Origin of the sequence: Nostoc sp. LEGE 12447 (assembly GCF_015206985.1) — a bacterium.
GTDB lineage: Bacteria > Cyanobacteriota > Cyanobacteriia > Cyanobacteriales > Nostocaceae > Nostoc.
In genome coordinates this window covers 57672-115342 of sequence record NZ_JADEXT010000012.1, presented here as the reverse complement: position 1 = coordinate 115342, position 57671 = coordinate 57672, and the positions used below count along the sequence as shown (strand labels likewise).

General features: G+C 41.8%; 29 protein-coding genes. 11 read left to right on the top strand and 18 right to left on the bottom strand.

The window, feature by feature from the left end; genetic code table 11:
- Positions 1-397 precede the first annotated feature (397 nt).
- The 6 genes from IQ274_RS15155 (at position 398) to IQ274_RS15130 (ending at position 7109) form a co-directional block, all read left to right on the top strand.
- A complete protein-coding gene (locus IQ274_RS15155) occupies positions 398-583 on the top strand; it encodes a hypothetical protein (protein WP_163928050.1) in 186 nt (61 codons plus the stop codon).
- A 342-nt stretch (positions 584-925) separates the two neighbouring features.
- The gene (locus IQ274_RS15150; RefSeq protein ID WP_163928052.1) at positions 926-2803 is read left to right on the top strand and encodes an NAD(P)H-quinone oxidoreductase subunit F; all 1878 of its coding nucleotides are present in this window, start codon (positions 926-928) and stop codon (positions 2801-2803) included.
- Between the two features lie 61 nt (positions 2804-2864).
- Complete coding sequence (locus IQ274_RS15145; protein ID WP_194142752.1) at positions 2865-3587, top strand: carbonic anhydrase; 723 nt, start codon at positions 2865-2867, stop codon at positions 3585-3587.
- Between the two features lie 89 nt (positions 3588-3676).
- Positions 3677-5173 (top strand): NADH-quinone oxidoreductase subunit M, encoded by a 1497-nt coding sequence (locus IQ274_RS15140; protein ID WP_163928054.1) that lies wholly within the window; start codon positions 3677-3679, stop codon positions 5171-5173.
- Positions 5174-5209: 36 nt separating this feature from the next.
- On the top strand, positions 5210-5800 hold the full coding sequence (locus IQ274_RS15135; protein WP_194142751.1) for a CDP-alcohol phosphatidyltransferase family protein: 591 nt from the start codon (positions 5210-5212) through the stop codon (positions 5798-5800).
- 1 nt (position 5801) lies between these two features.
- On the top strand, positions 5802-7109 hold the full coding sequence (locus IQ274_RS15130) for a CO2 hydration protein (protein ID WP_194142750.1): 1308 nt from the start codon (positions 5802-5804) through the stop codon (positions 7107-7109).
- A gap of 180 nt (positions 7110-7289) precedes the next feature.
- Here IQ274_RS15130 and IQ274_RS15125 read toward each other — a convergent pair whose 3' ends face one another.
- The 3 genes from IQ274_RS15125 to IQ274_RS15115 form a co-directional block, all read right to left on the bottom strand.
- A complete protein-coding gene (locus tag IQ274_RS15125; protein ID WP_194142749.1) occupies positions 7290-12953 on the bottom strand; it encodes a PAS domain S-box protein in 5664 nt (1887 codons plus the stop codon).
- Positions 12954-13763: 810 nt separating this feature from the next.
- Complete coding sequence (locus IQ274_RS15120) at positions 13764-14627, bottom strand: glycosyltransferase family 2 protein (RefSeq protein WP_194142748.1); 864 nt, start codon at positions 14625-14627, stop codon at positions 13764-13766.
- A gap of 416 nt (positions 14628-15043) precedes the next feature.
- On the bottom strand, positions 15044-15400 hold the full coding sequence (locus IQ274_RS15115) for a Rieske (2Fe-2S) protein (RefSeq protein WP_163928064.1): 357 nt from the start codon (positions 15398-15400) through the stop codon (positions 15044-15046).
- 288 nt (positions 15401-15688) lie between these two features.
- On the opposite strand from IQ274_RS15115, the gene IQ274_RS15110 reads away from it, so the two are divergent.
- Positions 15689-17536, top strand: coding sequence for a vWA domain-containing protein (locus IQ274_RS15110; RefSeq protein WP_194142747.1), 1848 nt, complete (start codon positions 15689-15691; stop codon positions 17534-17536).
- 317 nt (positions 17537-17853) lie between these two features.
- Here the strand turns inward: IQ274_RS15110 and IQ274_RS15105 are convergent, their stop codons facing one another.
- From IQ274_RS15105 to IQ274_RS15095, 3 genes are all read right to left on the bottom strand, one after another.
- Positions 17854-18552 (bottom strand): DUF6745 domain-containing protein, encoded by a 699-nt coding sequence (locus tag IQ274_RS15105; RefSeq protein WP_194142746.1) that lies wholly within the window; start codon positions 18550-18552, stop codon positions 17854-17856.
- Positions 18552-18884 (bottom strand): hypothetical protein, encoded by a 333-nt coding sequence (locus tag IQ274_RS15100; protein WP_163928069.1) that lies wholly within the window; start codon positions 18882-18884, stop codon positions 18552-18554. The genes IQ274_RS15105 and IQ274_RS15100 overlap by 1 nt, the downstream gene beginning before the upstream one ends.
- Before the next feature lie 462 nt (positions 18885-19346).
- Positions 19347-20732 carry an eCIS core domain-containing protein gene (locus IQ274_RS15095; RefSeq protein WP_194142745.1) on the bottom strand — a complete coding sequence of 462 codons (1386 nt, stop codon included), beginning with the start codon at positions 20730-20732 and terminating at the stop codon, positions 19347-19349.
- Between the two features lie 819 nt (positions 20733-21551).
- Between IQ274_RS15095 and IQ274_RS15090 the strand changes: the two genes are divergently transcribed.
- The 4 genes from IQ274_RS15090 to IQ274_RS15075 all read left to right on the top strand — a co-directional run bounded on the left by IQ274_RS15090 (position 21552) and on the right by IQ274_RS15075 (position 26104).
- Complete coding sequence (locus IQ274_RS15090) at positions 21552-22169, top strand: PEP-CTERM sorting domain-containing protein (RefSeq protein ID WP_194142744.1); 618 nt, start codon at positions 21552-21554, stop codon at positions 22167-22169.
- Between the two features lie 601 nt (positions 22170-22770).
- The gene (locus tag IQ274_RS15085; protein ID WP_194142743.1) at positions 22771-23469 is read left to right on the top strand and encodes a class I SAM-dependent methyltransferase; all 699 of its coding nucleotides are present in this window, start codon (positions 22771-22773) and stop codon (positions 23467-23469) included.
- Positions 23470-24232: 763 nt separating this feature from the next.
- On the top strand, positions 24233-25306 hold the full coding sequence (locus tag IQ274_RS15080; RefSeq protein ID WP_194142742.1) for a glycosyltransferase family 4 protein: 1074 nt from the start codon (positions 24233-24235) through the stop codon (positions 25304-25306).
- A 12-nt stretch (positions 25307-25318) separates the two neighbouring features.
- Positions 25319-26104, top strand: coding sequence for a WecB/TagA/CpsF family glycosyltransferase (locus IQ274_RS15075; protein WP_194142741.1), 786 nt, complete (start codon positions 25319-25321; stop codon positions 26102-26104).
- A 369-nt stretch (positions 26105-26473) separates the two neighbouring features.
- Here the strand turns inward: IQ274_RS15075 and IQ274_RS15070 are convergent, their stop codons facing one another.
- From IQ274_RS15070 to IQ274_RS15015, 12 genes are all read right to left on the bottom strand, one after another.
- Positions 26474-26854 (bottom strand): hypothetical protein, encoded by a 381-nt coding sequence (locus tag IQ274_RS15070; RefSeq protein WP_163928079.1) that lies wholly within the window; start codon positions 26852-26854, stop codon positions 26474-26476.
- Positions 26855-27586: 732 nt separating this feature from the next.
- Positions 27587-28675, bottom strand: a complete 1089-nt coding sequence (gene aroF / locus IQ274_RS15065; protein ID WP_194142740.1) for a 3-deoxy-7-phosphoheptulonate synthase — start codon at positions 28673-28675, stop codon at positions 27587-27589.
- A 399-nt stretch (positions 28676-29074) separates the two neighbouring features.
- Positions 29075-30028: an SDR family oxidoreductase gene (locus tag IQ274_RS15060; protein WP_194142739.1), complete on the bottom strand. Its 954-nt coding sequence runs from the start codon at positions 30026-30028 to the stop codon at positions 29075-29077.
- 56 nt (positions 30029-30084) lie between these two features.
- Entirely contained in the window at positions 30085-30789 is a 705-nt protein-coding gene (locus IQ274_RS15055) for a DUF4386 family protein (RefSeq protein WP_163928085.1), read from the bottom strand.
- A gap of 133 nt (positions 30790-30922) precedes the next feature.
- Positions 30923-31903 (bottom strand): hypothetical protein, encoded by a 981-nt coding sequence (locus IQ274_RS15050; RefSeq protein ID WP_163928087.1) that lies wholly within the window; start codon positions 31901-31903, stop codon positions 30923-30925.
- A gap of 176 nt (positions 31904-32079) precedes the next feature.
- A complete protein-coding gene (locus IQ274_RS15045; RefSeq protein ID WP_194142738.1) occupies positions 32080-37023 on the bottom strand; it encodes a non-ribosomal peptide synthetase in 4944 nt (1647 codons plus the stop codon).
- A 367-nt stretch (positions 37024-37390) separates the two neighbouring features.
- Positions 37391-45070, bottom strand: a complete 7680-nt coding sequence (locus IQ274_RS15040; protein WP_194142737.1) for a type I polyketide synthase — start codon at positions 45068-45070, stop codon at positions 37391-37393.
- 141 nt (positions 45071-45211) lie between these two features.
- A complete protein-coding gene (locus IQ274_RS15035) occupies positions 45212-50827 on the bottom strand; it encodes a type I polyketide synthase (RefSeq protein ID WP_194142736.1) in 5616 nt (1871 codons plus the stop codon).
- Complete coding sequence (locus tag IQ274_RS15030; protein WP_194142735.1) at positions 50824-52815, bottom strand: long-chain-fatty-acid--CoA ligase; 1992 nt, start codon at positions 52813-52815, stop codon at positions 50824-50826. The genes IQ274_RS15035 and IQ274_RS15030 overlap by 4 nt, the downstream gene beginning before the upstream one ends.
- Positions 52816-52956: 141 nt before the next feature.
- The gene (locus IQ274_RS15025; RefSeq protein ID WP_194142734.1) at positions 52957-54648 is read right to left on the bottom strand and encodes an HAL/PAL/TAL family ammonia-lyase; all 1692 of its coding nucleotides are present in this window, start codon (positions 54646-54648) and stop codon (positions 52957-52959) included.
- Between the two features lie 740 nt (positions 54649-55388).
- Entirely contained in the window at positions 55389-56558 is a 1170-nt protein-coding gene (locus IQ274_RS15020; protein WP_163928591.1) for an MFS transporter, read from the bottom strand.
- 186 nt (positions 56559-56744) lie between these two features.
- Positions 56745-57521 carry a thioesterase II family protein gene (locus IQ274_RS15015; protein ID WP_194142733.1) on the bottom strand — a complete coding sequence of 259 codons (777 nt, stop codon included), beginning with the start codon at positions 57519-57521 and terminating at the stop codon, positions 56745-56747.
- Between the last annotated feature and the right edge of the window lie 150 nt (positions 57522-57671).

Sequence of the window (57671 nt, the reverse complement as noted above, 5' to 3'; positions counted from 1 at the left end):
CCAAGGGGAGACGCTAAAAGCGATCTGTCTGCTGCCGTAAGGCTGCACTATCCTGCCTCAAAACTTGTAGCTCTTTGTACTTCATACAAAAGAAAACTGCTGTAAATAGGTAGGTGCAACGTACTAAACTATTGCTTTGAATAACTATGAGTATATCGGTAACTATGTGGTGTGTATGTGAAGTATTAATGTAGATATAGGCTAATACGCTTGGGTTTGTGATATTTTGTGCAGCCCAGACCACTCACTTGCTTGAATTGGAGGAACCTCTGACCTGGCAGACTCACTAACGCTTTCAGCGTATCCTCTTTTTAAGTAGGGTTAGGACGATCAAGCCTTAACTAGAACTTATTAGGATATAGACACAGCACAATAACTTTAAATATAGGAAATACTGATGGAACGTTCAAAATTAATTGCTATTCTTACAGGTGCGATTTCGGTTATTTTAGCGATCGCTTACCTGATCTTAGTCCAACTGCTGGACTACCGAGATATGAAACCCGCCCCTATCAGCCAATTTGACCAAGCGCCTGTGATTATTTCTGTTTTTTGGCAGGTTGACAAAATTACAATAATATGAATCAAATTTAGTTGACTTATTAGAGACGCAATTAATTGCGTCTTTTGTCATTTACGTCAATAAGTAAAAACTCATGTTCATAGATAAAAAGCAATAGCTATTATTCATTACTCAGATGGTTGATTATATAAGATTTCCTTAGAGTATTTATCTTACATTTGTTTATATAAAGTAATTCCATTTTGACGGATATAACGGTAAGCTATTTTAACAAGATTAAATAAAGATAAAATTGTCTTACCTGCGTAGGCGTAGCCCGTAGTAGACATCGCTGGGTTAATAGGGATCAACGTAAGTTGATTCAAAACCCCAAACTTTTGATGCAAATCTAGAGGTAAGTTGATGGCTCAGTTTCTACTTGAGACTGTTTGGCTAGTTCCTTGCTATGCCTTAATAGGTGGCTTGTTAGCCGTACCTTGGTCGCCGGGAATTATTCGGAAAACGGGGCCAAGACCGGCGGGTTATATAAACTTGGTGATGACATTTTTGGCGTTTGTACATAGTGCGATCGCCTTACAAGCAACTTGGAATCAACCAGCCCAAGAAGTATTTATTCCTTGGTTATCTACAGCTGGTTTAGACCTCACCATTGCTTTAGAAATATCCTCAGTGAGTGTCGGCGCTTTAGTTGTGATTACTGGTTTGAATTTGCTGGCGCAGATTTATGCCATCGGTTACATGGAGATGGATTGGGGTTGGGGACGCTTCTATTCCTTATTAGGATTATTTGAAGCAGGACTATGTGCCCTGGTTCTGTGTAATAATTTGTTCTTCAGCTATGTAATTTTGGAAGTCCTCACACTGGGAACTTACCTACTAGTTGGCTTATGGTTTAGCCAGCCGTTGGTAGTCTCAGGTGCCAGAGATGCTTTCTTAACCAAGCGGGTGGGAGACTTATTTTTGCTGATGGGCGTGTTGGCATTATGGCCCCTAGCTGGAACTTGGAGTTATCCAGAACTAGCTAAGTGGGCGGCGACTGCTAACGTCAACCCGACAACAATGGCACTGGTAGGTTTAGCCTTAATTGCTGGGCCAATGGGTAAATGTGCCCAGTTTCCACTGCATTTGTGGTTGGATGAAGCAATGGAAGGCCCAGTTCCCAGTACAATTTTGCGGAATTCGGTAGTAGTTGCTAGTGGTGCATGGGTGCTGATTAAACTGCAACCTGTGTTAAGCCTGTCGCCCATAGTTTCCTCCGCTATGGTGGCCATTGGGGTAGTGACGGCAGTAGGTGCTTCTTTAATTGCGATCGCTCAAGTTGATATTAAACGCTGCCAATCCTATTCTGTCAGTGCATACATGGGTTTAGTATTCATCGCTGTGGGAACGCAACAAGATGAAGCAGCGCTGTTGTTAGTACTTACCCATGCTATATCCGCAGCCCTATTGGTGATGAGTACCGGCGGAATTATTTGGAATAGCATCACCCAAGATGTTACCCAATTGGGCGGATTATGGACACGTCGCCCGATTTCAGCAATAGCCTTTATCGTCGGGACTTTGGGGTTAATTGGTTTTCCACCATTGGGTAGTTTTTGGGCGTTAGTGAAACTAGCAGATGGGTTGTGGGAAACGCAACCTTGGTTAGTGGGAGTAGTGATAACGGTAAACGCTTTGACAGCCGTGAGTTTAACCAGAGAATTCGGTTTAATTTTTGGTGGTAAAGCTACACAAATGAGTCAGCGATCGCCTGAAGCACACTGGCCAATGATTTTGCCAATGGTAATTTTACTTGCCTTTAGTCTACATCTTCCTTTAGTGTTGCAAAGCTTATCACTTTTACCCGATTGGGCAACTCTAAACAAAGATGTCGTACTACTTTTAATTTGGTCGAGTATTTCCGGTTGCAGCATCACTGGTGTGGTTTATTTAGGCAATATTCCTAAACCAATTCGCCTCCCTTGGAAAGGTCTACAAGACTTGTTCGCATACGACTTTTATACCCCAAAACTCTATCGGATAACCATTATTTTTGGCGTTGCCAAAATTTCCCAACTTGCCGATATGATTGACCGCTTTGTTGTCGATGGCATCGTTAATTTGGTTGGTTTATTTTCGCTATTAGGTGGCGAAAGTTTAAAATACAGCACCTCTGGACAAACCCAATTTTACGCTTTAACTGTCTTACTAGGAGTGAGTGTTTTAGGAATGTGGGTAGCTTGGCCATTTTGGGGAGTGCAGTTTTTAAATTTGATTTTTCCAATTTCAACACTAGGGTAGTTAAACACCCTTTGATTACAAACAAGCAGATAGTTTAGTATAAAATTTGCAGGAGAATTCCATGAGCATACGAAATACCCAAATCAATCTTTCCAGAAGAGGTTTATTGAAGTTTGGTGCAGGTGCGATCGGTACAGGTGTATTGACAGTTGGACTTGGCTCAAACTTACTTGCAGCCGAAAAAAAAGCCCCAGTAGCGCCAGCAGAAGATGATATTACTCCCGATAAGGCACTGAAAGAATTATTAGAGGGTAATGATAGATTTGTTAAAGCAAAACGTCGCAATCCCAATCAAACTCAATCACGTTTAGTCGAAGTTTCCAAAGGTCAAAAGCCCTTTGCTTCTATTCTAGGCTGTGCAGATTCACGAGTACCTTCAGAGATTGTCTTTGATCAAGGACTTGGAGATTTATTTGTCTGCCGCATAGCTGGTAATATTGCCACAACACAGCAAATTGGTAGCTTAGAATTTGGTAGCTTAGTATTAGGTACTAAAGTCATCATGGTAGTGGGACATGAAAGATGTGGTGCAGTAGATGCCGCAATCAAAGGCGCTCAAGTACCAGGACAAATTGGAAGTTTGCTTGAAGCAATTAAACCAAGTGTAGAAAGCTCCAAAGGAGCATCGGGAGATAAGTTAGAAAACGCCTGTAAAGCAAATATTTTGGCACAAGTTGAAAAATTGAAATCATCTACAGTTTTATCTGAACTAATCAAGGCAGAAAAACTGAAAATAGTTGGTGGATATTACGATTTAGATACTGGCAGAATCAGTTTAGTCTAATTAGTTTTTTGTCCTTTGTCATTAGTCAGTGGTCATTACTAACGCACAAAGGACAAATAACAAAGGAGAAATAACAAAGGACAAATATAATGTTAAGTGTTTTGATTTGGCTCCCTATTTTAGCTGCCGCTATTATAGCAATATTACCTGTAAGTTTCCCTAATCATCGTATTCGTTTAACAGCATTAATTTTTTCTGGAACAGTTCTTGCCTGGAACATATTTATCCTGCTAAAATTTGATATTAGCAATCCAGGAATGCAATTTAAAGAGTATTTGCCCTGGAATGAAACCCTGGGATTGAACTATCAAATCGGTGTTGATGGGCTTTCTATATTAATGTTGGTGCTAAATAGCCTGCTCACCTGGATTTCGATTTATAGCAGCAATAAAGAAACTGAACGCCCCCGGCTGTTCTACTCCATGATTTTATTAGTGAGTGGAGGGGTTGCAGGTGCTTTTCTCGCGGAGAATTTGCTGCTATTCTTCCTATTCTACGAACTAGAATTAATCCCTTTCTACTTACTAATTTCCATTTGGGGAGGGGCAAAACGGGGTTATGCTGGAATTAAGTTCCTGATTTATACTGCCGTTTCGGGAGCATTAATTCTGGCAACATTCTTGGGTATGGTGTGGCTGAGTGGTTCTACCAATTTTGCTTTTGATGCAGTCTCTACAGAAAATCTGTCAACAGCAAAACAAATCCTTTTACTAGCAGGAATAGTCTTAGGTTTTGGAATTAAAATTCCCTTAGTTCCCTTCCATACTTGGCTACCGGATGCTTATGTCGAAGCTTCAGCACCAATTGCTATTCTTCTGGGTGGCGTGTTAGCAAAGCTGGGAACTTATGGATTGCTGCGGTTTGGGTTGGGGATGTTTCCCCATGCTTGGAGTATTATTGCACCGACTCTGGCAATTTGGGGAGCAATCAGCGCTATCTATGGGGCAGTAATTGCGATCGCTCAAAAAGATATCAAGCGCATGGTAGCATACAGTTCCGTCGGTCACATGGGCTATATCTTGCTAGCTGGTGCTGCTAGTACTCCCTTAGCACTTGTGGGTGCAGTCGCCCAAATGTTCAGCCACGGTATCATCCTGGCAATTCTCTTCCACTTGGTGGGAGTTGTAGAAGCCAAAGTCGGAACCCGCGAGTTAGATAAACTCAATGGTTTAATGAGTCCCATCCGTGGTTTACCTCTAATTAGCGCCTTACTAGTTTTAGGCGGGATGGCTAGTGCTGGTATTCCCGGTTTAACAGGATTCATCGCCGAATTTATCGTCTTTCAAGGTAGTTTCTCAATCTTTCCCATTCCAACAATTTTGTGTGTAGTCGCTAGTGGATTAACCGCAGTTTATTTTGTCATCCTCCTCAACCGCACCTGTTTCGGCAGACTCGATAACGTCGCCTACTATCCCAAAGTTCTTTGGTCTGAGAAAATCCCAGCTTTAATTTTGGCAGCTTTTATCATCTTTTTGGGAGTACAGCCCACTTGGTTAGTGCGTTGGAGTGAATCTACAACTACAACAATGGTGGCTGCAATTCCCTCTTTGGAAAAAACCGTAATCTCTGAAGTCGCGCTGAAGTAATCAATCAGAGAGTTACGCATCGATAAAGGAGGAAGGATGAATCTCACATTAATTCCCAGTGGTCTTGTTCTATTTCGCTTTTTGATATCTCCATTCCTCCTATTAGATGCTTTGGATGGCAAAACCAGTATTTGGTTCATCATCGGTTTTGTCGCAGCCTTTCTCTCAGATATTTTTGATGGCATTATTGCGCGACGATTAGGTGTCAGCACTGCCCAATTGCGTCAAGCCGATAGTTGGGCTGATGTCTGCCTTTTTAGCTGTATCTTCGTGAGTGCGTGGATAGTTCATCAAGATATTCTCGTTACTTATAGCGTTCCTTTGCTAATGATTGTTTTTGCTCAATTGCTGTGGTGGGTAGTGAATTTAGTGAAATATGGTAAACCCGCTAGCTATCACACCTACTCTGCAAAATTTTGGGGAATCACCCTTTTTATTGCCATTATTGCCTTATTTGGCTTTGATTACGCCGGAATTGCCTTATGGCTGACTTGTATTGCTGGTACAATTCACAGCGTTGAAGAAATTGCTATGACGCTAATATTGCCAGTTTGGACACATGATGTTTTAAGCATTTTTCATGCCTTGAATATTCGTCAAGAATCACTAACACCAATTACTAAATAATATGACAGCAATTAAAACAGCAATTAAATTACCTCCTTCAACGCACGAATTTGCCGAAGTAATTCACCGCTTAGAAGCAGGCGGTGCAATGTTACCCGATACTCCAGAAAATTTGATGCAAATCATCGGTTTATATAAAGCTTATGCTGTGCCGATGGATTTTTACTGGCGCGACCTACTTTATATTGCTGAAAACGAATTTTTAAACCCGGTTCCTTTCTTTAAATACTTCTTACCCAAAGAGTATTTAGAATTGCATAATCATTATGCTGGCGATGATGCCGATTTACGAATTTGGCGCGGCGAAGCTACAGCACATCCAGAACTTTTGGCATTTATCGAGAAGGGTGAAACTTTCAAAATGCCGAAGTTATTGCATCACTTGTTCCACGATCGCATTAACATGGAGTTTGCTGAAGCTTGTATGCGGGCGATGTTGTGGCACAGAGGGATGGGTGGACAATTTGACCCTTATCTAGATTCAGACGAATACAAAGCTAACGCTGACCGAGCAATAAAAGCTTACTTCCAAGGAAACCCAGTAATGCTGGGGCTTTACAAGCTGTTCCCCGATATGTTTTTGGAACAGTGCCGCCAGATGTCGTACTACGCTAATCTGGGCTTATTCTGGGAAGTCATGGCCCCAGTGTTCTTTGAAATGTCCGATCGCTATGATGAAGGTACCATTAGCACCGTCCCAGAGGCAATGAGCTTCTTAGTTAATGGTATATTTGCGATCGCAGGTCGTCCCATTTACCATCACGTTTATATTCGTGGCGAATGCTACGAAATTATCCCTAAATCAAAGGGTTTCATGTGGCTATACGAAGCCGCATTACCTTATGTAGAAGCTGTTTTCTACCGCACCGCACCCTTTCGGGGGACAAAATCTTATAATGCCCAAGCGCGTCAAGTACCGGAAGACCAGAAAGACTTTCACTATGGCATTCTTTACGCTGATGTATTTCCAGTAGGTACTGCTGGCATTCCTCCGACATTATTAATGCAAGATATGCTACATTTTTTGCCCCCATATCTTGTTGATTACTACAGCCAATATTGCCGGGGTGAAGAAGATATGTTGATTCAGTTGGGAGTTAGTTTTCAACGGTCAATGTACTGTGTGACTTCTGCGGTAATTCAAGCTTTGCGAACTGCACTTTTATATCCTTTAGATGACCCAAATCCCAAACATTTACAAGCCAATCGAGATTTTTTTGAAATGCAGCTAAATCGCTTTACTCGACCCGATTACAATATTCGTGATGCTGCTCGTTTAGGGAGCATTCAAAAGCAAGATTATAGATAAGAGATCCCCCCAACCCCCCTTCAAAAGGGGGGCTTTATTTGTTACAAGTGCGGTAAAAACCCCTCAAAGTCCTCCTTTTTAAGGAGGATTTAGGAGGATCTACTACATTATTTTAGTTTTGTAGAGAGACGTGTCGGTAAGTTAGGATGGATCTTATTACTACTGAGTTAATAATTGTTATTAACTAGATAATACTCCTGCAATACTTGTCAATTCCATAATTTTCTCAAACTGGAAATTATGAGCCAAATTCTGAATAAAATTGCTCAAAGTAGCATTTTCTGAAGGAATTTGTTCAATCAATTCTAAAATTAAGTCATCACTACATTGGGCTGCGGCAGTATACACCTGTTTCACCCATTCAGGCGACATTTCAGACAATAGAGGAACTAAATCTGTAAGCTTCAAAATTGATTCTGTTATTTGTTGGTTTGCATTTTTTATCTGATAGTTATCTTCTTGATAAATATATTGAACTTCTAAATATTCACTCAATTTCTCTAATAATTCTTCTTCACGGAAAGGCTTGTTAATATAATCATCACAACCAGCTTTGATTGTTGCCTCTCGTTGTTCTTCAAAGGCATTAGCGGTTAAGGCAATAATAATCGTCTTGCGATTTGGGACTGAAGTTTCTTCTCTAGCTTTAATAATTTTGGTGGCTTCGTAGCCGTCCATAATTGGCATCCGCATATCCATAAAAATTAGGTGTGGTTGCCATTGTTGCCAAAGTGCGATCGCTTCCGTGCCATTTGCCGCTTCTTGGACTGCAAAACCGATAGATGTCAGAATTTTTACTAGCACTAAACGGCTGTCTGTGGAGTCATCAACCACTAAGATGCGGTATTCGTTTTGAGCGGGTGCTAAACTCAGAACTTGTCGTCTAATTTGTTGGATCTGGATTTCGCTGGCTGTGGCTAGATCAATTTGAATATCAAAGGCAAATGTACTTCCCTCACCAATAATGCTGGTAACGCTAATGTTTCCTCCCATTAGTTCCACATATTTACGGCTAATTGCTAAACCTAGTCCAGTTCCCTGTTGCGATTTTCTTCCAGTTTCAGTTTGCCCAAATGCTTCAAACAGCAAGTTAATTTCCTGTGGCGCAATACCGCGACCAGTATCTGTAACCTCGAAGAAGAGATGAGGAGGATGAGGTAAAATTTTATCCCCCATATCCTCCATCGCTACGCGTAACATTATTCTTCCAGTATCGGTAAATTTGATTGCATTTCCCAAGAGGTTAAGCAATACTTGACGCAGTTTACTTTCATCAGCTTGGATATACTGTGGAAGGTAAGATGTATATTCAAAATTTAATTCTAAGCCTTTGGAAGTGGCGCGGAAACGCAACATCTCTTCCAGGTTTTCTAAGAGGCGAATTAAGTCAAAACTGTTGAGATTTAATGTTATTCTGCCAGCTTCGATTTTAGACATTTCCAGAATGTCGTTGATTAAGTTGAGAAGATGTTCGCCAGCACGATTGATAATTGCTAGATTTTGCTGATGTTCAGTAGATAAAGCATGATCGTGGCTCATGATTTGGGTAAAACCGAGGATGGCGTTAAGTGGGGTACGCAGTTCGTGGCTCATGTTGGCGAGGAATTCGCTTTTGGCGCGGTTGGCAGCATCAGCTGTGATCACAGCTTCTTGCAATGCTTGTGACTGCCTTTGAGTCTGCGCCAGTAATTGTGCCTGCTGTAAAGCCACACCCAACTGATTGCCAATTTGAACTACGATGTTGATTTCTCCTGGTTTCCATTGGCGGGAATCGGAATTTTGATAACTCGCTAGTAGTCCCCAAATCTGACTACCATATAAAATGGGGACAATGATGTAAGCTTTTGCCTGAAAGCGTTCTAAAAGGCTGATGTAAGAGGGATGAAACTCAGCATTGTAAATATCTGGGACGCAGCGAAAAGTTGCGCCTTGTGTGTAAATGCCATCTTGAATTGCTTGCATATCAGCATCTTCCGCTTGATTATCCGCACTATCCAAAATTTTTGTTAGGCAACGTCCCTCTTGTAAGACACCTTCTGTGAGATGAGGATCGTTGTTATGTTCTTCTATCAGAGAAATCCAACCATTATCTACAGACTCAGAGACAAATTCGCCACTCCATTGGGGATTGAAACGATAGACAACAACCCGATCGCAATTAAGTACTTGCCGTAATTCTTGGGTTGTAGCCGCAAATATAGTCTCTAAATCCAATGTTTGGCGCATCCTTTGAATCACTTGGGCGATCGCTCTTTCCCGTTCTGCACTCTCACGCAGCGCTTCTTCTGCCAATTTTCTCTCGGTAATATCTGTAATCGTACCGATATAACCTTTTATTTCTCCATCATCTCGAAATTCTGGCAAAGCCTGACAAATTACCCAGACAACTGTACCATCATCACGTAAAAAGCGATGTTCGTACTTATACATAATTTTAGCAACTCTTGCTTGATTCCATGTCAACAATAGCTGCTCGCGATCGTCTGGATGTACGGCTTTTGTCCAACCAGTTCCCAGAGACTCTTCTAAATTGCATCCACTAATCTCACTCCAGCGTTGATTAAAATATAAGACATTACCATCCACATCAGTGTGAAATATACAAGCTGGTGAGGTTTCTGCTAGCAGTTGATATCGCTGCCGACCTGTTTGTAAAGCTAATTCTGCCAGTTTAGCATCGTTGATGTCTGTCCAATAACCGACACATTCTATAGGTTTACCAGCTTCGTCACGAATTAACCTCATCTTTTCGTAAAACCAGTGATAAGTTCCGTCAGCGTGTAACCAACGATATTCATAGGAAGTGTATTCTTGCTCAACCAACTGGGAAAATTTTTCTGAAATCAGTTCAATATCCTCTGGGTGGACATGATGCAGCCAGAAATTAGAATTTTCGACAAATTCCTGCGCTTCGTAACCAACCATTGCTTTAACGTTCTTACTAATAAAGGTAGTGCTAAAATTGCCTAATGTTTTTTTGCTGCTATAAATCACCACAGGACTAGAAGTAAGCAGATATTGAAGGCGCTCGTTAGCTAAACGTAGTTCTTGTTCGACATATTTGCGTTCGCGTAGCGCGGCTTGCCGTTCGCGAAGTGCTGCTTGCAGTTCGCTAATTTCTACTAAAACCGCGCCCACACCAGAAAGCCGATTGTCCTCACCAGGAATCGGAAAATAAGAAACTAAGAAGTGGCGGATAATATCTGGTTGTTTAATTGATGCGGCGCTTAATTCTTGATTGAGGATGGGTTCACCTGTCAACAGAACCTGTTGATAAAATGGTTCTACGACACTGGCCATTTTGGGTAAGGCTTCATGGATGGTCTTACCAATATGAGCTTCCTGGGATATTCCATTAATTTCCGCTAGCACTTGGTTGATTTGGACAAATCGCAGTTGGTTATCTACAATATTCATACCGACGGGAGCCCCCGTAAAAAAGGCATTGAGACGAGCTTCTCTGAGTGCTAATTCTTGTTCTAGGGTTTTGCGCTCAATCAACCCACCTAACTGAGCAGCAACAGCATTTACTAGCAAGAGCAAACGTCTATCTACCAATACTGAACTACGTTTAAAAAACACTAAAACAGCTAATACTTCGTTTCCAGCCAGTATGGGAACACCAAAACCAGCTTTTAATCCTACCTTGGCTGCTTGTTGCGATCGCAAAAAAATTGGCTCTGTAACTTCTGAAACATCTTCTATCCATTCTGGTTCCTGATTCTGCCAAACTCTTCCTGGTAGTCCCACTCCCAGAGGAAATTTCACAATTTGACTGTGGCGGCAAAATTCTTCTAAATTGCTTTGTTCACCATACCAGCCCAGGCTGTGTTCTAAAACAGCTCTATCTTCATTAGGTATCCATGCTTCACCAAAATCCCAGCCAATAGTATGACAAATTAAGCGCAAGACCAGTGCTAAAGAGCTATTGACATCATTGGCGCGAGTGATGGCTTGGGTTGTCAACAGTAACAAACGGCTTTCATTTTCTGCCTGCTTGCGTTCAGTAATATCTTTCGCTGTGCCTAGTACGTACCATTTCCCATCAATCTCGATCATTTCTGCACTCAACAAGGTTGTCCTGATTTCCCCTGTGGACGTGCAGACATCAACCTCATAGTTACGAATAGCTTTAGTTTTTTGCAGCATCTGGGTGAGAAAATTATATTCTTCTGGATTCACCCAAATATTCAATTCTTGATCGGTGCGATCGATAACCTGAGAATGAGAATAACCAAAAAACCGACAAAAACTGTCGTTAACTTCGACGAAGCGTTTGTCAGGAACAGTAATTAAGGCAATGGGATCGGGAGATGACCGAAAAGCTGATGCTAACTTTTCTTCAGAAGCCCTCCGTGCGGCTTCGGCGCGTTGACGTTCTTTTGCTTCTAGCACCAAGGATACTAAATTGCCCAGAGAGCGAGCGAAATTTTGGTCTTCTAGCGTCCAATGATGAGCAACTCCCACTGCCTCCAAACATAAAACCCCTACGGTTTTTCCCTCCTGCCTAATGGGTGTATCGAGTATAGAGGTAATATTTAATCTTGAGTAAGATGGAGAAAATTCTCTAATTCTGGGATCGGTATGGACATCATCTGCGGCGATTGGTTGATCTTGTTGCAAAGCTGCAAAATAAGCTGGATAGTCTGCCTCTGATAAAGAAAATCCTTCGCTATGTTGATTGCGACTGCCCTCAAACAAGTCAAAACACTCGATTTTCAAGCCTGTTTCGTCATACAACCAAACACTGGCTCGTTCCATTCCCATATTTTTGACAGCTGTTTCTGTAATTTTACCCAAAGCTGCTTTCAAGTCGCCCTGATAAAGGATCTGATTTTGTGCCAGTTGTGTTAGCACTAGGTTATGATTGCGGAGCTTAATCGCGCTTTCTTCCAGCAATTTTTCTATACCTCGACGCTGTGTAATATTACTAGCAGTGCCTGTCATACCTCTGACTAAACCCTCTTCGTTGCGTAATGCGATCGCATTAAACATTAAATAGAGTAAAGTACCATCTTTAGCTACACAGGTAGTTTCATGTTGAAATATCGGCTTTCCCCGGAAAACACGCTCAAAGGCTACTTTATCTTTAGCAACTTGCTGAGGCGAGATAAAATCAGTCAGCGTACGCCCGATCATCTCCTGGGGTTCATAGCCATAAATCTGCTTGACTGCCGGATTAACAAAAGTAATTAGTCCATCAATATCTACCGACCAGATCATATCCTGGGATGTCTCCACTAGGTGGCGATATTGACTTTCACTTTTCTTGAGAGCAGCTTCGACTAAAAGGCGTTCGTTTTGGTAAACTTCTCTACAAAAGGCTTTGCTAAGGCTAACAGGAATTTCTGTGAAAATTTCTTCTATCTGTTGGTTCCGAAGATTTAACTCAATAGCAACCCGTTGACGTTCTTTAATCTCCTCTTGCAGTTGGGAATTTTGTTCTTTTAACTGTTTTTTCAGCCTTTGGCGAGTTAGTTGATTTTGTATGCGTAATAAAACTTCTTTAGCTTGGAATGGTTGAGTAATATAGTCAACATCGCCTAAATCACAAATATTTACTTCTTCCGATAATTCATCTAAAACACCAAAAAAAATTATCGGAATCTCTTGAGTTTTCTGATGAGATTTTAAATTTTGATAAACCTCATAACCATTCATTTTTGAAATGAGAAAGTTTAGTAAAATCAAATCAGGAGGAAAAGCCAGCGCCCTATTGATTGCCAATTCTCCAGAAAGGGCACTTTGTACCTGATAACCTTGGTTGTGAAGGATGTCTGATAAAAAATGTAAATTTTCTAGCTTATCATCAACTAATAAAATTTTGATTTTTTTAGCATCCATATCAGTTACTAAACTAATTTTCAATCAGGAATAAATTGTTGAATCAAACTGAACATGAAATCAGAAAGCAAAACCTTATTAAAAGATTGTAAATAGAATGATCGTTGCTTACCACCATACTTCACCTTAGAATATAGGTGTGTCAAAGTTAAGGCAAAACTCTCTGTAACTGTGGATCAAACTCTGTAAGAACAACAATTACACTGTAATACAGAAAGTAACTTTTATACAAAAACCATTTGGAAGCGATTATACTATGGCTTAACCTCAATTCTGCATCAGGATTCTAAAATACATGAATGAGCGCATTGTAGGTGATAGCCAACAAAATCGCACGACTAAACTCTCCTATTGTTAAGGCGAGGGTACGCTACAACGTGGCTAGAGTATTTTTTTACTCACAAACTTGAAATCTGCTGTAAGTAAAAAGTAATTTTATCAGGTTCTACTATACTTGTAAGTCTTACGTAAAACTACATACAATAGGGACAAATACCCTACGGCTGATGCTCGAACCTATCTATGAGACACTACGCGTAGCTTGCTTTCCCACAGATTTATACTAAGGCCAAACCCGTCCACCGGAATGGATATCACTGCTTTGCGTCTAAACGAATTGCCCTAAGAGGATGTTTGAAAAGTCTTCTTGTCGGTATCAAAAGTTCTAGATTCTCCTAAATCCCTTTTAAGAAGGGGGATTTTGATTCCGGTTCCCCCTTTTTTTTAGGGGGTTAGGGGGGATCTCAAAGTACCTAAAGTTACAGCAAAACACTTTTCAAACAACCTCTATGGAAAAAATCAAGCTTTGGGTTATTTTTTGCGTAAGTCCTGTTGAGCTAACCGATGCTTAATAGATTCAAGCAATCGTTCTGGATGCTTGGAAAAATAAAAGATTTTTAAGAAGGTAAAATTTATATTCCTAGCTAACCAAATCTGCCATTGTTTCATCAAAGATAGTGTTTTAATATAATCATTAAATAATTTTTCAATTCGCGCTAAACTGCTTCCTGTTGCAGAATCATCAAATGTTTTAGTTCCTGGATAATATCTAAAATTACCCCAAGTTTCATTGAAATACTTAACATGAGATGAACAAACAGCTTTCAAAAGAAAATCTATATCCATTGAATAGTAATCTTCTACTTTATAGAGTCCAATTTTTTGATGTAATGATTTATGATAAAAGTAAGCAGATGGATTTACTGGAAAAGAAGCATCGATAATTCCATCATCATTAAGTCGTCTTCCTAACAGTAAATATATTGTTCGTAATTGGCTAGGTTTATTGATAAACATTAGCCGCTCTTTCTGATTAATGATGTTACAGTTACCAACAATCAAGCTAGGTTCTGGTAAAGTTTGGAAAACCTCACAGATGCGGTTAAGAAGATTTATCTCATAAAAATCATCAACATTTAAAACACCAATAATCTCTCCTCGTGCCATAGCAATTCCTTTGTTCATAGCGTCAGATTGTCCTTTGTCCTTTTCACTAATCCAACGTATGTGGGGATATTGATTGGCTTTATCTTTAATAATGTCTACTGTCTTGTCACCTGAACCTCCATCAACAATGATATGCTCCACTTCTAAACAATTTTGGTCAATGACAACTTGAAGGCAAGATTCTATAAATTTCTCACCGTTATAAACTGGTGTAATTATACTAATCATTAGCAAGGGTCTTTTATGCGTATTGCAAACAAAAATAATTCAAATAATTGAATTGATCTCCGATCATATAGTTCCCAATTGGCACAAGTTTATAACGTAATCTAAATCAGTGTAAATACGTAAATTGCGTTCGCGTATGTAAGTGATAAATGGAAATTTGTCTAAGGGTATTTCTGATCAATGACAAGATACAACTATTTGATGAAGTGTAGCGATCAATAGAATTCTTGAGATTTAATTGAGGCATTGAGAAGGCCATAGAAACGGAGGTTGTTTTTTGCCAATCCTCCGTTTCTGATATTTCTATTGTCACTCAAAAATGAATAGGCAAAGCGCTGCAAAAAGTTTAGGTAACATTTTGTAGCCTACTGGCAACTTCTGATGTTTGTCCAATGGTATTAAATCGAGAGAGGGTGCTATTCCTCTTGTACATCAACCCAGATACTACCTTCTTCCACACGAAGAGGAAACACCGGCAACGCCTTTGGTTGTGAAACCAATGAGAGTACCTTGCCTACACCAGGTGGCCAAGAACACCAATCTTGTACTTCACCAGTCCGCAGGTCAAAAGCACTGTGATGGAAAGAACAAACAATTGCTCCATCTTTTATTTTGCCACTTTTCAGAGGTAATTTTAAGTGAGGGCAGGTGTTATCTACAGCATAAAGCTGATTTTCGTGATTCAAAAGCAGAATTTTACGGTTGCCAACTTTCACCACTTCTCGCGTACCTGGGGAAAGTGCTTCGACTGCAAGAACTTTAGTCCAGCTCATTAGGTTCTCCTCTCCTAATATATCTGCTTTCAGTTTCTCGCAATTGTGACCAGTGCGATCGCCTTTCAGTAGTAGGAAGGAGTCAGTATATTGCAAACTTCTCCCGAAAAAGCCATGTCTACAATGAGCTTTGCTAACCTTGGCGAGACAGAACCGCTATAAAATCTTACAGTAAAGTTCATTTACACACTGAATAAACTGGTTTCTGGGTAAACTAAAAAAAGCACTTTCTATCCTTGCATCATAAAGCTTGTAGCTCATAACAGACAATATTGAGGGATATAAAAAATGATTAAGACAAGTTACGAATTTGACCAGTCTATTCTTCCCGCCGGATCTTCATTAAAGACTAATATTCTGCTACGTTTTCGTCCTGATATAGCTGAATCTCCCCGACGGAACCTTAACCTTTCTCTTGTAATTGACCGTTCCGGCTCTATGGCAGGCGCTGCCTTACATCATGCACTCAAAGCTGCTGAGTCTGTGGTTGATCAACTTGAGCCAGATGACATTCTCTCAGTAGTTGTTTACGACGATGAAGTAGACAGCGTTGTGCCACCCCAAGCTGTAACTAACAAAGCCACACTGAAAGATTCTATCCGCAAAGTGAGAGCAGGCGGTATTACCAACTTATCGGGGGGATGGCTCAAAGGCTGTGAACACGTCAAAACGCGACTCGATCCGCAAAAAATCAACCGTGTTCTATTGCTTACCGATGGTCATGCCAATATGGGCATTCAAGACCCCAAGGTACTAACGGCGACATCAGGGCGAAAAGCTGAGGAAGGTATCACTACAACAACATTAGGTTTTGCTCAGGGTTTTAATGAAGACCTGCTGATTGGTATGGCAAGGGCCGCCAGGGGAAACTTCTATTTCATTCAAAGCATTGATGAAGCAACTGAAGTGTTTAGTATTGAGCTAGACAGTCTCAGAGCAGTAGTAGGACAAAACCTCACAGTGAAACTTGAGTTGGCTGAAGGTGTCAGTCTTGTTGATACCTTAAGTCTTGCAAAAGTTAGCCAGAATGATTCTGGTCAGGCTGTTATCAGCTTGGGAGAGCTTTACGAGGGTGAAGACAAACTTCTCGGTTTAAGTTTGGTGATATCAAGCGCTCAAGTTGGTGAGTTACCTGTGATGAAACTGCATTACAGCGCTGACGTTGTCCAAAATGACCTCATTCAAAACGTTTCAGGCACAGCAGATATTATCGCCAAAGTTGGCACTGTTGAGGAAGCAGCTTTTGCCTCTACAAGCCATATCACTCTTGAACTGAGCCGCCTCACCATCGCTAAGGCAAAAGAGACTGCCCTCGATTTAGCTGAACATGGCAGACACCAGGAAGCGGAAGAAACCCTGCGTACCCTGGTGAAAGATTTGCGGGATAAAGGGTTAAACGAGAATTTTGAAATTGCTGAAGAGATCGATCAACTTGAGTATTTCGCAAGTCGAATCGCCCAAAAAGCTCTAGGTAATGCCGGACGTAAAGAATTGCGAGATCAGTCTTACCAGACAATGAACCGTAATCGCAACGATCTGGTGGGGCGCGGTGTTACTGCTGGTGATGAAGTCTACGCAATGCCGGTTGTCAATGAAGTTGGCTCAGGTGTTGAATTGTATTGCGTTCGTGAAGGGGGTAAACTACGGGTCAAAGTCATATCTGAAGGCTACGATTCAGCCAAGAATGTCCAGTTTCCCCGGAGTATTCGGGCTGAGAGGGCAAGGTACGTTGTTGAAGGGCTGGAACTTTCAAGCGAAGGTACTTTCTACCGTGTACGTGGCAATATCACTCGTTTTGCTCAACCGGGTGAAGCAGATATCTTCGTTGCCCCTAGACAATCGAATATAGCTTATACAGGCAAAGCCTCTAAAGGCCCTGCCAGCGCTGCCGATCTTCCCACAACTGATGTTGTAAAAGACGGCATTCTTGTTCAGTGTGTCAAAGATGGCAGCAAGCTACGCGCTAGAGTGGTTTCCGACGGCTATGAAGCAGATTGGAATATGCGTTTTCCGCGATCGGTTCGTGAGAAAGGGATGCTTTATGTTGTTGATGAAGTCAAAACAGCACCTGATGGAAAGTCTTATATTGCGTGTGGTGAAATTAAGCGATTTGTCCAACCCACCACTACCAATTAACTCATAAAATCTCTGCGTTCTCTATGCCTCTGCGGTTAATTGAAGAAGGCAGGAGGCAGGAGGCAGAAGGTTTTACCTCAGTTGGGGATTCAAACCCCTCCTGAAGAAGAGCCACCCTTCGGGTTCGCCAGTCCCTCTTTGTTGAAACAACAAGACCGGGCTGGCTCACCAAATTTTCAATTTGCAATTCTTGTCTTAAACCCAAGATCCTATGGTCGCGGCAGGAAGCACCAGCGCTGTTTTCCTCCTGCCTCCTGCCCTCTGCCTCCTGCCTTCCTTGATAAATTGCTTTTAAACCGCAGAGTATTTAGAGCTAACTACGCCTCGATCGCAGGGTGATAATCATCTGGGTTATTAAAGCCCGCAATCCAAGCGGCTGCTTGATGGCAATTCCGCATATAAGGGGGAACCCGCAAGATATGAATATGTCCTGTGGATGGACAGGTGACTTTTAAGACCATAAGCGGCTCGTCATCCTCAAAAGGGATGTAGACTAGTTGACGTTCTCCACCAGCATCACGATCGCGATCGCGGATCAATCCTCCCACTTGCTGCAAAAATGTCTCGTATCCCAGACGCTCAATCAGCACGCGGCGCAATTCAACATTCTCTATATTGAGGATATCTTGTCCTGTTAGAGACTGGGATTCAAAGGCAATTTTATCTGTCACCTGCACGCCTCGCCAGCGCCAGACAAAACCATGTCCCGCAGATACACTAGTAATCCCACTTCCGGCCAACTCGATCCAATAAGTAACGTGGAGTCCTGTTGGAAGGGTTGTGAGGTTTACACAGTCGCTGATATCAAGACTATCACAGGTGAGATTTTCAGGTAGATTGTAAAGATCCAACGCACCCCTTAAATCCAGATGGCCTAAAACGCGCATCCCATCCCAGGCACGATGCTCAAGGATAAGTTTTCGAGCATATTCAGCCGATACAGGCTCGTGGCTTTGGTTTGGGCGCTGCTTAATTGGTTTATTTGGCACACGTCCATTAGACATGATCTTGAGCATTAGTCTACTACCTCCACATAGGCATCAGGGCGATATTCTCGTTGTCTCCAAACGCGATAAAGGCCTTGAGGTAATTCAATCGCCCGATGTTCTTCATGAACTAAAGTGGCACTTGGTTCTTTAACCTCTAGAAAAAGGTCACTACCATGTACCCACAACTGAACAGCATCAGATTGTTGAATGCGATGGCTATGTCCTGTAATTTCACCATGAGCGAGAGTAGCACCTACACGCTTCTGAGCGCCGACAGGTAAGCTAGCAATATGTCGAATTAAAACGTCGCCATGTCTGTAGAGAATACTAGCTTGGGAGTTATTGCTGTTGTTAAACATCTTTTTTATAAGCTCATCAAATCATTACGTTAGGAATGAGGATTAAATTAAGATCCAGAAATCGGTCATGCAATAATAAGCTGAATCTGTCTATTGAATTCTTCGATTCTATAACTCCGTATTCATCCAAGATTGAGCAGCAAATGCAACGACTATATTCGTCCTTAACCTATTTGGTTGCGATTATTATACCTACTATTCCAACAACAAGCCCATTGATTGCAGTATTCGCACATCGGATTGGAAGTTTTCTATATCATAGTTGATGTGTAAGCCGCGTTTAGCCAGTTCATGCTGGAATTCAAGTACTGTGATTCCTGTCCAGGCTCATCATTAAGAATTGATAGTTCTTCATCTCGCTCACCTTCTTCAGTTTCTTCAACCCAAGGAGTGATGGATGCTTTTGCTGGCAGGCTACTAAATCCTATAGTCAGATTAGATCCTGTTGTAAGCTAATCAGCTCTACTGTTTAGTTTGAACTTCTATTTGTGTATTTGATTCATCTTCATTTTGAGAAACTTTTTCTGTGCCGCACTGTACCGGGGTTACTCCTGTACCTTGAGTCAGCCCGTGCTTAGTTGTAGTGTCGTAAGCATTATTATCAGTATTAGCTTTAGTATAAGTATCATTAAAAATCGTGTCAGCTGCTGAGGTTGGTTTGCCAAGAAGCTTTTTGTGTAAATCTTTAAAAGCCTTCTCGTCAATACTAATGTGCCCATTTTCGTGCTGATCCAGAGCGCTATAAAACCTTGCCCATTCTGTTTTAACGGGTTCGCATTGTTTGTCAAGTTCAGTCCAGACGGGCATTGCCTTAGTTTCTGTGACTAGAACGTCTGCTTCATAGATAATTTCAGCAGACCGATCGTCAGCTTGGTAAGTTTTGACACTTTTCTCTGGGGCACAAGTAACACTGCCCGCTTCGCCCTTTCCTTGTGATGTTAAGTTTGTAATTGCTTCGGTGATGTTTTTCCCAGAAGCGGTAATTGTAGTATTCTTGTGGTCAATTTTGGTTGTACCTGTTTTGGGCGGCATACCATTAGATGCCTGGTCAAGAGGGACTGGTGCTGTGGATGTATCGCTTTGTTTTTGCACCTTGCCTGTTTGCTGTACTACATGGGTTAACTCATGGGCTGTCAACTCGTTATTACCAGGTGATTTTCCTGCACCAAAGTAAACATCACTACCATGAGTAAATGCCTGCGCTCCCAACGACTGACTCATCTGCACAGCATTAGAGTCAGTATGTACTCGCACATTGTTAAAGTTACTACTAAAGCGTGGTTCCATAAACTCTCGCACTTCGGCAGATAACGGGCTTCCCCCACCCTTACTACTATTTAACTGACTCTCAATGTTATTCTCACTCTGGACGCTGCCATCAGTCGCCCGTTGTAGTGACAACTTAGTTTGTACTTCCTCTTCTTGCTCACAAGCTGCACATTTTCGTTGCATGATATCTTCTGAACCCATCTCACCTAAATTTATCTTTGGCTCAGGCTTAGTCATCCACATGATTTGGTTGGCAACCGAGTCGGCTTCCTGCTCATACTGGTCTCCTGCCTGGCTAACTGTAAGTTGCCGCTGTGGACGACGCAAAGATATGCGACTAATGTCGTGAACAAGAGGCTTTTCTTTGATAGCTTCTGGTTCTAATGATTGCTCATCAGCAGACTGGACTTCTTGAAGGTCGCCTGCTACCTCAGTGACTGTTTCGAGTGGAGTATTATAGGTTGGTAAACCAAAACCGCGTGTCGCATTTGCCAATGTGGGAATAGTTAATGAGACAAGCGATGGATTTGTAAAATTTGACGTACCTGCGTTGTGTTGCCGAAAAGTGCGATCGCTCATCTCTCACTTCCTACATTAATTTAGCAAACCCCTTATCTCTGGTATTTAGGCATCTTTTATCAAATTTTATAATTATATCTACATAACATTGATATAGACTAAAGTCTAATTTTTAAATCCAACATTTAGCCACCCAAGTTGCTTTATAGCGATATCCAACAATTACCCTTGTCCCTATTTATTAACCCGACGCTTCAGAACAAAAGGCCCCTAGCACATTTTTAAAGTACTCAAAACAATTTTAGTCAGACCTCTGCCCGACATAGTACGCTCACGCTCTCGTAAAAATTGCAGTAACTGTCCATCGCTACTGTTGTGACTGTGCTAAATCGAAAGCACTTCCAAATTAGATTGCTCCATTTTCTTTATTTTTCTCCCCATTTTACTTAACCGAGCAGTGTTGGTATATTCACGGCTTTTTGAGTCACTATAAATTATGATTTCATGAGAGAAAATGCTTACGAATAACCAGCATTATACGGATGACATATTATCATAGTTTTTGAAAAGATAGGTAGCTTTTACGCAAATTTAGCCAACTTATTTATAAAAATATATGAGTAATTAATTATTAAAAGTTTGATGAAACTGACACAAAAATAGAGACAATTGTATAGCGATAGACATAAGATCATACTAGCGAGTAAAAGTTTATACAAATTTCATAAGATATTTTATATGCCTACTTTGTATCATAAATGGCTATTAATGCCATATACATAGTAGGCATATAATTCCTGTCGTGAATACACTTATGGATTGATGTAAACATTTCTCTAAAATACAATTTAATTCTTGAAATCTCAGGCAGCATCAAAAGTGAAAAGCAAATTTCTCCATTTATCAGCTTCAGTTTTACTAGCTACCGGAATCAGTGGTGTATTCGTGGCTGCACCGGCACAAGCAGTTGTATGCAGTACCAGCAACATCTCTCTTGGAGGAGTAAATGCCACAGCTTGTGCAGGCGCGTTTTCTGGTAATGATACAGGTGCAGGTAATCCTTTAGAAACTCTCTTGGATGGTGGACTATTTGCCAGTTCTGTGGGTAATGCTGATTGGACACTACTTGCTAAATCTGATCAAGCAAACTCTCTGTTTACAGCAGCTAACGGTACTAATATTGGCAATTGGAGTCTTTCTCAGCCATTAACTAGTAACACTTTTGTAGTAAGTCTGAAGAGCAGCACTAATTACAGTGCCTATCTATTCAAAGATTATGATTGGTCTCATGGTTTGGCAGGAGTTTTCAATACCATTGGTGTTGATTTAAATGGTAGTGGAAATGCAGGGAAAGCTCTATCTCATGCTTCATTATTCGTTTCTAATATCAGTAATAATCCAGCTCCTCAAGCAGTTCCAGAACCAGCTACTTTACTTGGTTTAGGTCTAGCTGCTAGTGGCATGGTAATTTCTCGTCGTCGGAAATCACTAAAATAAGCAGTCAGTAATTTTAATTGGCGCAGAGTATAAGAAACCCGGTTTTTTGAAAAACCGGGTTTCTTAATTTTTTGTTGCGTATAACAATGTCATATACAAAAAAGTAACAAATTATCGAACTTAAGTAGGAGAATAGTTTCCAACCTTAATTCTCGGATGTACAGCCATCTATCTCGGCTTAATGCCAATTATAGTTGCAGATAATCGTCTTGAAAAGTTCAGGAAAGGCGGAAACGACGCGATATACTTTTCGCTGCGGTGTTCTTGTTGCTGGGAGCAATTGCAAAAGGTTCAGCCAATGCTGCCCCCCACTTGGGCGCGACATTAACTTTTTGGCAGGCGATCGCGGAAAATTTCGACCAAATCGCTTACTGACATTGGAGCTAACCGGAAAGGGATGGTCAAACAAGGACTATATAAACCCTCGTGTATAAAGATATCCTCTTGTATAGGGGGTTCAGCCTTGTTCTGTATGTTCCTAACATCATGGTACTTAAATTTTTATTACTAACTGCGATTTGATAGTTTTTTCTGTGGTAAAAATTCGTTATTGTGGTGAAAGTTCGTTATAATAAATGTTGCTTATGACAATACAAAAGCTATGAATACTATTTATGAAGATGGTACATACCTTCAAAATCACCCAACCTGGCATGAAGAAGATTCGCCGTGGAAAGCCAAGCAAATAGCCAAGATAATTAAGAGAAATAATCTGAATCCATTAACAATATGTGAAATTGGATGTGGGGCTGGTGAAATATTGAATTCTCTGCAAACTGAGTTTAGTGATAGCACAAGCTTTTATGGATATGAAATATCCCCTAATGCATTTGAAATATGTAATAGTAAAAGCAATAAAAAACTTCATTTTTTTTTGAAGGATTTGCTGAATGAGAAAGAAGCAATATTTGATCTGGTAATGGCAATTGATGTATTTGAACACGTAGAGGAATATTTTGGTTTCTTACGGAAACTAAAAGAGAAGGGAAAATACAAACTATTCCATATTCCTCTAGATTTATCAGTGCAAACTGTTTTACGCAGTTCTCCTATATTGAAAGATAGGCTTTTGTATGGGCATATCCATTATTTTACTAAGGAAACTGCACTAGCAACCCTAAAAGATACAGGGTATGAAGTATTGGATTATTTCTATACGTGTCCTTGCTTGGAACTTCAGAATCGTGGTGGATGGAAAAGCAGTTTACTAAACGTACCAAGAAAATTGTTGTTCTCCATTAATCAGGATTTAGCTGTAAGGATTCTTGGAAGATTCTCGCTATTGGTTTTAGCAAAGTAATCGAATCGCCTCGCAGCTTGTCGGAGAACCCACATAACCCGACATTAATCTAGGCGAAATACAATTAAATATCTAATATATGAAGCTTGAGTATTACAAATGGTATTTACATGGGGTAAATCTAGTAAGCGTGTCATGAGGGGCAAGTAGTACAAAATCTGAGTTTGTAGTATGAAAGGATATGGCTAAAATCCTTATTCTTTCGTTCCCCCCTTGTGGTAACTTTGGGTAGATGAGCGCGAACTATGTCTAGACAATTCAATAGACACCGATAACTTAAAAGCATATATAGCAATACTTTCAGTCTATTTTGCCCCTTATGATATGCTCGCTAAATTTACCCAATCAGTTTCATTTAAGCTTTTGTTTACGTATAAAAAAGGATGCATTTCTAGAAATAGAAGCCGAAATTTGGCTCCAATTACGAGATTCAGGTTTAGCTCTCGGAGTCTCCTTGTTTTTGTCAGGCATTAAATATACAAAAACAGCATGTTTTCTCAACTTTAATATCGCAGGGAAATCGAAACGGAAATATTTAGGAGTTACGCCCGAAGGAGGATGATTTATCCTCATAAATTTAGATCCTTTAGAATATCCATAGTCAGATTTTTGTCACAGCTTTGTAATACCTCTGCCAATATGATATCTTATCCTAAAACTTGAGTTTAAAAATAGGATTACTCTCTACTATACTAAACCCACAAAACAGGGCGTTAGTTTGAGACTTTAGTTATTCTTTAAAAAGAACCAGAGGTTAACGCCCATGAAGCAACTACAGGTATTAATGCTAGGGCCTAGTTTAGAGCAAAATGGAGGAATAGCAACGGTTGAAAAACTGATAATTAAGCATAATCTTCCTCAGTTCAAAATACAACATATAAGCACCCATGATGAAGGCTCAATTACCTTCAGAGTAGTTGTTTTCGCCAAAGCTCTAGCTACATTTTTATGGAAATTATCAAGTCAAGAAATAGATGTTGTACACATTCAGATTTCTGATGGTGGTAGCATTTTCCGAAAAGCGATTTGCTGTGTTATTGCCTTTCTCTTTGATAAGCCCGTCTTGATGCACACTCATGGTGCCGAATTTCATCTAACTTACGCTAAACTTCCTCAAATAGTACAGCAAGTTTTAAGTAAAGTATTTCAGCGCTGCCAAGGGTTTGTTGTTCTTTCAGAAAGTTGGCAAGATTACTATGTGTTAAATCTAGGTTTAAATCCCAAGCAAGTTATTGTCTTGCCTAACCCATGCGAATTACCTACAGAGGTTCCTGAACGAAAAAATCGGACTCAAATAAGTTTGGTCTGTTGTGGGCGAGTTGGTCAACGCAAAGGGACATTTGATTTAATTAAGGCATTTGCTAACCTGCCAAATCATCAAAAAAAATATACTCAGCTAATTCTGGCAGGAGATGGTGAAATTGAAAAAGCGCAGCAGTTGGCTGCTAGTCTCAACCTTTCAGACCAGGTAACTTTTCTGGGTTGGATTAATTCCGAAAAACGGGATGAAGTGTTGTCACAAGCAGATGTGTTTATTTTGCCTTCTTACAACGAGGGTCTGCCTCTGGCGATTTTAGAAGCTATGGGTTGGAGTTTACCTGTGATTGCAACCCCTGTTGGAGGGATTTCTGAACTAGTGATTTCAAATCAAAATGGTCTGCTAGTTACCCCAGGAAACATCAAACAGTTATCGTCAGCAATGGAATTGTTGATTGAAAATGAGAATTTACGACTTTCTTTAGGCAGTAATGCTAGGAAAAATGTCGAACCTTTAGATATTAAAAATTGCTCCATTCGTTTAGCCGATATCTATAATTCATTATCACAAATTAATTAACTTTAGGTATTGATGAGAATTAATATTTGTGGAGTCGAAATTGACAAATATAGTTTTGATGAAGTTGTGGAACTAATCATTAACCATGCACTCTCCCAGAGGAAACCAGAATATGTCGTTACTCCTAATGCCATGCATATTGTTACCTTACAGGAGGATGTCGAGTTTCAAGAGATTTATCGCAAGGCTTTTTTAGTAGTGCCAGACGGGGTGTCACTGCTGTGGGCGGCTAAGTTTTTACAAACCCCCCTTTCCGGTAGAGTGAATGGTACAGATTTGTTCGAGAAACTCTGCGCCATTGCTTCTGAAAAAGGATTAAAGGTATTTTTATTAGGAGGTCGCCCTGGTTCTGCTGAAAAAGCGAAAAAAACTCTTGTTGCTAGACATCCAAGTTTGCAGATTGTTGGGACTTACTGTCCTCCCTACGGGTTTGAGTCTCAGCTAACAGAATTAAATTCAATCAACTCAACAATTATAGAGGCGGCTCCCCATATTCTATTTGTGGGTTTGGGAGCACCTAAACAAGAAAAATGGATAGCTGCCAATTATTTGTATTTAGGTGTGCCAATTTCTGTAGGTATTGGGGTCAGCTTTGAGTTGGTTAGCAATATGGTGACAAGAGCACCAGTTTGGATGCAAAAAGCAGGTTTTGAATGGTTATTTCGGCTTATAGTTGAACCTTCCCGCTTATGGAAGCGTTATCTATTTGGTAATTATACTTTTATTTGGTTGCTAATCAAACAGCGTCTGGGATTGTTTAAGAGACTTCCAAATACAAAAAGATCGGATCGTTTTTAGAGGATGTTTGTCAAGTATTTTTCCTAACATCAAAACCTGAGAACTTTGATAAGTTTTCGTTTTTTCTGTAGGTTATAAGACATATCAAATGCTTATTCGACATTCTCTCATTGATAGTCGCGCCACTCAGAAGTTATCATGAATAACTATCAATTAAGAAATACCTCCATCTTGGCTCAATGCTAAATAGTTAGTCTGCGATGCCTGCGGTGTTCTAGTTGCGATCGCGGTTCACTAAATCCTGGTGTTAATTGACAGGATAGGTGCGTGGAGAGAGGAGGCAATACCTACAGTGGCAAGCTACGCTGGTGGCAACCCCTTCACCTAATAAGAGAAATGTTTAGACCTGAATCCTTACGAAATGGTAAGCTATAAGTTTTGAGATGAAACTCTAATTGCCGGCTTGCCATCTAGCAAAGTTAGGGTCAAACAACACTTTCCGATTAAGTCAGAATTCCAACAGTAGATTGGAACTCCTCCGTAACAGCAAGAAAACTCTTTAAGCGTTTGTGGTAAGTCTTGAAAAGTAATATTTGTTTGAACTGAATTCACTGCTGAAAGAGCTTCTGCTAGTATAAATATTGAACCGATTTCACCTAATCTTCTGTTTTCTAGCGAAATAGTATTGCCAAATGCAAGTTGATCTAGTTCCAATTCTGTAATCTGTAATCCTATAAGTCTCATCCCTTTCTGAACTTCGCTTGTTTCTAGACCTTTTTTGAATTGTGTTAACTTAGATAAAGTAGACATAGTTTTTAAAGCTGTAATAATAAAAAATTAGGTTTATAGGTTTGTATGCTTTTGAAAAGCATGAGTTTACATCTGTCATTGTGCAAATAATTTTGGCTCTTAGTAACTCTTAGTAATTATGAAAAATTACGCAGCTTAACGCAGGAAGCAGTTCGTGCAAGACTTGCCGAAAGACTAGACAAAATAGTTTTAAACCTGATTCCCTATGTTCGTGGAACTGGTAACAAAGGCTAAAATCCAACTTCAAGACAAGATTGTAATGCAGATTTTCTATGACCTTTGCACCGCAAGAACCTAAAGTTTTATATCCCTCTAAATCTCCCTTTTTAAGGGAGATTTAGATTCCGGTTCCTCCTTTTTTAAGGGGGGGGGGAGATATAAACGTGCCTAAAGGCACAACAAAACACTTTTCAAACAACCTCTTAGTAGTGCAAATACTTAGATTTCTGCTTCTATTTTTTCTATTGCTGAAGCTGGCACCTGTATTTGTTTTCTTCGGTCTAAATTCCCTATTTTTTGGTGTGAAAAGTAGCCATTTTGACAACTCATTGCCTTGCTATCTTTGCTCCCCAACTTTATGTCTAGTGCTTTCTTTTTGCTAAGTTGACATCAATGAAAGCTACTAAGGATTCTACTAGGGCTTGAGAGTTCAATTTTTTTATTGGCAACAGGACAGCTAAAGATTTAAGGAAGTCCTAAACCACTACTAACTTTAGATGGAGATGAATATGTTTAATAGCTCACCAATGAGATAGCTTTTGGCTTTAGATTTGTACTATTGTTGTGAGACGAACGACCAAAGAATTTACTTAGGGCAGTTATTTCGTGCATTAATTCTTTAAATCCTTCCAATGTCAGTGATTGAGGTCCATCTGAAAGTGCTTTAGCTGGATTGGGGTGAACTTCAATCATCAAGGAATCTGCACCAGCAGCTATTGATGCCATTGTCATAGTTGGCACAAATTCGGACTTACCTGTGGCATGACTAGGATCAATCATGATAGGTAAGTGGGTCAGGGTTCGCAAAACTGGAATTGCAGATATATCAAGCGTGTTTCTTGTAAACTGTCGGTCAAAGGTGCGAATTCCTCGCTCACATAGTATAACGTTTGGATTACCTCCGGCTAAAATATACTCTGCTGACATCAACCAATCTTCGATAGTGGCTGACAGTCCCCGCTTCAGTAGCACTGGCTTAGTGGTAGCTCCTAGTTTTTTGAGAAGTGAAAAATTTTGCATATTGCGGGCCCCAATTTGCAACACATCTGCTACTTCGATGAGCTTGTCTAAGTCATCTGTGTCCATGATTTCTGTAATGATTCCTAAACCTGTAGCTTCTTTAGCTTTTGCTAACAAAGCTAGAGCGCTCTCACCGTGACCTTGGAAAGCATAAGGTGATGTACGGGGTTTATATGCTCCACCACGTAAAAATTGTACACCGCATTCTTTCACCGCTTGGGCTGTCTCGACGATCATTTCTTCGTTTTCTACTGAGCAAGGGCCTGCAACTACAACTACAGGATGGTTTTGCCCAAAAGTTATAGGCCCATTAGGTGTTGGTACTACAACCTCACTATGTTCTCCGTAACGAAATTCTAAAGAAGCTCGTTTGAAAGGCTTTTTAACCCTAATCACTTGCTCTATAAAAGGGTTCAAATTTTGAATCTGGCGTGGATCAAGTTCTGAGGTATCTCCCACCAAACCGATTACTACTTTGTGATGACCTACACAGATTTCTGGTGTAAGTTCATGGCGACGAATTTCTTCATTTACTTGTTCTATTTCCGCAGATGGGGTGAAGGGTTTCATTACAATAATCACAAGTTTATCTACTCCTTAAATAGTGCAAAAATTGATAATTTTTAGCGAAAAAGTTAATCCAGATTCGCTGATTTATTGTTAAATACTAATCAGTTAAATATTATAGGTTTATGCAACTAGAGAAGAATTATTTTTAGGTCAGGTTCTAGGTCTAGTGTACCCAAAAGCTCCAAAGAAGGGAAGGATTCCCATCCTTGATGCAAACATCCCTTAACCCACTGCTGTACAGTGACTTTTTATTTTGTTGCTGTGCCAAATTAATGTCATTGAGGGTATAAAGCTTGCACTCTTTAGCGTTAAGCTGAGAAGTAGCACAGTTCCCTTCCCTTATGGTCATAAATATTACCATAAGGGAAAAGGAATGAGATAGTCTAACCTTGACAGAGCTAACCTTAACTTTTACGTTTTTAAGGTTTTGAGATGTTCGCTATACCATGTCAAGGTGTGCCGGATAGCTTCACGTAAAGGGGTAGCATGGTTGCCAAATGCTTGAACGTATTTATCGTGATTTACAACAAATGGCTCATCAAACTCATACATCATCTCGACGGTTTCACGAGCTTCTGGGATAAAAATCCCGCCTAGTCGCATCATGAACTTACCCATTTTACTGATTTTTGGTGGGTGTCCAGCTTCCTCAAAAGCTATGTTAATAAATTGTCGAGTAGTGATAGTCTCAGCATTAGGTACGTGCCAAATTTGACCCAATGCTTTATCCTGTTCCCCTAACACCACCAATGCCTTGCCAAAGTCATCGATAAAGGTATAAGTATGAGGGAGGTCAATTTCACCGATCGCTGATGCAGGCTTCCCAGTCAGTACAGAGGGGAAAATGCGATCGCCCATTACAGAATCAAGTACTAGTGGCCCATAGAAGTCAGATGCTCGACCAATAGCAACTCGTACAATACCTCTACGGTGTGCATCCAAAAGCGCCTCTGCTATCTGCCCACGGACGCGCCCTTTGCGGGTGGTTGCAGCATTCGGCATATCTTCCCGCAACGCACCATTGACAGGTCCATACATATAGAGATTATCTCCCACAACGAGCTTTGTGCCACTGGCGGCTACCCCTTCGACAATGCTAGCTTGCAATGAGGGAAAAAACTCTGGCCATTGGGTGTAGGCTGGTTGTGCACATTGGTAAACGACTGTCGCCCCAGTAGTAACCGCTCGTGTATTTTCGGAATTATAAGCATCGCTGGCGATGATTTCCACATTAGAGGGTACGTCTGCTTTGCCACTGCGGTTAATCATACGCACTCGTTTGTTCCGAGTCAGTAGTTCGCGCATGACGGCTTGTGCTAGGGGGCCAGTACCAAAAATTACATGGAGTTCTTCTGTTGTGTTCATGGGTTGGTTTTGATATTAGGAGAATTATTTTTTTAGATAATAATGCCAGGCTTCATTTAAACTTGGACGTTTTTGTGTCTTAATAAAGTCACACCTGCGGCTAAAAACCAGAGTTGGAGCATGGTCACTGACACGCTAATAAATGCTCCCAAATCCACCCCAAATAGTTCTATTAATTGAGTTGCCAGAAACAGAGCAGCGACGATCCCAAAGATTCCTAGCCAACGTGGTAGTGTTCTTGAACGCAATAAGTAAATTGAGATAATTGTTAACCACAATACGGTAAATAGGCTAACACCTAATACTTCACCGACCGAGCCAGCGTAGTCATTGAGGGTTTTATAGACAACAGCGATCGCTTCACGAGTTTGTGCAGAGATTGAAGGATCGGCATAGACTTGCGCTAAAGCTGGCATCGGTACTAACCAGCGAATAATGCCCAGGCAACGAGTGACAGTAGATGCGATTCCAAAACCTGTTGCCACTTGGAGCCATACAGGGTTAGTTTCCCCATTGCTAACGACACGAGCAGTTAATAAAGCTACTACCCAAAAAAGTAGTGAATAAAGAAGATAAATCAGATAACCAATTCTGACTGGTTCAGCTTTTTTAATTAGTAATGGCAGCATTATACTAGCAGGTTCACCAAGGCTAGCTGGCCAGTTGATTGCTGCACCAAGAATAACAATCGGCACAAACAGCAGTAAACTTTCAACAATTAATACCAGACCAGTAGTTCGGTAAAGTGCTTTGATAGACATAAAGGAATTTATTTTTGACATGATTGCATGAGATAAGGAACACATGATTAGGTAGTAGAGACGTTGCAATACAATGTCTCTACTTGGAACAATTGGGATAATTTTGATAACTAAAACTAATTATGGGTAATTGTTAGTTCTGTAGTTTCTTGCGCTGGGACACAGCAACCAAAACTCCAAACATAAATATTCCCCAAGAAAAAGAAGCTTCTGGAACTGCTTTCAGCGCAACTGCGCGAATTTGCATCGGGTATGGCAGAAGTATCATATCGTATCCATTGCCGCTTGCAAAATTAATATCTAGTTCTCCAAAGTTCTCGTTAACTATCTGAACTCCACCACCAGCAGCATTAACATCATTTAAAAAAGCTGTGGCTAAACCTGCTAGCAATGGATCTAAATCAGATGCTTCTTTTGCTGCAATTGGGTCGGTAAAACTACTTTCAAAATCATCATCAAATGATGGTGTAGAACCATAATCGACAATTGAATAAAAATCAGAATATCCAAAGTCGACTATTTTAGTATTGCCACTGTAGAGTGCTATTTCAACATCATTTGGATTAGCTTTATAAATTCTTTCCTCAAGCGGTGTATTAGGATCAGCGTACCAATCTTGACCGAATATATCTGCACCTAAATTCCAAGTTTGGTTAAAATCGCGATCGCTCTTTTGACCAAACACAAAGCCAATATCATTGAGTGGGATGCCATAATTTGTCAGGTATTGACCAAAGGTAGGGAAGCTATTAATGCTAATCAAACTTGTCATTCTGGTAGCACCGCTAGCAGGTTCTTCCGGGCTTCCTTGGCGACCAGTCCCGTAATATGGGGCATTGTTGAAACCTGGGAAATCTCGGCGCGAATTTAGACCGATTTCCTTATGACCGTGATCTGGAGCCGAAGGATCTGGATTATAGAAAGGCACAAAACCTTGATTTTCAGTCGGCGATCCATTTAACCCCAGAAAATTACTAGATGCTATTGGTCGTGATTTAATAAATTGTAGTTGGTTGTAGTCAAAGCTTAAGTTTGCGGCTTGAGCTGGTGCAGTTGCAGATAAGGCTACAAAGGTGGTGAGTCCAATAAGTTTAGACAGTTGATAAGTACGCATATTTGAGGTTTTAACGAAGCTTTCTTGACATTTTCAGCATCATATTATCACTGGTGTGATATTTTGTAGAGATACCGCAATCTAGCTTGAAAATAGAGAGTGCGGAAGGCGTACAGACGCGATTAATTGCATCTGTACTAGAGAATGGGGGAAAGACCGATGGAAAGTTTGCCACCCTAGTAGGGTTTGTGAAAGTGATTTGTCACTTCTACACCATTGCCTACTAAAGGTAGAACGGCTAGCATCTCTGCCATAAGTTCCAAATAGCGATCGCCAAGTCTACGAATAGTTGCAGGTAAGTGGAAATTCCGAGAGTATTCGATTTCTAAGTGAACAGTGCCATCGGTGATGGAGAAGAAAAACTCTAGTAACGCTGTACGTTTCTGGTCAGGGGAGGACAACCGACTATCTCTATCTTCCTCAATAAACTCAAACAGTTCTAAGGCGGGAGCAGTACGATTTCCTAAGTAGTTAGCTCTGACTGGAGTGAGATTGTTATCGGGATAAACATGATGAGGAAGTTGCTCAGAAATCCAATCAAAAGTTACTCCATTCATCGGCAACTCGTTAAATTTGGCTTGGATTTCCTTGGTGGTTTGCTCCCACTTGATGGAACGTCCTACATTAACCCCGACAGGGAAATTCATCGCAAAGTTACCAACACTATTTAAAAACGTGTGCGTGCTATCTAGATTTCTGCCGTGGCTGCGATGGCTAACGACTACCCAAGGCTGTCCACTCCACTCAGCCATCAACCGATACAAAGTAGAAAGTAGCAACGTGTAGACATTACATTTGTAATACTGTTTGGCTTCACGTAAGAGAATGTTACTACTGTTTTTGGACAGAGTAAATTTTTCGCTGGCGGCGGAAGCCTCTAAATTAGCTCCCTTTTGATGGTCAAAGGGAACTTGGAAGGTATATTCCTGAGAAGGAAATTGAGATTTCCAATAATCTACATGACTTGTCAAAGCTCCTTGTTGTTCCGCCTGCATCAGCACACGCACATAGTCTATATAAGAAGGTATCGAAGGGAGAGGCTGAGACCTCTGAGTTCTGTTCCCCAGCAACTCGCTGTAAGTCAACCATAAGAGATTAAAAATCACCCCAGTACTCAGCAAATCACCGATGATATGATGTCCAACCAGCGAGATATCGTAGCAGGATTCATTCACCTTGATCGCGATTACTTTCATCAGCGGCCATTGGTCGATTTGAAACTGTTGAGCTATTTCTTGTATCCGGTTGTGGATTTCACTGTCTCGCTGTGCAGATGTAAGATGACTACCATCGTAGAATTCAGCACTCAACTTTTGCTCTGGGGAAATTAACTGTTGCCACCATTGTTGATCTCGTTGCACAAACACAGTCCGTAGAGCAGGATGAGTTTCTAGTACAATATTGAGAGCTTGGTTAAATATCTCTGCGTCTAATGGTTGATGGAAAAGAAAACGCGTGTAGCCATTCCATTGATATGGAGCCTCAAAGTATTTCACTAACCAACGTTGAGCAGGGCCTAGAGGTAAGTATTGTTGGGATACTGTTGGCTTTTCTTGAGTGATAGCAGCCAAAATAGCCTTGCGGTCTAGCTTACCATTGTGGGTTTTAGGTAGACTGGCTAGCCATTCCCATCGGTGAGGAATCATGTAATCAGGCAAGCGTTGAGCCAGGAATTCCTTAATTTGTTGATTGTCTACTTGAGAACCAGCCAAGCAAGCTATTAACCGTTTTTGACCATTTTCGTAATCTACAGCTAAAACGGCAGCTTCATTAATCGCGGGATGGCTATTGAGAACACTTTCGATTTCACCCAGTTCTACACGGAAACCACGTATTTTAATTTGATGGTCAATGCGTCCATGATACTCGAAACTGCCATCGGGCAATTCCATAGCTAAATCGCCGGTTTTGTATAAATATTCCCCTGGAACGTGAGAAAAGGGATTAAGCCGGAATGCGTCTGCTGTGCGTTGTGGATCTTTGAGATAACCTTTAGCCAATTGCACGCCGCCAATCCAGAGTTCTCCCATTTTTCCTGGGGCTAATGGCTGCATCTGTTCATCCAAGATTAAGATATACACATTATCTATAGCTTTACCTATAGGAATGCAGATTTCTTGTTCGCCTGGACGTTGACGAATAATGTGTGCGGTGACATCAATGGAAGCTTCAGTGGGGCCATAAAGATTGGCTAAACCAACACTCATGCCATACTTATCAATCCAACGCTGTACAAAAGGTACAGGTAAGGCTTCACCACTAAAGACTAACCAACGCAAATTGGGAAAAGTCCATGATTCTGATTCTAAAGCATTACAAAATTCTCCAAATAGGGAAGGAACAAAGTGCATGACATTGATTTGGTTATCTTTAATCCACTGTGCTAAGAGCCAAGGATTTTTGACTGTTTCTGTTTCCACAGAATAAACAGTAGCTCCCACCATCAAAGGCCAGAATATTTCCCATACTGATATATCAAAACAGCAAGATGTTTTTTGGGCAACGCGATCGCCATAACGCAATTGAAAAGCATTCTGCATCCAAACCAGGCGATTCATGTAACCCCGATGGTTGAGCATCACTCCTTTAGGTTTACCTGTAGAACCAGAGGTGTACAGTACTGTCATCAAGTCATCAGGAGTATTAACATTGGCAGGAGCTATGTCTGAACAACGCGCCCAAGTCTTTTTGTTTAACTGTGTCCAAGCTTTACCTTGCTCAAAAATACCCTCATCTAAGAACATCAAAGTATTTAAAGGTAACTGCTCAGTCAGGCATTCTGCTAACTTGTTTGTCAAGCGATTTTCTGTTAGCAAAATTCCGATTTCAGCGTGTTCTAGTATGTACTTAATCCGTTCATGAGGATATATAGGATCTAAAGGAACGTAAGTTCCGCCTGCTTTGAGAATACCGAGAATCCCCACAAACATCAAAGGCCCACGTCGTGTCATGATCCCCACAAACACGCCTGGTTTAACTCCCTGAGCCTGCAAATAATTAGCCACCTGATTGGAAAGACGGTTCAACTCTGCGTAGGTAATTTGAGTTTCCCCATCCGTCACCGCTATGGCATTGGGAGTACGCTTGGCTTGCTCGATAATTTCCCAGTAAGGAATTTCTTGGGGTTGTTGATTGTTGACAACTGATTGGTTTTGTAAAGAAGATGATTGTTTCTTACCAAGTAGCACAGCCATTTCTTGCAGACTGCGACAAGAAAGCAAGACTTGACGATTTACTTTGCCTAACCGTTTTTCTAACCTCGTAACAATGCGGATGAGTTCCAAAGAATCCATTCCCAATTCTGCTTCCAAATCCTTAGCCATATCATTGGCAGTAATCTGGGAATGGCAGATTTCTGTGGCGATTTCTTGCAGAAGCTGGGCTATATTTACATCTGTTTGTGTTTTGGGTAGTGGCTGTGTTAGTTGCTGAGATGGGATTTTTAGTGAGGCTAATTCCTTGATTTGGGTAATGTATTCATGCATCAATTCATCGATAACAGACTCAGGGAAAAAGTTACTGTCGTAGCTAGCGAACAAATGTAAACTGTCGTCAAATATTTCTTGCAAGATATCAATTGTTCCCGCAGCATTAATACCACCTGCGCGATAATCGATTACATCTATGGGGCCATATTTGTTTTTAATATTAGTCTGTCCTGTAAATGGACAGTATAAATTTGATTTCAGTATGCGGCGATACATAGGTAACATCCGCTCAGGGATTTTGCCATCTTCTAAAACAATATTGTCTCGGAAAGCGATCGCCATTTGACGAGTTTGGGCGCGGTCATAACCGTTAACTAACCCTTGTTGGATTTCCTGATGAACGCGGTTTAACAAGCGTTGCCAATCTTCATTCGGTGCTGGTAAGTCTAGGCTAATGGACAAATTCTGAGCAAAACTACCCACCACATCAGAAGCATCTATGCCTGGATAAACCCGCCCACTGGTGGGAACTTGAACCATAATCGGTTCGTTTTTAGACTTCTCAAACTTGGCAACAGCCCGCACAAACGCACCCACTAGTAGAGAGTTCAGTGGTAATCGCCATTCACGAGTTTGGGCAATTAGTTGATTAGTAATGGCCTTTCCTAAAGAAAATCTGCGGTTATGGAATTTTGGACACAGGGATGTGATGGCATTTCCTGTGGGATTCCATAAGTAAGAATCTTTGCCTCGTCGATTTACATACTCGACCAGTGCTTTGTCTTCTTCTGGGTCTTGCCAAGCATTAATTGATTGCACCAATTCGCTGTAATCTTGAACGGTTGTAGGTGGCTGCAAATTAGGTTGTTCACCGCAGATATGAGCGCGATAGATTTCCATAAATTCGCGTAAGATTACATGACATCCCAGGGCATCAGAAATGAGATGCTCGTTGGCTAACACCAGTTGATAGACTGAATCTTCCAGCCGAAAAACAAAAAATCTATGTAGTGGCCACTCTGTCATTTGCCATTCATAATTGAGGCAGCGATGCAATTCATCATTAATTAGTTGTTCTTGAGCCTCACTATGAAGATGCCTGATATCAGTAACAGGTATATCAGGAGGAGTGGGGTTTTCCATAACTACCATTTCGTAATCCTTGAATCTGGTAGTATCGGGAGGAATGATAAAGCGCGATCGCAGCATCGGATGACGATTCAGCAAGTCTTTCCAAGACTGCCAAGCAACGTTTGAATCAAAATCACCTCGTAAACGTAGAGTAGAAAATAAACTAATTGAGTTTACCACCCAATGACCGAGTAAATGAAAATACTGTCCAGAAAGAATCTCAATCTTTTCTATTTTCTGCTCCTCTTGATTGATAATACTTGCAGATGGTGAAGAATTGGAATTATCTATTTGGGAAACTAAGCACTTATCAGCTATTTGCACGACATCGCCCAAAGTTTGCAATTGCATCAAGTTTTGCAAAGGCAATGTTTCCATAAATTTGGGTTGTATTTCTTGGGGAATTAGTGCAACTAATCCATTCAATAATTCCATCATTTTGATGGAATCTAATCCTAAGTTACCCTCCAAAAACATATCTCGTTCTAATTCTTCGGCATCATGTCCAGTAATTTTGGCGACTAGGGAGAAAATTGGCAACTCTAAGCTCTTAGTAATCATTGCATCCTCTAAAAAAAATAATGTTCGCAATAAAAAATTCCAAAATCTTACCTAATTAAGTAAGTATTGTTTTTAAGTCTAGTTATTCATACAAAATTAAATTTGAATGGATAAGAATTACGAGAAAAATTAATCTTCGCTCTTGTTATGTTACTTATCGCCTTGATCTGAGCTATTTATGCAAAAAGTTAGGAGCAATAAAACAAAGGGTTAGCTTTCTTTGTCTATTGCTTCCTAACTAATTTTGGAAGTTTTATTGCTCTGTGGGTCTTAGTGGTCAGTTATTAGCTGTTCTGCCACTGACTACAGACCTCTGATGAAACTTTACCCACAAGGGGGTAGAGTTTTTTATACTAATAACTTCAGCCTATTTACCAAATCTCTGCAAATCCTGAGCCAGCTTGATGTAACTTAACTGGCGTTGGCTGTCCGTGAGTGGAGACAATTGTTCCATTGGCAACAGTCGAGTTTGGGCTACTGCTACCGGATGCCTTGGCTGTTGGCTATTGTCCACAATCTTCAAGTCCTCAGCCAGCTTGGCGTAGCTTGACTGGCGTTGACTGTCTGTGAGTGGGGATGGTTGTTCTATGGGCACTAGTCGTGGCTGTTGGCTATTGTCCACAATCTTCAAGTCCTGAGTCAACTTAGCGTAACTTGACTGGCGTTGACTGTCTGTGAGTGGAAATAATTGTTCTATGGGTAACAGTCGAGTTTGGGCTACTGTTACTGGATGGGTTTCCAAAACTTTGGCATTTGACTGATGCTGATTGTCTAGGCGTGGTGGTAATAATTCAGCTGCAGGTATGGAGGTTGCTTGATTTTCCTGAGTGCTATCAACTAATGATACTCTGTAGGTTTTACGCTCGAAAGGATAAGTAGGCAGCAGCACCCGACGTAGACCTTGAGGAAATAAGGGTATGCTATTAAACCTCACCCCGGCTACATAAGACCTGGCCAAACTTGTCAACACACGTCCCACCACTGGTTGTCCTTTGTCTAGATATATCCAGACTCCCAGTTCATCCAAACTTGCTAATTTTTGTTTGAGAACTAATGAATCTCCTAAGTGTAGGTAAACACTTTCTTTGGAGATGACATCTTGACACACATCTACATTTAACTGTTCAGATACTTGCACCAGGGCTACCAGTTGATCTGGGGAAATCGTGTCAGAATGGCTGAAAATTCCTTGTGAAGTCACTAATGGGCAAGTCCAGGTTGATGCTGACTGTTCTTTTGCGGACACATCATGAGCAATCAGACCTTTTTGTCCTTCTATTTGTAGGAGCAAAGCGATCGCCTGCTCTAATGTCAACATTCCCCGCAGTGTAGCTGCTACTAGGATACCGGTTTTTTCTACTAATAAACTAGTGGGTTGTAATTCCAAAGACATCAACAAGCGTCCCCAAGCGTATTGCACCGCAAATATATGTGCCTGTTCGCTCATCTCATTTAATCCGGCACGCACGCTATCGTAAGCTACTTGGAATTGGGGGAAACGTTTGCCTAAAGTTTCTACCTCTGCGGGAGCGATCGCACTAGTTCCATCTAATATTAAGTGAAACGGTGTTGTGCGCTGGGGGTTAGCTCGACCTGTATATATCTCTGCTGGTGTTTGTGCCGAACAGATCGCGTCTAAGTAATTGAGCAGATGTTGACGGTCATTGACTACTAAAGCCGCCTTGTAAGGTAATTCCTTCTGGGCATTATTCTGAGTAAAGCAGATTTGGGAAGATTCTTGTTCAGGATGATGAATGATATGTTCACGTAGTTGTCTAGCTACTTCTTGAAGTGCTTGTTGATTCCGTGCAGTCAGACATAACAAATCAGGAGAAGAACTTGTGACCTGGGACTGTAAATTAGCTGCTACCGGGGATTCCTCAAGAATAACGTGACAATTCGTGCCACCAAATCCAAATCCATTCACACCTGCACGTAATGGGTTGCCATTTGGCGACCAGGGTATACTCTTACCCGCCACAGCAAAAGGTGTGTCAGCAAAATTGATATGGGGATTAGGCTCCTCAAAACCTACAGTTTGGGGAATTTTGCCGTGCTGCATGGCCAGTACCACTTTGATCAGGCTGACAATCCCGGAAGCAGACAGCAAATGACCAATAGAGGATTTAACCGAACCAATGGTACAGAATCCCTTTTCATCAGTAAAGCTACGGAAAGCTTGTGTCATCCCTTCTACTTCTACTGGATCGCCCAGGAGAGTACCTGTACCGTGGGTTTCAATGTAGGAGATAGTCCGGAGATCTACGCCACAACTGTTGTAAGCTTGGCGGATGGCTTCTGCTTGACCTTTGGGATTGGGAGCGGTTATTCCCTGGGAGTGACCATCATTATTCACTGCGGAACCTTTAATCACAGCATGAATCAAGTCACCATCTGCCAAAGCCTGCTTGAGTGGTTTGATAATTAATACGCCTGCACCTTCTCCTAAAACGATGCCATTAGCACGGCGGTCAAAGGGATAGCAGGTTCCACTCAGGGAAAGAGCCTGTGCCTTACGTAAAAAAGTGAAGGGGCTAGGACTGAGGTTTAAATTAACCCCGCCGACGATTGCCATACCAGTTTGACCGGAACGTAGACTTTCGCAAGCAATATGTAATGCCACCAGAGAAGAAGAACAAGCAGTGCTAACTGCCATACTTGGCCCCTTGAGGTTTAGGCAATGGCTAACTCGTGCCGCTAATTCGTTGACCTCGTTACCTGCTGCTGACTCAGGGAGAATTTCACTTGGTTGCAGTACTTGTGAGAGCGTTTTGAGCAAATGCTGACGATCTTCAGCAGGAAGGTGATCAAACCAGGAACTCTCTTGCAAACGCTGACGTAATTCCTCGTAATACTGATAATTGGTGAAGTGTTCGATGTAAGTATTTTGTCCACAACCAACAAACACACCGATATTATCTGGGCGATATTTGCCGCCGTAGCCTGCTTGTTGTAGAGCCTGCATAGAAAGCTCTAGGAACAACCTCTGTTGTGGGTCCATCGCCGTAGCTTCCTTGGGAGAGATGCCAAAGAACATCGGGTCAAAGTCGAATGGACTATCTACAAAGCATCCACGTTTGGATATTTGTGCTTGCGGAGAGTTTCCTTTGGCTTCAAAGTAGTGTTGGTTAAACCAACGGTCTTGAGGCACATCTTGAATGACAGAGCGGCCTGCATTGAGTAAATCCCAATACTGCTCTAAGTTATCAGCTCCTGGTATTTTACAAGCCATGCCGATGATAGCGATGTCTTGTTCGGGAACGTCTTGGTATTTTTCCTGGGTAGCGACATTTGGGGGCGCTGATTTTTCGGCTTCCGGGCTAGATGTTTCTTCTGGAGCGATCACCAAAGGTGGGACGTAGTCCATCGCGCTCGTGCTAGCCTTAACAGAATAACCGTACTTGCTTTGTAAATAATCTACCAGGTCATCTGGTGTTTGATATTCAAACAGTAAAGTCGGAAATAATTCCTCACCCAGAGTTGTCCCTAAATGTTGGACAACTTCTACAGTCCCAACAGAATCTAACCCCATTTCTTGGAAAGTTTTGTGTCCTTCCACCTGTGCTTCGGGAATACGTAAATGTTGCAGTAAAACTTCTCGGACAAGCTGTCGCAGATTGCGAGATTTAGTTTGTGGTTGGCTCGTGGAGGATTTTTGTGCTATTTCTGGGGTGGCTTGAGCAATTAAGTCAATGATGTGAATTACACCAGAAGCATCCAAAGATAGAGCCTTAATAAAGGCATTAGCAGCTGGCTCTGGTTCCAAAGGATTTAAACCTTTGGATTTTACCATTAATAAAGTTGATGCCCCTAAAAGAGCGCCCATACCGCGATCGCTCCACAGGGAATAATTTAAAGCTAAGGAGCGTCCTTGACCGCCATGCTGTGTCCGGTAGATGGCATAACTATCGAGAAAAGTATTGGCTGCGGCATAATCGCCCATGCCGGTTCCCCATTCGGCTTTAGAAGCGGAAACCGAGGATAACAACACAAAGTATTTCAGGGGTTCGTTGCGGGTAACAGCATCCAAAATGATAGTTCCTTGAACCTTCGGCGCTAAAACTTTGGCGACTGCCGCAGGTTGTTTTTGCAGTAATTTAAATGTGCTATGGTCAACTGCACCCGCCGCATGGATGACTCCATGCAGGTTGCCAAAGCGAGATTTGATGTTCTCGATTAATTGCTTCATCCCCAAGGCATCTGTCACATCCACAGCCTGATACATGACTGTGGCTCCGAGTTGCTCTAATTGCTCAATTGCCTGGATACGTTGCTGGGTAGACGCATCATGACTACCAGACTGCCATTCTTGTTTGGGGGGGAGTGGATGGCGACCTGTTAGCACCAAATTGATGGGTACTTGTCGAACCAAAGCTAAGGCTATTTCTGTCCCGACAGCACTGGAACCACCAGTAATCAACCAGGTTTCTCCTGCCGACAAAGGTAGAGAATTGTTATCTGTAGGTACATTAATTCTTTCCAAGGTACGGCTCAACCGTTGACCATGACGGATAGCAACGATACCTTCACCAGTAGGGGCTGCCTTCATTTCCTGGAACAAAATATCGGCTAATTTTTCTGGCAGATAAACATCTTGGTTAAAATCTACGACTTTTGCTTTAATCTGAGGATTTTCTTGTGCCACCACCTGTGCCAGTACACCTGCCATAGATTGATGTACACCGTGTAGGGAATCATTTGGAGATATTGGATAAGCACCTTGAGTTACCACTAATAAATTGAGGGGAGAGGCTGGGTAATGTTTGACTAGAGCCTGTGTCAAAAACAAAAGACTATAAACACGTTCATTGAGCAGGCGGTCATTTTCTAGTAATTGTTCTGGGGATGTTGCCCACAAACTATAGTTCCACAGATGCACGGCTGCGGTGACTGTAACACCGTCTGCTTTGATATTTTTAATTAGCTGTTCGTAGTCTTCAATGGATGCCGGATTAATAGTGAAATATTGTGCTGTTTGCTTAAAGCTCTCCCCTGGGGTGACAAAATATGTCGTGTACTTTTTAGCGTCGAACAGCTTTTCTAAATTTTCTCCTACTTGGTGGCGATCGCTAAAGATCAAAATTGCCCCTGAAGGAATATCTTGAGATTGGCTTGACACCTCTGGAGTCCATTGCCAACTATGAAACCAATTCGATGGTACAGCCAGAGGAATTCTTGGCAAAGCTTTGACTTGGGAAATAGCTGGCAGACTTTTCTCCTGCAAGGAGAGAGGTTTTGAATTCTCCTCTGGTAGGGAAGGGGGCTGGGGGGTTAGGTTTCGCGTTAGGTTTTCCACCCAGTAGCGTTGGCGTTGAAATGGGTAGGTTGGTAGTGCCAGGCGGCGGCGCTGATAATTATGGTCAAATGCAGTCCAATTGATTTTTATACCCCTGATGTACAACTCACTTAAACTAGCAAGCAATTGTGACCAGTCCGGTTGTCCTTTTTTCAGAGAAGTTAGCCAAGTGCCTGTACCTTCTGGCAAGCATCTTTTACCCATGCCTACTAATGTGTTACTCGGCCCCATTTCTACAAAGATTTCATACCCTTGTTCATGTAGCGTCTTGATGCCGGCATAAAATCTTACTCCTTCTCTCAGATGCTGTCGCCAGTAAGTTGCATTGGGAATTTCTTGGTATTTAAATATTTGTCCAGTCAAATTCGAGATTAGGGGAATACGCGGCGCTTGAAACTGCACCGAGCTAGCTATCTGCTCAAAGGGATCGAGGATGCTAGCCATTAAAGGGGAGTGGAAAGCGTGAGAAACCTGCAATGGTTGGGCGTTAATTCCTTGAGTTGCCAATTCTTTCAGCACGGCTTGGACAGCTTCTCTGGCTCCAGAAATAACGATATTTTCTGGGCCATTAATCCCGGCAATTGCCACTTGCCCTGTGTAAGCAGCTAAAATGCCGTTAATCCGTGCTTCATTGGTGAACACTGCTGCCATCATGCCATTTTGGGGTAGAGATTGAATTAAGCGCCCCCGCTCGGCAATTAATTTCAGCCCATCTTCCAAGCTGAACACTCCAGCAACGCAAGCGGCTACATATTCACCCACGCTATGACCCATAACTGCATCTGGTACAATTCCCCAAGATTTCCACAGTTCAGCTAGGGAGTACTCTAAAGCAAACAGTGCTGGTTGAGTATATGCTGTTTCATTCAAAGGGGAAGTAACATCAGATGTGGGGTAAAGTACTGACAACAAAGGTTGCTGAAGATAGGGACGCAAAATTTCATCGCATCGGTCTAAAGTCTTACGGAACGTCGGCTGGGTTTCGTAAAGTTGCCGTCCCATTTCCACATACTGAGAACCTTGCCCTGTAAACAGGAATACAACTTTGGAACGCTTCTTCTGTGCTTGACCACTGACTAACGTGCTGGTCTGCTTTTGGCTAGCAAAAGCTGTTAGTTGTTCGCGCAAGTCTGTGTTGGATGCAGCAACAACAGCAAGACGGTGTTCAAAATGTGATCGCCCGGTGTTAGCTGTAAAACAAATATCTGCTAAAGATGTTTCTGGATGGGATGTTAAAAAAGATTCATAGCGGCTAGCCATTGCCAGTAGTGCTGCCTCAGTTTTGGCTGATAAACTCAAAAGATGAAAGGGACGCTCAATTAATTTTGAATTTTGAATTTTGAATTTTGAATTGTTATCTGGTGCTTCTTCGATAATCAGATGGGCATTAGTGCCACTCATACCAAAGGAACTAACCCCAGCCAAGCGTTTGCCGTTGACGGCTGGCCATGGAGTTGGCTTAGTTGGCACAGCAACCGCAAGTTTGTCCCAAGGAATATGAGGACTGGGCTGTTGTAAATGCAGATGTGGCGGTATCTCTGCGTTTTGTAAAGCCAGCACCACTTTCATTAAACTGGCAACTCCCGCAGCTGATTCTAAATGACCCAACTGAGTTTTTACGGAACCAATCAGCAAAGGTTGCTCTGGAGAACGTCCTTGACACAACACTGAGCCTAAAGCTCTCACTTCAATGGGATCTCCCAAAGATGTGCCTGTACCGTGGGTTTCTACATAACTAATTTGTTCTGGTGCTACCTTAGCGTTGGTGAGTGCTTGATTAATCAATTTCTCTTGAGCTAGCCCATTCGGTACTGTCAGACCACTGCTAGCACCGTCGTGATTAACTGCCGAGCCTCGTACCACAGCCAAGATATTATCATTGTTAGCGATCGCATCTGATAAACGCTTGAGTACAACTATGCCACAGCCTTCTCCACGTACATAACCATCGGCTTTGGCATCAAAGGTCTTACAACGACCATCTGGAGCCAGCGCCCTCATTCTGCTCAGACCAATGGAGGCTTCCGGTGCTAATATCAAATTGACTCCACCAGCTAAAGCCATATTGCACTCACCTGAACGCAAGCTCTGACACGCCAGGTGAACTGCTAGCAATGAAGAAGAACAAGCTGTGTCTAACTGCATCACAGGCCCTTGCAAGCCGAGGACATAAGCTAGGCGACCGATGGCAATACTCCGAGCATTTCCTAAACTGCTGTAAGCATCAATGCGGTTATGATCGCCGGAATATAGGTTAAATCGGGAATAATCTTCCATAAAGAGTCCCATAAAGACTCCCGTCTGGCTGCCGTTTAATTCCTCTGGGGATTGTCCGGCGTTTTCGACGGCTTCCCAGCCTACCTCCAGCAGTAGCCGATGTTGGGGGTCCATGCTGGCTGCTTCTAGAGGGGAAAGTCCAAAGAAATGAGGATCAAATTGATCTACCTGTTTAATAAAGCCACCATAGCGGGTGTAAATTTTCCCCAGAGTGTTGGGATTTGCATTGTAATACTCATCCACGTCCCATCTGTCAGCCGGAACTTCAGTGATAGTATCTACCCCATTGTGGAGTAATTCCCAGAATTTCTCAGGGTAGTCGGCTCCCCCAGGAAAGCGACAGTTCATCCCAATAATGGCGATTGGTTCTGTCTTAGCGTTCTCCACTGCGTCCAACTTGGCACGCATTTCTTTTAAGGCTAAAACTGAACGTTGTAATGGAGATAATTGGTTGATGTCTGAAGTGTTACTCATTTTAAGAAATTGCGTAATTAATAGACAAAGAAATTGAGTCTGAAGTCAGACTCATTTAGCTGTGTAAGTAAATAAATAAATGTCTTTTGTAGACTTATCGGAGTTAAGCAGGTGATTTACGCAAGTTCACAAGTAATTACTTCAGACACCCAGCAAAGCCTCTAATTCTTGGTCAACTAATGCTGCTAATTCGTCTTCAGAATATTGCTGAATATCTATTAACAAATTAGTTTGCACTTCAGTCTCTATTTGCGGCTCCACCACAACTGGCTCTGCTACATTCAAGGAAATTACATTGTTGAGCAGATATTCAGCCAAGGATTCAATTGTGGGATATTCAAAGGTCAAAGTCGAAGGTAGAGAATTTCCTAAGCTGGTTTCCAGTCGGTTCTTCAACTCGATGGACATGAGAGAGTCCATCCCCATATCGAAAAAGCCCTGTTGCGGATTTGGTTGATAAGCTGCTTCAAACCTGAGAACTTGGGCAACCTCACTTTGAATATAAGCAATCAAAACATTCTGGCGATCGCTAGCAATAGTTTCCTCTAATTGACGCAGAAGTTCAAGTTGTTTGGCTGATTGTGCAAAATTCCCTTGTGGCTGAGTTTGGGGAGCTAAATCGGAAATTAAGGGTGCTGCGCCTCCTGGTGGGAATTGCTGGAGGAATTTTTCCCAATTGACTGACATTACACCAACTTGGGTGGCATCTTGTCTCAATAAATCTCCCAGTAGTTGCAATCCCAATTCTGAGGACATGGTAGCAAAACCACTCTCAGCTATTCGCTGTTGGCTACGACTATCTAAATCTGCTGCCATCCCAACTTCTGCCCAAGGCCCCCAGTTAATGCTCAAACCTGGCAAACCCAAACCTCGACGATAATGAACTAAGGTATCCATGAACGCATTAGCGGCTGCATAGTTTCCTTGGCTGGGTGAACCAAGTAATGAAGCGACCGAGGAGAAGCAGACAAAGAAATCTAAAGGTAGGTCTTTGGTCAATGTGTGCAGATTCCATGCCCCTTGCACCTTGGGAGCAAGCACTTTAGCAAAGCGGCTCCAATTTTGTTGCAGTAATACCCCGTCATCTAAAACACCAGCCGCGTGAAAAATACCCCGTAGAGGTGGATAGTTAGTTTTGATTCCCTCTAACACCTGAGCCACATCTTCAGAGTTAGACACATCTGCTGTGACAACTAGAACTTTTGCCCCTGCTTGCTGTAGTTGATTGATAGCTACTTGAGTATTACCAACCACTCCACGCCTGCTAGTTAAAACTAAGTTTTTGGCTCCTTGTGCTACCATCCACTGGGCGACTTGCAGCCCTAGCGCCCCTAGACCACCCGTAATCAAATAAGTCCCATCTTCACCAATTACCACTTGATTCACCGGGTTTTGAGCTTGGCGACGTACCAACCGGGAGACTTTCCGCACTCCTTGACGGAATGCCACTTCGTCTTCTTGGTCTGGGAAGCACAACTCTGCTAATAATTCTTCAATTTCGTTCCCATTACCAACTGGGTCTAAATCCAACCGCACACATGATAATTCTGGATGTTCTAAGGGAATAACACGTCCCAAGCCCCACAAAGCAGCCTGAGTTATGGCTAAAGCATCGGACATTGGCTCTACTGGCTGGGTTCCTCTGGTGACTAACCACAGACGGGGAGACTTAGACCAAGTTGATTTTGCCAAGGCTTGAACCAAATGCAGCACATTACCACAGCCAGTATTTAAAGTCTCCAGCGTCTCCTCCAGCCCCCACAGGTATACTACCCCACGACAGGGAGGTTGGTTATTACCTAAGCTTGCTTGAATTAACCTCTGAAAATCTTGTGGTTCTGAGGGATTGATGTAGTAATGTTCTGCATCGGCTTGATATTCGGCACTGGGAGAAACTAAGATAGTGCGATCGCCACGTTCTTTGAGTAGTTTTGCTAACTTAACCGCCGTTCCTTGTTGGTCAGCAAATATCAGCCAACTTCCTTCTTGTGCCTGTGCCAATTGATAATTTTGCTCACGAGCCTTTGGTTGCCAAGCTACTTCATACAGCCAATCACCTAAATCTTTTTGCAGACTTTGCAGCAAAGTTGCCCGACGAACTTTCCTCACTTCAAAACCGATGATTTCGGCGATTAACTGCCCATTTTGGTCGAACAGATGTACGTCACCAATTAAGCTTTGCTGATTAGATGTTGGTGTTTTCTGACCATGACACCATAGTTGATGACCAGGATGGGAACGACCATAGAATCTAAAGCTACCGATGCTAAAAGGAATGTACATATAGTCATTCTCAACTTGCTCGGCAGGATTAACATCCCAGCAAACGTTGAGTAGTTGCAAGCATGAATCAATTAATCCCGGATAAAGTTGATAGTTATCGAGTTCGTCTGGTAATTGGGGCAGTTTCATTTGACATACAGCTTCTCCATCCTGATGCCAAATATTTTCTAGCCATTGAAATGAAGTTCCCCAACTGTAGCCAACTGCTTGAAAACTAGAGTAAAATTGCGTTCCCGATAAAACTTGAGAACATCTAGCCTTGACTTCTGCTACATCTACGAAATTGGGTACTGGCGAGAACAGCCGGACTTTTCCTGTGCCATGTGTTTTCCAAGAGTTGACCTCGTTTTCTGCTTCTCCACCTAAAAAACTAATGATTTGAAAGGAAGTCTCTTCTGTTGTTTGGGGTGTCAAAACTAACTGAACTGTTGTACTGCCCTCATCTGGGCAAACCAGCGTATTTTGAAACAACAAATCTTCGATGATGCAAGATTCATTGGGGAAAGCCTCCTTAACTGCGGATAGAAGCATCGAGATATAAGATGCACCAGGAACTATTCTGACTTCGTTTAATTGATGATCCTCTAGGTAAGCAGGCGAATTGGGGCTAAATTGGGTTTCAAAGCGAATTTCTGGAGAAAATGGTAATTTTAGCCGTTGACCAAGTACAGGGTGGAGGGTTTTGCTAGCCTTGGCGGGTAAAGTCTGTTGGCGATGAGATGTCTCAACCCAGTAACGCTGGCGCTGGAAGGGATAATTTGGCAGCACTAGGCGACGACGGGGATAATCTTGATCAAAGCCAGACCAGTTGATTGATGCCCCACGCAAGTATAATTCTTGCAAGCTTTGAAGTAGCTGTTGCCAATCCGACTGTCCTGAGCGCAAACTAGGGAGCCAAACTCCTACTCCTTCGGGGAGACACTTACGACCCATTCCCAGTAAAATTGGTTTTGGCCCGACCTCTAGAAAAATTTCACAACCTTGCTGCTCAAGGGTTTCCATCCCAGAAGCAAATCTCACAGACTGGCGCAAATGTCTGACCCAATATTCCGCATTGGTGATTTCTGTAGTCACTACTGTGCCAGTAACATTAGAAATCAGTTTGATATTAGGTGATGAAAAGCTGACTTCTGAGGCAATGCGCGCAAATTCCGCTAACACTGGTTCCATTAAAGGAGAATGGAAGGCATGGGAAACGTTTAACTTGACACTATTAACGCCTTCGCCTTGGAGAGTAGACACCACTGCTGCGACTGCTTGATGTTGTCCTGAAATAACGACACTTTCCGGGCCGTTAATGGCAGCAATCGATACTTGATCGGCATAAGGTTGAATAGCTGCCAATACTCGCGCTTCTGAGGCGAATATATTGACCATTGCCCCATCTTGAGGTAATGACTGCATGAGGCGAGCGCGGACAGCAACCAATTTTAGTCCATCTTCCAGACTAAAAACTCCTGCTATACAAGCGGCAACATACTCACCCAAACTATGACCCATAACTACTGTAGGTTCTATGCCCCAAGATTTCCATAACTGGGAGACTGCATACTCTAGGGCAAATAAAGCTGGTTGGGTGTAGGCGGTCTCATTGAGAGGGCTAGTCCCAGATTCAGGATAGAGAATCGACAGTAAAGGCTGTTCTAAATAAGGACGGAGAATTTCATCACAACGATCTAAAGTTTGCCGGAATGTCGGTTGTGTTTCGTAGAGTTCTCGCCCCATACCTATATACTGAGAACCCTGTCCGGTAAATAGAAAGGCAATTTTCGGGCGCTTTTTGTTGTGTAATTGTCCACTCACACCTGGATTTTTACCTGCTGCAAAAGCTTCCAATTGTTGGCGTAAGTCCTGAGTAGATTCAGCGACAACAGCCAACCGATGGTCAAAATGCGATCGCCCTGTGTTTGCTGTGAAACAAATATCTGCTATATTTGCTTTGCTATCACCTACCAAAAAAGATTCGTAGCGGCTGACAAGTGACTGTAGTGCTGATTCAGTTTTCGCCGATAAACTCAAAAGATGAAGCGGACGCTCAATTAATTTTGAATTTTGAATTTTCAATTTTGAATTGTTATCTGGTGCTGCTTCCAAAATCAAATGGACATTTGTACCACTCATGCCAAAGGAACTGACCCCAGCTAGTCGTCGTCCATCTGCCCCTAATGGCCATTGTGTGGGCTGAGTCGGAACCACAACCGACAGTTTTTCCCAAGGAATATAGGGATTAGGTTGTTGAAAATGTAAATGTGGTGGTATCTCTGCGTGCTGGAGAGCTAACACAACTTTCATTAACCCGGCAACTCCGGCGGCTGATTCCAAATGACCAACCTGAGTTTTTACCGAACCGATAGTTAGGGGATTGTCTTGGGAGCGACCTTGACCTAATACTGCTCCCAAGGCTAACACTTCAATGGGATCGCCTAAAGGTGTACCAGTCCCGTGAGTTTCCACATATTGAATCTGATGGGCTTGGACGTTGGCATTTTCTAAGGCTTTGCGAAGTAATTTTTCTTGAGCTGAACCATTGGGGGCTGTCAAACCATTACTAGAGCCATCATGGTTGTATGCTGAACCCCGAATCAATGCCAGAATAGGATCGCCATCAGCTAAAGCATCAGATAAACGTTTGAGTACTACTATGCCACATCCTTCTCCGCGTCCGTAACCATCGGCGCTGGCATCAAAAGTTTTACAGCGACCATCGGTAGATAAGGCTTTTAATTTACACAGACCAATGGAAGGATCTGGTGAGAGAATCAGGTTGACACCGCCAGCTAAAGCCATATTGCATTCTTGAGAACGGAGGCTTTGACAAGCTAGATGCACCCCTAACAGCGAAGACGAGCAAGCTGTATCTAACTGCATGGTAGCTCCTTGCAGACCCAAGACGTAAGCCAAACGCCCAGCCGCCATACTTCTGAGAATACTTAAAGTATTGTAGGCATCAATTTGAGTGCGATCGCCATAAAAGCTCAGTTGTGAGTAGTCATCCATAGACAGCCCGACGAATACCCCAGTAGGACTGCCATTTAACTTTTCTGGTGCTTGTCCAGCATTTTCTAGCGCTTCCCAGCTTACTTCCAAAAGTAGCCTCTGTTGAGGGTCGAGGCTGACGGCTTCGCGGGGAGAGATGCCAAAGAACTGAGCATCGAACTTGTCTACCTCATTTAAAAAACCGCCGTACTGGGTGTACATTTTCCCCAACATATCGGGGTCTGGATGATAAAACTCATCCACTGGCCATCTTTGTGCAGGAATTTTGCTAATGGCATCTACCCCATTATGTAATAAATTCCAGTAATCCTCTGGGTTATTGACACCCCCAGGTAAACGGCAAGACATTCCAATAATAGCGATGGGTTCTTTCTGTAATTGCTCAACAGTATCAACTTCAGACCGCATCCGCCGCAATTCTAAAATGGCATTTTCTAGTAACAAGCGGTAATTTGTATTCTCTGAATTAGGAATCATACTAATCTCCTTTGTTTAACTGTGGCAATTTCTCTGGTAAGTAATTCAGCTATTTCCGCGTCTGAGAGTGCTTTTAAGTCTGCTGATTCGGTCAGTTCTGCTTTGTTTGCAGGCAATTCTACAGACACCAACAGACTTTCTGCGTGCAAATTAGACTCTGGCTTTGTCTTGGCTAATTCTGTCGGTTGGGGAATTTTTTGACTGGCTAGGTGGCGTGCTAAAGATTCGATGGTGGAGAAGTTCCAGACTATAGTTGCTTCTAAGGGATATCCCAACCATTCACTCAATTCTTGGGCTAACTTGACAGCCCTGACGGAATCTAATCCATAATCAGCAAATGACTTACTTTGGTCGATTGACTGGGCTGCTACTGCCAATTTTCTCACGACCCAATCCATAATCCAGTTTTCGATCAATTCGGCAGTTTGGTAAGAGACATTTACCGACGCAGATGTCTGAGTTTTGCTAACCACAGTACTATGGGAAGGTGCAGCAGAATTTTCTTGCCTTAGTAGCCGCTTGAGTATTTTGCCAGTCGGGTTCTTGGGGATCGAGGAGACAAATTCGACGGCACTAGGAACTTTATATTTAGCCAGTTTCTGGTAACAGAATGCAATTATTTCTTCTTCTGTAACTACTTGGTCTGGTTTGAGGACAACACTAGCTTTCACCTGTTCACCTAGTATTGAATCTGGTACACCGTAGACAGCTACCTCTGCAATACCTGGATGCTGGTAAATAACATTTTCAACTTCGGCTGGGTATACTTTTAATCCACCGTTGTTGATCATATCTTTGAGGCGGTCAACGATGTAAAAGTAGCCCAATTCATCTATTTGACCAATGTCACCGGTGTGAAACCATCCGTTCTTAATGGCTTTGGCAGTTTCAGCCGGGCGATTCCAGTAACCTAGCATGACATTGACACCGCGAATAACGATTTCGCCGAGTTCACCAGGGGTAACTTCACAACCATCATCGAGGCTGACAATCTTCATCTCGACATTTTCAATTGGTGAACCAATAGAACCCAGTTTGTACCTCAATTCGTGGTTATAGCTAGCTAAGGGTGATGTTTCTGTAAGACCATACCCTTGGTTGATGACTTTACCAAACTTGTCTTGCCAACGTTTGGCAATTTCTACAGGCAAACCTGCGGCCGCAGAGAAGTAGTAACGCACTGAATCCAAATCGCGGATAGATGCTTTATCGCATAAAAGAATAAAAGTAGTGGGAACACCAAAAAAGATTGTAATATTATATTCGCTTATAGTTGTCAGTACCGTTTCTGGGTCGAATGATCGCTGTAAAACGATAGTTGCACAGGTATTAAGTCCACTATTGAGAACTGCATTCTGCCCGAAACAGTGGAACATCGGTAAAAATAGTAAAATTTGATCGTTAGGGCGCATTTCGCAACAGTGATTCATTGAGTGCATATTGGAAATCACATTGCCATGAGATAAAGTAGCGCCTTTAGGGAAACCTGTTGTACCAGAAGTATAAAGAATCGCCGCCGGATCATCACGTTCCATCTCCACAGCACGGGCGCTAGGGGAAGCATTTGCCATGAATTCACTCAATGCGATCGCGTCAGTTGCTTTCCCCTCAGCAATTAAGATGTGCTTAAGGTGCGGTAAATCGGCTTTGGGCAATTTTTCTCGCAGCGTTTCTGTGGTTACGAGTACAACTGCTCCACAGTTATTTAGAATAAACTTGAGTTCATCGCTTTGCAGACTTGGGTTAATGGAAACTGCGATCGCCCCAATCTTGAGAATCCCCAGATAGGAAATAACAAATTCAGGAATGTTTGGTAATAATAATGCTATGCGATCGCCACGCTCAATCCTTAACCCCAGTAAAGCATTGGCAAAGCGATTTGCCATTTCATTCAGTTGTTTATAAGTAAAATATAAGCCTTCAAAAATGAGCGCTGGTTTGTTAGGAAAAAGGCAGCAACCACGCTCCACATTTTGGGAAATATTCATAAAAGTTGTTGCAAGATTTAAGTTGTAGCTCTTGTTGTACTTATCGCCTTGATGTAGAGAATTTATGCAATAAGTGGATGAAATTAGTAAACAGTCAACAGTTAAATTAACTGCCGACTGTTCACGATTGACTAATAACTGTTAATAGATATCTTGAACTGCTTGCACAATCAAACCACCAGCCGCGATATCAGCAGAAATCCGGGCAATATGCTCATCCAGACCTTGCTCATTATCATTCCAAATATATGGGCGATCTGAAGTTGGTTTTTGTCCAACTACGTGGCGGACTGCTGAATACAACCGCTCAGTTGCAGGTGATAGACAGACGCGTGCATCGTAATGACCGGTCTTTTTATATGTGCGGAGGTCAACAGCTTGGACTCCAAACATGAGAGCGATCGCCATATAATTCTGGAATATATCGACAGAACGGCGGGCTAGAGTCGCTGAAGTGTATCCTTGACTGTTGATGTTCTGATTAAATTGTTCCGCATGGGTAGGAAAGCGATCGGCGATAGAATTTCCATAGAAGGTCAACAGTGGCATAATTGAGTTACCGCATATTTGCAGACCTTTGAGTCCCATATTGACTTTACGTTCTCGGTTGCCAAGTAAAGATGGTGGTAGTCCATTGCTAAACTCCGGTGAGGCGAGGAGGGCAATCTGCACATCCAAATGTTTAGCCATTAGCCCAATGTAGTAACGCAGGTGATCCATTCCCACACCCACGTACTGTCCGAGAAAATTGCCTCCATGATAGCTAGCTTGGTTATTCACATCAATCAGTGGGTTATCAGTCACTGAGTTGATTTCGATTTCAATTTGTTTGGCAATCTGGGAAATCCCATCAACAATGGGCCCCAAATACTGGGGAAGGCATCGGAGTGAGTAGCGATCCTGAATTAATTCGTGATCACGATAATCGTGTTTACCATCTAACTCATCACGGACTAACTGGGAATTTGCTAGCAAAGAAATCATCTGATCTGCTGCCCATAATTGACCAGGATGTGGTTTGGAATTATGGATAAATGGATGGAATGATTGATTGGTTCCGTTTAAAGCTTGGATATCTAGAGCGTGAACGCCCATAGCGATCGCAGTTAAAATTTGAGTATCGTAGACGCAGTTTGCCGCAATACCTGTCATTACTGAAGTGCCGTTCATCATTGCCAAGCCTTCCTTCGGTAACAATGTCAGGGGTGACAAATTCAGCTGACTTAGGGCTGTCGGTGCATCCATCTCTTTACCGTTGAAGTCAACCTTAAAACTGGGATCTAAGCCTATCAGTGAACCAGTAATGTAGGATAGTGGCACTAAATCACCACTTGCACCAATTGAGCCAAACTCATACACATACGGTGTAACACCAGCGTTGAGAAAAGTTTCCATGCGCTTGATAAGTTCCAGCCTGATGCCAGATGCACCGTGCATGTGAGAGTTTGCACGCAAGAGCATAGCTGCACGCACATCTGCCAAGGGTAATTTGTTGCCTGCACCTGTTTTCAGGAACCAAACTAAGTTGGTTTGGAGTTCGGATGCTTGTTCACGGGATATGGCAACATTGGCCATACCGCCAAAGCCAGATGTCACTCCATAAATTGGTTCCCCAGATTCAACAGCATTATTAATGTAATCACAAGATGCGTGAATATTCTGCAAAACGTCTGCGTTATCAGTTAAAGACACTAATGCGCCATTGCGTGCTACCCTTGCAACATCATTGATTGTGAGTTTCTGATTACCAATAATTACATTGGTAGAGGAATTTCCAGTGAAAGAAGATTGTTGAGATAAGGTTTTGCTTTGTGCTTGAGATAGTGTCTTCATACAGGGATTATGTTTAACTTGTAGTAGGTATTGCAATTAACTTAACTTTTGTTTTTTGCTGAGAGTATTTGACATAATATTTCAGCAAATACAAATTGATATTTAGCTGGCATCAGTGTTTTAACGAAGCAGTCATTCTCCATAATTGAAACTTTCGAGAATAATTTTTGGAGAAGTTCACGTAAGAATTAACCAAAAACATTAGCCATTTGTTTCAATTTGTTTGCTCATATATTGATGACAGAGATTCCGTTTGTTGTGTTTTGAAATTACAACATGAGAGAATAAAACTTGTCATCGTTTGTTCTGTAATTGAACTGTTATATATTTAACTGGAGTAAGTAAAAGATTTATGCAACTATTCCATAAATTTGACTTTATTTATTTTACTTACCTGCGATCGCATATATTAAAAGCCTTATGGGGAATATGTTTCGTCTATTTCGGTCTCTATAAGACTAATACAACACGGTGTAAACAGCACAAAAATTTAAAATCCGTGAAAATACTGCTATATGAGCTTTTCACAGATTTTAAATATTTAGATATTTTCTTACTCGAAAATGCCTAACAACATAGCTCAATCAAATCAAGCCATATCCGAAAGCGAAAGTGCCATTCACTATAATCTGAGTTGGCTCAGGAACATTTGGTTATAGATCAATTATGACGCTTCCGGCAAGGGATAATATGCCATTAGCACCAGTGAATCTTTCCTCTTCACCAGTGATATTAACGAGTTAAGCAATTCGGAACGGAAATTTTTTATTCTGTCTGCCCACATAAAACAAAAACACGGCAAAGATGATTATTGTCAAGCTAAATATGTAACCATCACCAAAAACTTTGATGGCTAAGGATGAAGCAATAGGCCCAGCAGTACATCCGAAACTATATATAGCTGTGAACAAAGCACTTCCAGAAGATAGTTCATTTCTAGAAAGTTTTGCTCCAATTAATGCCATTGCTAAGGGAAAAATCGGGCTGATACTAGCTCCAGCAATAAATGCAAATATCTGGGTAGCAGTGGAGTCTTGAATCAATGAAAGAGATAAAAACGACAATATTACGATAGACACGCTCATAAAAAGAACTTTGAGTCTGCCGAATTTGTCTGCTATGTGAGTAACTGGAACAGTAGAGAGCAAGCCGCCAACTACAAATACAGCAAAGGTATAGCCGATCTGCTCTATATTGTAATTTTGTCGTAGCAGATAAACAGGATATAAAGAAACTAGCGTTGATTCGGCAAAACCATAGGCAAATGCGCCCTGAAGAGGAAGTTTCAGCTTGTTGAAAATTCCGGAACGTGAAGATTGTTGAAAAACAACTGCTTTATCTGGTAGAGCTATCCATACCACAATTACGCCGCTAAAAATTAAAGCACTACCCAACAAAAATGACAGTTTTGGTGAAACATTATACAAAGCAGAACCAATTACTGGGCCAATACCAAATCCAAAAGTAAAAGCTAGAGCATTCAAACCATTGACGATCGCTCGATTACCTTCATGACAAAAGTGATTCAATGCAGTGTTTCCACTGACTAGATATAAACAACAAGCAATGCCCATAACAGCACGTATAATAAACCACAAAGGCATTGATGTAGTCATAGTGAACAAAGGAGCGCTAATACCCATCATTGTCAAGCCAAGCATCATAGTTTTACGAAGCCCCAACTTGGGTAATACTTTTACTACGAACGGTGTTCCCAAAGCTATGACTAAAAAATACACCGTAGAATTTGCTCCTATCCATAAATCATCAACTTGATGTTGCGCCATTAATGTTGAGATAAAGGGATTAAATAGCCCTATAGAAATACCAGACAAAAAAGCTATGCTATACAAAGCTGGTAATCCAGTAGAAAACGGGGAATTTGATTTTGTCGAGATCAATTCTGTCATAAAACTTGAGGATAATTGAGAAACTGCGTGGTTTTAGCGCATGGTATAAATACGATGCAAGCAATCTTTTCGTTGCAAAATGATTACGCAAAATATCAATAGCCATTTTTGCAACAAAATTATTTTGTACACTTTATTTAAATAGATTTAGCTACTAAGTAAACTGTACATTCCTATCTATAAATTTTAATTATTATTGATGGCTAATAGGTGAGATAAATTTTGAGATAATGACTGCAAAAATAGTGATTGAGCATTATGTAAAAAGAAATGATCTCCAGGAAACATTTGCAGATTAAAGTAACTACTAGTTTGCTCACGCCAAGCTTCTAAAGCATCAACCTTTATTGCTTTATCTTGTAAACCTCCAAATACAGAGATTGGGCATTCGAGCGGCATTTCACTTTTGTAAATGTATGTCTCTAGCATCGTAAAGTCGGCTCGCAGACAGGGTAAGAAAAGTTGCAACAGTTGTTCATTCTGCAAAATTGTCTGGGGAATTGCATTATAACGATCGCGAAGTTCCGCCAAGAATTTAGCTTCAGGCATTGTGTGAATGAACGGTCTGAGAATTGGTTTTTGAGGAGCAGGACAACAACAAGCAAATAAATGAACAGGGCTAAGATTATATTCATGACGGAGTAGACGCGCTATCTCAAAGCCAAGTGTTGCACCCATGCTATGACCAAAAAAGGCAAATGGAATATTCAGATAGGGTCTCAGTTTTGATGCCAAAGTTTGAACTAGAGGGAAAAAATTGGTATATGAGGGTTCCTGTAATCGACGGCCTCTTCCAGGAAGCTGAACTAAATAAACCTCTACATCTTTTGGTAATTTGTTTGTCCATGTACTATATGTTGAAGTTGTACCCCCAGCACATGGAAAACAGAATAGGCGAAGCTGGGCCTTAGGATTCAGCTGAGGGCAGCTAATCCAAGGGTCAAATATTAGTCTTGCTGTCATAAAATTATGTCTGTAATCTGAAAATTTTTGTTATAAAACCTAACCCTGTTTCTTTATCAGACTGTGGTAACTCTGTTCATAGCAGCGATTAAAGGTAAATATTATTTCTGTACATATACACGGTTAATTAACATGAGTAATTAAATCTGA

What these genes read in the sequence shown, in the direction of transcription:
- IQ274_RS15155 (WP_163928050.1), top strand. Translation starts at nt 398, where the DNA reads ATGGAACGTTCAAAATTAATTGCTATTCTTACAGGTGCGATTTCGGTT.
- IQ274_RS15150 (WP_163928052.1), top strand. Translation starts at nt 926, where the DNA reads ATGGCTCAGTTTCTACTTGAGACTGTTTGGCTAGTTCCTTGCTATGCC.
- IQ274_RS15145 (WP_194142752.1), top strand. Translation starts at nt 2,865, where the DNA reads ATGAGCATACGAAATACCCAAATCAATCTTTCCAGAAGAGGTTTATTG.
- IQ274_RS15140 (WP_163928054.1), top strand. Translation starts at nt 3,677, where the DNA reads ATGTTAAGTGTTTTGATTTGGCTCCCTATTTTAGCTGCCGCTATTATA.
- IQ274_RS15135 (WP_194142751.1), top strand. Translation starts at nt 5,210, where the DNA reads ATGAATCTCACATTAATTCCCAGTGGTCTTGTTCTATTTCGCTTTTTG.
- IQ274_RS15130 (WP_194142750.1), top strand. Translation starts at nt 5,802, where the DNA reads ATGACAGCAATTAAAACAGCAATTAAATTACCTCCTTCAACGCACGAA.
- IQ274_RS15125 (WP_194142749.1), bottom strand. Translation starts at nt 12,953, where the DNA reads ATGGATGCTAAAAAAATCAAAATTTTATTAGTTGATGATAAGCTAGAA.
- IQ274_RS15120 (WP_194142748.1), bottom strand. Translation starts at nt 14,627, where the DNA reads ATGATTAGTATAATTACACCAGTTTATAACGGTGAGAAATTTATAGAA.
- IQ274_RS15115 (WP_163928064.1), bottom strand. Translation starts at nt 15,400, where the DNA reads ATGAGCTGGACTAAAGTTCTTGCAGTCGAAGCACTTTCCCCAGGTACG.
- IQ274_RS15110 (WP_194142747.1), top strand. Translation starts at nt 15,689, where the DNA reads ATGATTAAGACAAGTTACGAATTTGACCAGTCTATTCTTCCCGCCGGA.
- IQ274_RS15105 (WP_194142746.1), bottom strand. Translation starts at nt 18,552, where the DNA reads ATGCTCAAGATCATGTCTAATGGACGTGTGCCAAATAAACCAATTAAG.
- IQ274_RS15100 (WP_163928069.1), bottom strand. Translation starts at nt 18,884, where the DNA reads ATGTTTAACAACAGCAATAACTCCCAAGCTAGTATTCTCTACAGACAT.
- IQ274_RS15095 (WP_194142745.1), bottom strand. Translation starts at nt 20,732, where the DNA reads ATGAGCGATCGCACTTTTCGGCAACACAACGCAGGTACGTCAAATTTT.
- IQ274_RS15085 (WP_194142743.1), top strand. Translation starts at nt 22,771, where the DNA reads ATGAATACTATTTATGAAGATGGTACATACCTTCAAAATCACCCAACC.
- IQ274_RS15080 (WP_194142742.1), top strand. Translation starts at nt 24,233, where the DNA reads ATGAAGCAACTACAGGTATTAATGCTAGGGCCTAGTTTAGAGCAAAAT.
- IQ274_RS15075 (WP_194142741.1), top strand. Translation starts at nt 25,319, where the DNA reads ATGAGAATTAATATTTGTGGAGTCGAAATTGACAAATATAGTTTTGAT.
- IQ274_RS15070 (WP_163928079.1), bottom strand. Translation starts at nt 26,854, where the DNA reads ATGTCTACTTTATCTAAGTTAACACAATTCAAAAAAGGTCTAGAAACA.
- IQ274_RS15060 (WP_194142739.1), bottom strand. Translation starts at nt 30,028, where the DNA reads ATGAACACAACAGAAGAACTCCATGTAATTTTTGGTACTGGCCCCCTA.
- IQ274_RS15055 (WP_163928085.1), bottom strand. Translation starts at nt 30,789, where the DNA reads ATGTCTATCAAAGCACTTTACCGAACTACTGGTCTGGTATTAATTGTT.
- IQ274_RS15050 (WP_163928087.1), bottom strand. Translation starts at nt 31,903, where the DNA reads ATGCGTACTTATCAACTGTCTAAACTTATTGGACTCACCACCTTTGTA.
- IQ274_RS15045 (WP_194142738.1), bottom strand. Translation starts at nt 37,023, where the DNA reads ATGATTACTAAGAGCTTAGAGTTGCCAATTTTCTCCCTAGTCGCCAAA.
- IQ274_RS15040 (WP_194142737.1), bottom strand. Translation starts at nt 45,070, where the DNA reads ATGAGTAACACTTCAGACATCAACCAATTATCTCCATTACAACGTTCA.
- IQ274_RS15035 (WP_194142736.1), bottom strand. Translation starts at nt 50,827, where the DNA reads ATGATTCCTAATTCAGAGAATACAAATTACCGCTTGTTACTAGAAAAT.
- IQ274_RS15030 (WP_194142735.1), bottom strand. Translation starts at nt 52,815, where the DNA reads ATGAATATTTCCCAAAATGTGGAGCGTGGTTGCTGCCTTTTTCCTAAC.
- IQ274_RS15025 (WP_194142734.1), bottom strand. Translation starts at nt 54,648, where the DNA reads ATGAAGACACTATCTCAAGCACAAAGCAAAACCTTATCTCAACAATCT.
- IQ274_RS15020 (WP_163928591.1), bottom strand. Translation starts at nt 56,558, where the DNA reads ATGACAGAATTGATCTCGACAAAATCAAATTCCCCGTTTTCTACTGGA.
- IQ274_RS15015 (WP_194142733.1), bottom strand. Translation starts at nt 57,521, where the DNA reads ATGACAGCAAGACTAATATTTGACCCTTGGATTAGCTGCCCTCAGCTG.